This is a genomic window from Fusobacterium sp. SYSU M8D902, assembly GCF_040199715.1.
Classification (GTDB): Bacteria; Fusobacteriota; Fusobacteriia; order Fusobacteriales; family Fusobacteriaceae; genus Fusobacterium_A.
Window position 1 is genome coordinate 1 of record NZ_JBEFNA010000005.1, and the last position, 57,671, is coordinate 57,671.

A 57,671-nucleotide genomic window follows, 5' to 3' on the forward strand; every position below is an offset into this window, starting at 1 on the left:
TTTAGGGTAAATTTACAATGGATTTTTTATTGAAATTTTATGCTGCAACTTCTTGGAATTCTATTATACACCAAACACTTTCATATGTTCTAAGTTTTCCATTAGTATATTCTATAAAAAGCTCTATGTCTTCTTGTGGAATATATAAAATACCCCCTTTTATATTAAACATTCCCTTTATTACTCTTAGTGCTTCTGTTACTGTTTTCGCTCTAAAAAATATCCAGAAGATATTCACTAAATTAATGGTTATAAACCAACCTACTAATTTATTCAATTTTCTTCCACTATTTTTCCATATTCTATGAATCAATATACATATTCCATGTAACATTCCCCAAATTATGAAATTCCAACCTGCTCCATGCCATATACCACTTGCCAAGAATACTATGAATAAATTCCTTAATGTTTTTAATTCTCCTTTTCTATTTCCTCCTAATGGAATATATAGATAGTTTGTCATAAATCTACCTAATGTCATATGCCACTTCTTCCAAAATTCCTGTATATTAGTTGATTTATATGGTGAATTAAAGTTTGCTGGTAACACTATATTAAACATCAAAGCAATCCCTATTGCCATATCACAATATCCACTAAAATCAAAATATAATTGTAATGTATATGATATTGATGTTAACCATGCTTCTATAAAATTTAATTTATCCATTATATCAAATCCTGCATTGGCAAAATTTGCTATTGTATCTGCTATTATTACTTTCTTTGCTAATCCTATAGAAAATACATATAATCCTCTATTCATATTTTCCCAGTTAATTTTTTTATTACTTTCAGCTTCAAATTGAGGTAACATCTCTGTTGGTAATACTATTGGTCCTGCTATTAGCTGTGGAAAAAATGTTACAAATAAACAATAATCTAAAAAATCATAAATTAAATGATATCTTTTATACATATCTACTACAAACGAAAGTTGCTGAAATGTAAAAAATGATATTCCTAATGGTAACATTATATGTAATAAATGAAAGTTGCTCTTAAATACTATGTTAATATTCTCTACAAAAAAATCATAATATTTAAAATACCCTAATATTCCTAAATTAAATACAACTCCAAATATTAATAATATCCTTCTTTGAACTATATCCACTTTATTGTTTGATAATCGTTTTCCTATAAAATAGTTTATTAAAATTGATATAGCTATAAGTATTAAATACATTCTATTAAAATATGAATAAAAATATAGTGAAGCTATTACTAACCAAGCTTTAGCACATTTATTTTTGTTATATCTATTTAATAAAAAGTATATTACCAAAGTAATTGGTAAAAATAAAAATATAAACTCATATGAATTAAATAACATTTTATATAAAATATAAGTTAAAACTTATATTATTTTCCTCCTTTAAAATTAATTATATTTCTATTTCCTATAATATCTTTTTTAAAATATTTCTAAATTCTTTATTCAATAAAAAAACTATAAATATGATAATTCCTGAAATACTAGAAATTTTAATAGCATAAATTATCCACTCTATCCATCCATTTATTTCAAAAATTATAAAAGATTTTATTATTAAATTTAATCCAAATAAAGATAAAATTAATAGGATTAAATAATTTCCATATACTTCAATATAGTCTTTCCAATCTTTATTAAAACATTTTATGAATACTAGTACTGGTCTTGCTATAGAAATTATCAAAATATTTGATATTATAGTTCCTACTATTACTCCATTTAATCCTATATAATAAAGTAAAACTATAGAAAAAACAAAATTTAATATAGCTTCTATTATTGGTAATTGAATGTCATCAAAAAATCCACTTCCATCTTTAAATACATCTGTCACTCCTCTAAAACATTGCACAAACAAATTTATAATAATTAAAATTGTCGTTTGCTTTGGTAATATATATTTATTTCCTATCCAAAGTTTGATAAAATCATCAATTAAAATATATGCACAAAAAGAAAACAGTATACTTATATTTAAAAAAATTATGTTCAAATTTCTCCAACAATTAAATATTTCTTCTTTATTATTTTCAGCTATAAATTTTCCAATTTTAGGTCTTAAAACACTTAAAATTATATTTATTAATGTTATTATCATTTGAACTATCATTTGATAACTTGCATATATTCCTACAACTTCAAGAGAAATAAATTTTGAAATAAGTATTAAGTCAGTATTAAAAACTATCAATCCTGCCAATTTATGCCAAAATAAATTTTTTAAATTTTTTGTTATAGATTTATCAGTTATTTTAGTTTTAAAAATATTAAAATAATACTTTTTATAATGAATTTTATAAAATATAAATTGGATTATATTATCTAAAATTAATAATAAAATAAAAATTAAAAATGACTCAAATTTAATTATAATTATTATTTGTAATATTTGGCAAAATATTCTACTTTCACCTTGTATTAATCTAACAAATTTAAATTTCTGATCTGCAGTAAATAGAACACTATATTTTGCAAAACTATAACTTAAGGCAGTGTTGATAACATATAAACTCCAGTACAAGTAAATATTTACATCTTTTAATTTATCTTTAATAAAAAAAGGAATAATAGGATTTAATAACAAACCTACTATTAAAATAAACAAAGATATTTTTTTATATAAGGAAGCAATAGTATTAATGATTACACTTATTTGATTATAATCTTTTTCTGCAAGTGGTTTATATAAAGCATAAGTAGAAGCAGATGATAAGCCTATTTCGGCTAAATTAAGATAAGCTAATAGCTGTGTAAATAATTTCATTAAACCTAAATTCTGTATTCCTAAATAAAGTGAAAAATATTTATTTACAAGAAATAATGATAAACTTATCCCTACTGTTATTATTAAATTTAATAATATTTCTTTAATAACTTTTATTCTTTTCAATATTCTTCCCCTTCTTTTGTTTATTTTTTATTACTTTATAAATTTTTTTCAATATAATATATATATATCCACATAAATAAGGATTCATAATTAAAAAATAATAAACAAAACATTCTTTTCTAGTATGTAATTTGGGTTTAAACCAATTTTTTTTTTCTTTTATTTCTTTTTCTAGGTATTTTTTTTTATTTTTAATAACATCGAAATTAATCATTGTGAATAAATTTACTATAGAATATATGTATCTAGAACGTCCTTCTGGTAAAAAAAATTTATCATAGATTATTGCTATTTGTCTATTTGCTTCTATACTTGTTAAAATTTTTTTATCAATTTTATGTGATAGTGAATTTTCATGTTGAACATAACCGTATAATTTTTCAGATGTATAAACTATTTTATTTGCTTGAGATAAATATTTACAACAAAATAATAAATCTTCACATATTGATATTCCATTGTCAAATCTTATTTCTTTGTTCATATTTAATAATTCTTTTTTTAATAATTTATTCCATAAAAATCCTTGATATCCATCAATTCTAAGAATATTTTTCATTGCTTCTAATTTATTCATTTTTCCAATTTTTACTCCTAAAATTGGTTGAAAAATATAATTAGATATTTCTATTTCATTTAATATTTCAAAATCACACATAACAATATCAGCATTCTCTCTTTCTGCTAATTCCACTAACCCCTTAGTCATTTGAAATTTTATAATATCATCACTATCAAGAAATTGTATATATTTCCCCTGAGAATATTTAATTCCGTCATTTCTTGCAGCACTAACACCTTCATTTTTTTTATGATAAACTTTGATCCTTGAATCTCTTTTGGCATAATTATCACATATAATACCACTGCTATCTTTAGATCCATCGTTAATTAATATTAATTCAAAATTTTTATAATTTTGAGTTAATATACTATCTAAACAAAATTTTAACCACTTTTCACTATTATAAATTGGTACTATAATAGATACTAATACCTCATTTTGCATATCTTTTTTCCCTCCTTTGTATTAAAGGAAATTTCATTTTTAATTTCTCACTTTTTTTATAATTAATACAACCATATATTATGTAAATAGGAATCCACCCAAAAATATTATACATACTTGAACCAGTTAAACAAGTCACCATATTAAAAGTCATAAAAATAAAAGAATATAATTTTCTTCCAGCTATAGAAATATTTGTGTTAATAATAATTATTAAACCAAATATTGTGGTTTCCAGTAAGAATTGAATTAAATCCATTTCTATTCCATGCCAAGTAATACTATTAGTTGATCCTAATCCGGCTGCTTTATATCCAGTATCTAATACTAAATTTAAAATCGTACTTCGACCTTGAGTAAAATGTTCTGGTATATCATTTACAATTGTAAAAAAGATATCACTATTTTCTGAAAGTAATAAATAAAACCATAAAATAGTAACAGTTATACACATAATTTTTCCAATCAGTATTATCATTTTATTTATTCTTTTATCTATATTTATAAATAAAGGTAATAAAAATAAAATAATGGAAAAAACTATTGCAGGTCTTTTAAATGTCAATAATACAAATATAAAAGATATTATTGAAATTATTTTATTTTTCCTATAATACATGAAAAAAGTACAACAATTTATAGAAGAAGCTGCAAAATAATGTGTTTCAAAAGGAGAAAATGAGTTAAAAAACGAAATACTTTTTATATTACTTATAGAAAGAATATTTACTCCTTTTTCTAAAATCCAACCTAATATTGAAACAAATAATAAATATATCATTAATTTATAAATTTCATCTAAATTAAAAATATTTAATATAACAAAAGAATATAAAATTGTAATCATAAATCGAAATGACAATTCAAATGTATATTTTATATTTCCACCATTAACTAATATTAATAATAGAGAAATTCCTAAAATACCTAAATTTGAAAAAATTATTAATTTTGCTTCTTTTAAATAACACAATCCTTTTTTATTTTTAATACTCATCAATCCAAAAATAGTTCCCACTATCAAAATAATATATTTTAAAATTTTTTGCAATTCCACATTTAAACCATGAGCTACATAGTATCCATCTATAAAAATTTGAAAAAAAAATATTATTACAAAAAAAATAATATTAACTTCTTTATATTTTATTTTCATAATTCTCCTAATTATTTTATTTAATTTTAACTTATAAGATTACGCATTATTTTATTAAATAAAAATCTAATATATAAAAAATATTATTCAATATTTAAATAAATATTTCTTGTATTTTTTCTTTTTTAAAAATAACTTTTAATTACTATTCATATTTTTTAATAAAAAAAATATTTTCTTATTCACTATTTTAAAATCAAATCTTTTTGATTCCAAAAAAGAATTTTTTACTAATATTTTATAATTATTTTTTGAAAAATTTATTGCTGATATTATACTTTCAGTTTCTCCATCTATTTTTAATGAATTTTTTTTAAATTTAACAATCTCTGAAATTCCTCCAACATCTGTTGTTATTATTGGCATACCATAACTCATTGCTTCTAAAATTGTCATTGGTTTCCCTTCTATAATAGAATTCATTATAAGAACATCATTATTCTTCATGTATTCTTTTACTTTCTCAGGAGAAACTGAGCTAAGTAAATTAATATGTCTTTCTGCATCATTTTCTCTAATTAAGTTTTCTAAATACTCTTTCTCTTCTCCATCACCTAATATTGTTAACTCTATTTTGTCTCTTATTGGTAATACCGCTTTTATGATTCCATCTATTCTTTTTACTTTTGAAAATCTTCCAACAAATAGCAACCGCAATGGATCATGGCAAGTATCTCTTATTGGTAATTCTTTTGGAATAACTATTGAATTATCAACTGAAATAACATTTTTATTATATTTTAAATATTTATTTAATGAAACTTTGTCTAACGTAAATATCAAGTCTGACTTTTTTAATAAAATTTCTATAAATTTATTAAAAAATATATTAACTAATTTATTGTTTCTATAAAATCTAAACCCTCTTAACATATTAAAAAAATCTCCATGTGAAAAAACAGCTATTTTTGAAAAAGGATGACATAATTTTATTTGAATAAAAGCTTCAGGTGTATGTAAATAATGAATTATTTTTTCTCCATTAGGAATATATTTTCTGAATTTAAATAATGCTTTTAAATATTCTAATCTCATTGATTTTTTAATATTATTTAAATTAACTTCTCTATATAGTATTGGCAAAAAATCAAACTCTTTTTCTCCAATATTTATTATTTGTATTTTTCCAACCTTACACTCATCTGTTGTTATTCCAACTAAAAGAATTTTTTTACATTCTTCGGGATGCTCTTCTGTAATATAAAGTAAAAAATTTCTTATACTTGTTAATTGACCTCCTATTGGAAAATCTTTAAAATTTGATGTATCATATATTATTAAACTATACATTTTTTAATCCCCTACTATCCTATTTTTTAACAAATAATAAATAAACTTTGTATTTGTAATTACATATCTTTTTAATAGTCTTCTAGGTTCTTGAAGTAATCTATATAACCACTCTAAGCTCATATTTTTCATCCATTGTGGTGCTTCTGGTATAGTTTCAGCAAGAATACTAAAAGCACCACCTACACCCACCATTATCCCATTTATTTTCCCTCTATTTCTATAACAAAATAATTCTTGACGTGGAGCACCTAAAGCTATCCATATAAAATCTGCTTTTGTAGCATTAATTCTATTTGCTAATTCATTTTCTTCTTGTTCATTCATATCTCTAAAAACTGATGGTTCTTTTCCTACGATTTTAATCCAAGGATATTTTTCTTTTATTTTTTTTATCAAAGTATCTAAATTTTCTTGTGTTGACCCATAAAAGAAGTGAGTTATTTCTCTCTCTTTTGATTTTTTAAAAACTTCTCTCATAAAATCAGGTCCAGTTACTCTATCCATTTCTGGATATCTTCTTTTTCCAATTATCGAAAGTGGTTTTCCATCAGGAAGAGATAATAATGATTCAAATTGAACTTTATAATAATCTATATTATCGTGTGCTATAACTGTAGTATGTACATTAGATACACAAATATAATTTCCATGAGATAATTTCCAATTATCAAATAAAAATTCTATACATTTATCCATATTTACAACAGAAATAGGGACTCCTATTATATTCACTCTTTTGGGATAATTTTTAAATAATTTTTGCTTTATCATAAATATCACACAATCTTTCATAATTTTTTTTAATATTTAATTTTTTATCAAAATATAATTTTGCGTTTTCTGAATAATATTTATTATTTTTTACAATTTCATTTAAAGAATTATAAAAAGAATTATAATCATTTATTTTATAGATCAATCCTCCTTTTGATTCTTCAACTATTGTTTTAGGAGTTCCCAATTTAGTGCAAATAACTGGAGTTCCTAATGAAAAACTTTCAGGTATTCCCATTCCAAACGTTTCATACCATTCACTTGTTATTAAAACAGCACTACTTTTTAATATATCTTGAAATATAACTTTTTGTTCTTTAAAACCGTAATAAATAATATTATCATTATCTTTTACTATTCTTTCTATATATTTTTTATAAGTCCCAGTTCCATATATATGTAGTACATAATCTTTTGGTACTTTTTGCCACATTTCTACCAATGATAAAATTCCTTTATTTTTTTCTAATCGACCATAAAATATAAAAACTTTATTTTTCATACACTCTTTTACTGAGATATCAAACTCTTTTACAAAGTTTGGCTTTATAAATATATTCTTTCCAAAAATATTTAAAAAATATTTGAATTTTTGTTTGTTAAATTCAGTTAAAAATATATAATTAATTTTTCTATAAGTTCCTAATAATTTATGGATAGTTAACATTAACACTACTATAAATGTTTGAATTCTTGAGTTTCTATAACATTTATATTTTAATGCAGGTATAAAAGATTTATTTTTTATACACTCTTCACAAATTTTTCCATTTCTATAAAGAATAGCACAAGGACATAAAAATCTAAAATTATGAATAGTTTGCACTACTGGAATTCTCTCATTTATTGCTGCATAATAAACAGAAGGTGAAATTAAAGGAAAAGTATTATGACAGTGAAGAATATCTATCTTATTTTTTTTTATAATTTTTTTTATTTCATAATAAGTTTTAAAAGACCATATTGTAGTAAAAGGAAGTAATAATAATTTTAATTTTGAAGTTCTTAATTCATTGTTATTACGAGTGTATTCAATTACTTCATGTCCATTTTCACGAAGCATTTCTACTTCATTTTTATAAACTGTATGTTCTCCTCCACCAATTTGATAAAAGTTATGAACCATCAATATCTTTTTTTTATTCATAATTATTTCTCCAAACCATCTTATTCACTATTCCCGTATAAGATTGTATTATTTTTACTACTTTAGTTGATACATCCTCTATATAATAAGGCACAGGTATTCCAAAATCACTATTTTCATTCATTGCTACTGCAAGTTCCACTGCTTGTTCCACTTCATTATTTGATATTCCTGCTAATACAAAACATCCTTTATCTAACGCTTCTGGTCTTTCTGTACTTGTTCTTATACAAATAGCAGGAAATGATTTATTTATAGAAGTAAAGAATGATGATTCTTCAGGAAGTGTTCCACTATCTGATATAACTGCAAATGCATTCATCTGTAAATTATTATAATCATGGAAACCTAATGGTTCATGTAATTTTACTCTTTCATCAAGTTTAAACTTTCTTGCTTCTAAAAATTTCTTACTTCTTGGATGGCAAGAATAAAGTATTGGCATATTATATTTTTCTGCTAAATTATTTATTGAAGTAAAAAGAGATATAAAATTAGTTTCTGTATCAATATTTTCTTCTCTATGAGCACTTAATAAAATATATCCTTTTTCATTAAGATTTAATTTATTTAAAATATTAGAATTTTCTATCTCTTTTAAGTTTGCTCTTAATACTTCTGCCATTGGTGAACCTGTTACATAAGTTCTTTCTTTAGCTACTCCAGATGCATTAAGATATCTTCTTGCATGTTCTGAATAACACATATTGACATCTGAAATAATATCTACTATTCTTCTGTTAGTTTCTTCGGGTAAACATTCATCAAAACATCTATTTCCTGCTTCCATATGAAATATTGGAATATGTAATCTTTTAGCTGCTATTGCTGAAAGACATGAGTTTGTATCTCCTAAAATAAGAAGAGCATCTGGTTTTACTTTTACCATTAATTCATAAGATTTCGCTATTATATTTCCAATTGTTTCCCCTAAATCTTTTCCAACAGCATTAAGATAATAATTTGGTTCTCTTAATTTCAAGTTTTCAAAAAATACTTGATTTAAGTTATAATCATAATTTTGTCCTGTATGAACTAATATTTGATCAAAATATTTATCACATTTTTTTATAACTTCTGATAATCTAATTATTTCAGGTCTTGTTCCTACTATTGTCATCAATTTTAATTTATTCATTTTTCTATACCTCTTCAAAATAAGTATCTGGTCTTTCTGGATTAAAACATTCATTACACCACATAACAGTTACTAGATTCTCTATATTACTTGTATTTATGATATTATGAGTATATCCTGGTATCATATCTACAACTGTCATTTCTTTACCACTCACTTTATATTCAATTACTTCATCTGTTCCTATTTTGCGTAATTGAATTATTCCTTCTCCTGCTACAACTAAAAATTTTTCATTTTTAGTATTATGCCAATGTTGCCCCTTTGTTATTCCAGGTTTACTTATATTTACACTTACTTGTCCTCTATCTAAACTTTTTATTATTTCAGTAAAACTTCCTCTATTATCTTCATTCATTTTTAAAGAATAACTAAAATCTTTGGGATTCAAGTATGAAAGATAAGTTGAATAAAGTTTTTTACTAAAACTTCCTTCTAACATATTAGGAATAAATAAAGTTTTTCTACTTTCTTTAAAACTATATAAAAGATCTGCTATTTCACCTAAAGTAATATGATGGATCTCTGGAATATAACAATATCCTTTTTCATCTCTTGTCTCATTTCCATTTACTGCCCTTAGAAGTTCTTCTAATAAATCATCAATATAGACTAAATCAAGTTCTGTATTTCTATCATTTACTTGAATAGGTAAATCATTCGCAATATTATTACAAAAAGTTGCAATTACAGAATTATAGTTAGGTCTGCACCATTTTCCAAAAAGATTCGGAAAACGGTAAATTAAAACTTTTGCACCTGTTTCTTTTGCATAATTTTTAAAAAGTTTTTCTCCTGCAAGTTTACTTCTTCCATACTCACTTCCTTCATATCTTCCCTCAAGTGATGCTTGAATAGATGATGAAAGCATAATAGGACAATTATTTTTATTTTTTTTAAGTAAATTTAAAAGTTTTTCTCCAAAATTAAAATTTCCTTTCATAAATTCAGAGTTATTTTTTGGTCTATTTACTCCTGCAAGATTAAAAATAAAATTAGCTTTTTTACAATATTCTTCTAATTCTACTTCACTATTTTTTATATCATATTCAAGTATTTCTAGATCATTTGGAAGTTTATGAACTTTATCTTTTCCATCTCTGATATTCTTTAAATTTTCAATTAAATTTTTACCTATAAAACCATTAGCTCCTGTCACTAAGATACTATAACTCATACTATTCAAAAATTCCTTTCAAAGCATTTTGAACATAATCTGTTGTTAAAATCTTTTTAACAACTCCAGCTACATCAAGTCTATTTGTATTATGACTTGTGTATGATTCTTCACTTTGAGTTTTAACTTCTCCAGCTATAATAAACTTATCATAATTTAAATTTCTACTGTCTGCAACAACTCTATAATAATTACCCATATCTTCTGCTCTCAATCTTTCTTCACTTGTCATAAGAGTTTCATATAACTTTTCTCCATGACGTGTTCCTATTATACTTGTCCCTGTATCTCCAAAAAGTTTTTGTACCGCTTTAGCAAGATCTTCTATGGTAGATGCATCTGCTTTTTGTATAAATAAATCCCCTGGATTAGCATGTTCAAAAGCAAACTGAACAAGTTCAACAGCTTCATCAAGATTCATTAAAAATCTTGTCATATTAGGATCTGTAATTGTAATTGGCTTTCCAGACTTTATTTGATTTATAAATAATGGAATTACACTTCCTCTTGAACACATAACATTCCCATATCTTGTACAGCAAATTATTGTTTTACTACGCTTTGCTGCAACCCTAGCATTAGCATAAATAACATGTTCCATCATAGCTTTTGATATTCCCATTGCATTAATAGGATATGCCGCTTTATCTGTTGAAAGGCAAACAACTTTTTTTACACCAGCTTCAATAGCAGCCCGAAGGACATTATCTGTACCCTCAATATTAGTTCTAACTGCTTCCATAGGAAAAAATTCACATGATGGAACTTGTTTTAAAGCTGCAGCATGAAATATATAATCTACCCCATCTACTGCTTCCTTAACAGAATTTAGCTCTCTTACATCACCAATATAAAATTGTACTTTATTTGCATATTTTGGATATTTAGATTGAAGTTCGTGCCTCATATCATCTTGTTTTTTTTCATCTCTAGAAAAAATACGAATTTCGTTTATATCTGTTGTTAAAAAATGTTTAAGAACTGTTTTACCAAAAGAACCAGTTCCTCCTGTGATCATTAAAGTTGCTCCAGAAAATGATGACATTAATAATACCTCCAATATTTAAAATTATTTTTTCTCTTAACCTAAAATTCTAATAAGCTCCTCTTTTATAAATAACATCTTTTAAAGTTTTAATTATTATAACTATATCTAACCATAAAGACCAATTTCTATAATAATATTCATCAAGTTTTAACCTTTCCTCAAAATCTGTATTGCTTCTACCATGTGTTTGCCACATTCCTGTTATTCCTGGCTTTGTTTTTATTATTTTTTCATAATATTTTCCCATATCTTTTTTTTCTCTTGGAAGATATGGTCTTGGGCCAACAAATGACATCTCACCTTTAAATACATTTATAAATTGTGGAAATTCATCTAAAGATGTTCTCCGCAAAAACTCTCCTATTTTAGTTATTCTTGGATCATTTTTCAATTTTTTATTTTTTTCATATTCTTTCTTTATTTTTTCATCTTTTTCCATCATTTCTTCTAAAATCCTATCTGCCCCCGTAACCATACTTCTATATTTATAAATCTTTATCTTTTTTTCATTTTGTCCTATTCTTATTTGTGTAAAAAATAATCCCTTTTTTCTCTCTTCTTTATCTGTTTTTATCCAAACTAAAACTGTAAGAGGTATTAATGACATGATTCCTACAAATGAAATAAATATATCTATTAATCTTTTTATGAAATATTTTATTTTAACTAAATTTATTTTAGCTGAAATCAGCATAATTCCATCATAATCTTCTACTTTAGAATTAATAGTATATAATCCATTTAATTCTGGTATAAATTTTATTTTATTTACTTTTCTATCGAGATTATTTATGATTTCAAGCATTTGAATATTATTTATGAAAGGTATTGCAATTATAATTTCATTTATATTTTTTTTATATATAATTTCTTCTATTTGATCATAATCTCCTAAAATTTTTTCTTTCTCAACAATAATTTCTTGATTTATTCCACTAATACTATTTACAGAAATATATCCCAATAAATTATACATAGTAAAATCATTTTCTTTTATAACTTTTGTTAAATTTTTTGCTGTGTCACCTATTCCTATTATCAATAATCTTTTTTCTAGAATTTTTCTATAAATTTTTCTTATAAACTTTATTATAAAAAGATTAAAAAATGTAAAAGTTAAACCTACTATTATATGTACTACTACATATTTTCCTTTCCAAAAAGCTATATCATTTATTAACATTACTAATAAGAATTCTATATGAACTTGTAACTGTTTTCTTAATTCTTCCCAAATTAATATAGTTTTAAAAGAGTACATATTCTTTGTAAAATTAAGAATTAAATATATGAAAAATGTATTATACATTATTCTATCTGGAACATCATAAAATTTATTCACTATAAAATAAAAAATAAATTGGAAAATTATCATTAATATTTTAATACTTTGTCTTTTCAATAAACTCACCCTAAAAACTTTTTTTATTTTTTCTTCATTGATCTAATTTTTTAATTTTAATATTGCTTTATTGACATATTCAGGTAATATAAAACAAAGTATATTAAAATAAAAATGAAAAATATTTCCCTCCATAAAGCCTAAAATTAATAATATTGAAAATATTCTTACTCCTTTATAGTCTTTATTTTTAAATAATGTTATCATTATTAAATAGCTTAATAATAAAAGTAATAATAAACCTATTATTCCATTTTCAAATAGAACTCTTAGATAACTATTATCTAGTGGCCAAGAAGAATACTGTTCTAATATCTGCATATCTCCAAATACAGTAATTTTATATGTTATCAAATACTTATAAAATAAAAATAATCTTCCACTTAACAACCTATTAATAATATTTTCTGTATTTAATATAATAGGTAACACCAAGCTTAATAAAATAATCATAATTCCTTCCATTAAAAATAGCTTTCTTAATTTTTCTATAGTCTTATCCTTAAAAAAAATTAATCCTATAAATAAAATAATTAATATAAAAGTTGTTCTTGAAAATGTAAAGAAAAATATCACTAAACTATTTACTAATATAAAAAATATTATACTATTTTTATATTTTGGATAGTATAAATAATATATTGTAAAAAAAATAGGTAATAAAAACATCATAGCTGTATTAGGATGTGCAAATCCTAAACTATACCTCATTCTACCAATTCTTATAAGTGGATTTTCTACTTCAACTAAATATCCTATCTTATATAAAATTATTGTTAGTACATAAAAAAAAGTATTTATTTGTAAGAAATATCTTATTCTTATTCTCTTATCTATAAAAATAGAAATTCCTAAAATAAAAAAGCTCAAATATAGACTTCTTAAACCGAAAATTAAACCGAAAATTAATATAAAGTATTTTACTAATTCTTTAAAATTAATTTTTATTTTATCTTTTACTGAATTTAAAAATAATACTATTGTTATCATTAAAACTAATGTATTTACTTTTTTTAAATCAACTCCATAAATATTAGATGTATAATTATGAAATATTAATATTAAAATAGTTATAAAATAAAATATATCTTTTTCTTTTAATATATTTTTTATCCTACTTATCATTTTTTATTTTTTATCCCTCCCCTAATTTTTTTTATAATAAAAAATAAATTTAATCTTCTAATTAGGTATATCAAATTTTTATAATATAACGCAATAATCCATTCTTTAAATCTTAAATATTCCATTTTTTTTATTTCATTTAAATAAATATTACTGTATTTTTTATAATTATTATCTGATATTACTTTATTATTTACCATTCTCACAAATAATCCTCTCATAACATGTATAGTTAATAGTTTATAAAATATTTCTAACAATACTTTTTTATTAGGATATTTTTGAGAAAAAGAATTTAAAAATCTAAACATTTCATTAAAGCTTATTATAAGACCACTTTTTTTTTCTAAATCAAATATTGAATTATTTCCATGAATTTGATAATGATAATAATCTTTATTAATATATTTAACTTCAGTGGTGAAGCTTAAACTTTTAAAACAAAAAACTAAGTCCTCACCTTGATGAGTATTAACTGGAAAATAAATATTATTTTTTAAAATTAATTCTTTTTTAAAAATTTTATTACATGGAGAAGCGATTAAAATATCATACAAAAAAAAATCTGAAAATTTTTTTATTCTCTTAGGTGAAACACTGTATTGATTCTTTTCTATTAAATTATGGTATAAGATTCCACACATCATTATATCTAATTTTTCAAGATAAGCTTGATTATATAAGACTTCATACATACTTTTTTCTACATAATCATCACTATCCAAAAAAGCTATATACTCTCCTTTTGCCATTTTTATACCCAAATTTCTAGTATCACTACATCCTGTATTTTTTTTATTTATATATTTAATATTTTTATATTTCTTTGAATACTCTAAACATATTTCATCTGATTTATCCATAGATCCATCATTTAATAAAATAATTTCTACCTCTTTCAAAGATTGATTTAAAACACTATCAAGACATTTTGTTAAAAATTTACTTGTATTATAAACGGGAATTATTATACTTACCTTTATGTTATTCATATCTTTCCTCTAAATATTTTCTTATCCTTACAGAACTCTTTCCATCTCCATATGGATTATTTGATTTTGACATTTGATAATATAAGTTTCCTTCCAAAAGTTTCATATATTTCATAATATTTTTATATTTTGTTCCTATTAGCTTTGCTGTTCCCGCTTTAATTGCTTCTGGTCTTTCTGTAGTATCTCTTAATACTAATGTTGGCTTTCCTAAAGAAGGAGCTTCTTCTTGTATTCCACCAGAATCGGTCATTATATAATAGGCTCCGTCCATTATTGCTATAAATTCTAAATATTGCAATGGTTCAAGTAAAATTTTTTTATCAAAATCATCCAATACTTTATGAATTACTTTTCTTACTAATGGGTTTAAATGCATTGGAAATACTAAATATAAATCTTTATTTTTTTTTAAATAATCTTTTACTGCAGTAAGTGATTCTTCCATTGGTATACCCCAATTTTCTCTTCTATGCATTGTAATAAGGATATATTTTTTATTTGAAACATTGTATTTTTCTCTTATTTTTTGTAAATCAACACTTTTATTTTCTTTTATCCAATATAATGCATCTATCACTGTATTTCCACTCTTTATTATTTTTTCTTCTGAATAATTTTCTTTTAAAAGATTAACCATATTTAATTTAGTAGGTGCGAAATGAATATCTGCAAGATTACTAATTAATTTTCTATTTGCTTCCTCAGGAAAAGGTGAGTATATATTTCCTGTTCTAAGACCAGCTTCTATATGACCTATAGGAATTTGATTATAAAACCCTGCAAGTGCTCCTACAAAAGCTGAAGTAGTATCACCTTGAACTAAAATATAATCAAATTTTTCCTTCTTTATTATTACATCAAGTTTCATTAAGAGTTTCCCAGTTAATTCTGATAATAACTGTCCTTCTTTCATAATCTTTAAATCATAATCTGGTACTATTTCAAATAAATTTAAAACCTGATAAAGCATTTCTTTATGTTGTCCAGTAACAATAACCTTAACATCTATTTTATTATTTTTTAATTCATGATAAACAGGAGCCACCTTAATTGCTTCTGGTCTTGTCCCAAATATTAATCCAACTTTCATTTACACTTTCTCCTAATTAAATATTATTTATAAAGTTTAATAACTCTTTTTCATTGTCTTCCCAATATAATTTTTTATTTCTTTTATATATTTTTATATTTTCTTTTAACATTAAAATTTTACCCGTATCTAAGTCTCTTATCTTAGACTTTATTTCTTCAATATTATATGGATCTACTATTATTCCTATCTTATTTTTTTTGACTAAATCACCTAATAAAGTATTTTTAGAAAAAAAACAAGGTTTTTCAAATAAAACACTTTCATAAAATTTATTAGATATAGCAAACTTGACATTATAGTCTTTATTCGGATATACAGCCCATACAAAATCCGTATTTAAGTATAATTTTTTTATTTCTTTATATTCATACTTACCAATCATATAAATATTCTTCAATTCATTACTCTCAATAAAATTTTGAAACTTATTATTTTCAGCTCCTTTACCAATTAAATATACTTCTATATTTTCTATTTCTTGAATTGCTAACAATAAATTTTTCATTGTCTCAAAATATCTCAACCCACCTATAAAAGATATTCTTAATTTTTCTCTTTTTTCAATCTTATAACTTTTATTATTTACTTCTTTTAATGGTAAATTTTCTAATAATAACTTTGCCCCTTTATATTTATTGTATAAAGGAATAAAAAATCGTGATGCATAAATTATTCCAGATACTTTTTTCAACATCAATTTTTCAACCATTAACAAAATATTTAATACTAAACTATTAGTTGAAGTCGGCAAATCTAAATTCTCGTATATTATTTTACCTTTAAAATTACTTAAAATTGTTAATAATAACATATCCCATTGTGATGAAATTATTATTTCTGGATTATAATTCACTATTACTTTCTTTATATAATTAAAATAATTTCTCATTCCATATAATTTTTTTATTTTATTTCCATAACCTTCATTACTTGAATAGATATAATCATCTTTTTCTTCAAAATTTATATTTTCTCTATTCCATGCACAAACTCTGACTATATGTATTTTTTTTAAAGTATCTACCATTCTTTTATTTCTCGTATTAATTGGATATGTTCCATCTATCAGCAATATTTTTTTCATATTTTCTCCACTATCTTTTTTATATTAATATAAAGTTAAAAAATTTATTTCCAATATTTCATTACTATTTTTTTATTTTTTTTAAGACCATAATATATATAATTCCCTAAATAAAAAAACGTATCTACCATACTCAAATTTATTATTTTTCTAAATATAAAATACATATATAACAAATTTTTTAATTTATTTCTTGAAACAGACCCTTTTCTTATCCTGTATGTAGCTAAAATATCTTGATTCGCATATGCAATATTTTCTTTTAACAACTCTAACCACATAACATAATCTTCGTGCATTTTTAAGTTCTCATTAAATCTTAGTTGCTTAAATTCCTCAGTTTTATACAAAACAGTTAAACAAGACATGTAATTAGTTTTTAAAAGTTCTTTATAATTTACCCTCTTAGGAACTATATATTCCCCTAAAACTTCTGTCAAATCTTCATTTTTCTTTTGATAACTAGCATAAACTACATTACACTTTTTCTCTTTTATTAGTTTCAACTGTCTTTCTAAAAAATTATCTTTCCATAAGTCATCACTATCTATAAAAGTTATGTATTCTCCTGTTGCTATATTTAATCCTTTATTTCTAGTCTTTGCTGCCTTTAAATTTTGTAAATTCTGTATAATTTTTATTCTTGTATCACTTTTAGATAAATTTAAAATTTTTTTATAACTATTATCACTAGAGTTATCATCTATTATAATCCATTCCCATTTTGTATAAGTTTGGTTTTTTATGCTGTTATATGTTTCTAAAATATACTTTTCTGAATTATACATTGGTGTTATTATACTTACTAATTCTTTCTGAATTTTTTTCATTTAGTATTCTATTCCTATCTTTTCTTCTATTTCTTTCTTCTTACTAAGTAAATCTTTATCTTTTATAATATCTTTATCTTCAATTTTTTTTATTATTTTAAAAAAAGTTACAAATATAAGATAAATATCATAAAAAATATTCTTCCTTTCTATATAATAAAGATTTAGTTCTATTTTATAAGGCATTATTTGTTCAATATAAAATTTTTCAGGATCTTTTACCTGATTCATTAAATATTCTTCATTTGAAAAAATTATGCTAGCTGGTGAAGTTATACCACTTCTTACACTAAATATCTTTTTATCTCTTTCTGAATAATAACATAATCTTCTTGGTAATTCTGGTCTTGGACCTATAAAACTCATATCTCCTAATAAAATATTAAATAATTGTGGCAATTCATCTAATTTGGTTTTTCTTATTATTCTTCCTACTGAGGTAATTACATTACTATTTCCTCTTACTTGAATCCCTTTTGCATCTTTATCAAAATCTATTTTCATACTCCTAAATTTATAAATTGTAAATTCTTTCATATCTATAGTAACTCTTCTTTGTTTAAATAATATTGACCCTTTTGATGTTAATTTTATAGCGATTGATATTATCAACATCACTGGAAGAAATAAAATTATTCCAATAAAAGAGACTACTATATCAATGGATCTTTTTAAAAACATACTACCTTCCCTCATTATTTATATTCTATTTCCTTATATGAAGTAATAAATTCTTTCATTACTTTTTTTATTACGCTTACTTTTGGTTTTCTACTTACTATTTCTTTTAATTTATCTAAATAACTAGTAATATCAATATTTTCTTTTTCAATTTTAGTAATAAATATCTTTTTATTTTCTGTTTTTATTGCTGAATTTACATCATAAAGTAATTCTTCATAAAGTTTTTCACCTGGCCTTAACCCTATAATATCTATTCCTACTTTACTTTTTGAAAATCTTATCATATTTTTTGCTAAATCTATTATTTTTACAGGTTCACCCATATCTAAAATAAATATTTCACCACCATTTCCAATAGTTCCAGCTTCTATTACAAGTTGTGCAGCTTCAGAAATAGTCATAAAGTATCTTGTCATTTCTTTATGAGTTACTGTAAGATTCCTTCCTTCTTCGAGAAGAGTTTTAAATATTGGAATAACTGATCCATTACTTCCAAGAACATTTCCAAATCTTACTGCCATAAATTTAGTATTACTACATATATTTTTTTCTTCTATTATAAGCTCACAAGCTCTTTTGGTTGCTCCCATTATATTTGTTGGATTTACAGCTTTATCTGTAGATATCATTACAAATCTATCCACATTATATTTATCTACAATATCTACCAAACCTTTTGTTCCAAATATATTATTTTTTATTGCTTCTTCAGGACTATGTTCCATCAATGGTACATGTTTATGTGCTGCTGCATGAAAAACAATATCTGGTTTATATATTGAAAAAAGATAATCTAATTTTTCTTTATCTCTTATATTACATATTTCACTTATTAAATCTATTCCCTCATAATTTCTCTTAATCTCAAGTTCCAATAAATATAAACTATTCTCATTTATATCAATATTTATTAATTTTTTAGGGTTATACTTTGAAATCTGTCTTGAAATCTCAGAACCTATACTTCCTCCACCACCTGTTATCAAGATAGTTTTTCCTTTAATAAACGAAAATATATTTTCATCATTTACAATAACTTCATCCCTACCTAAAAGATCTTCTATTTTTACATCTCTTATATTATTAATTAATCCTTTATCTGAAAGTCTATCTTCTATAAGAGGAAGTATTTTTATTTCTATGTTGCTTATTTCTTCTAATTCCGTTAATATTAATTTAAGCTTTGAATATTCTAAAGTTGGAATAGCTATTATTAAAACCTCTATTTTTAGTTTTCTTGCATAATATTTTATTACTTCCTTTCCTCCATATACTCTAACTCCATTAATATATAGTTTCTGTTTTTTTATATCATCATCTATAAAGCCCACAATATTATATATAAAATTTTTGCTCATTTTACTTTCTTTAATTAAAGCTACTCCAGCTTCACCTGCCCCATAAACGAATGCTTTTTTCCCTTCTTTTTTACCTTTAAAAAAAGAATTATATTTATATTGTCTCAACATTCTAAAAAACATTCTTATCAATAGCTGTATAGTACTTGAAAAAAATAGTACTAATAATAATATTTGCCTTGAAAATTCTTCTCTCAATAATGAAAAATAAAATATCACTAGTATAAAAGTTATTATATGACTAACAATAAATTTAAAAATATCATTTGTGTCAATATAACTCCAACTTATTTGAAAATTTTTATAAAAAAAAGAAATCATTAAATAAATTAAAATATAATATAAGAAATACTTTACATCCAAAATTGTCAATATAGATATATCTAATTTTAAAAAAATGGCAACTCTTGCAGCTACAATTATTGCTATTGTATCTAAAATCATTTTTCCTATTATCTCTTTTTTGCTATAAAACTCCATTTTTATCTCCTAACCCATTCCTTCAATAAAGTTGTACTTTATATAATCAAGCTTCTTACATTAGTTAACAAATGAAAAGTACTGACACTTCACATCTCTTATACTAAAGATTTTCTAATGTACTCTAGAGTACATTAGCCCAATCTTCTTCTATTTTGATTTTCACTATTTCTAGCTAGGTTCATGTCAAAACCTACTCTTTATATTTCAATTTTCTTTCCAACATGTCTATCAACATAACAGGAGCTCTCTGTCCTATCTCTCCCCCAGTTGTTATCTTTACCATTCTCTCTTTTCCCAAAGAGTAAACTTTATCTTGAATATCCTCTATTCTATCTATCCTAAGCCTATCTCCTAGCTTTAAGATCTCATTACTCAGGCATTCATGTTGGTACTTTCTCACAGCCATCTGCTTCCTATACACTTCCATTAGCTTACTTCTCAATCTCTTATAACGGATACTCCCATTGGAGTACCCCATTCTCTCTCTTTTCTTGAGTTCACCTGTTAACTCTCTTCTTCTTAGCTCCAAAGGATATACCCTATCAGCTAGTTCAACAATCTTTATATCCTCGTTCTCTCTCTTGTAGAACAGATACTGTTTACCTATCCCTATATGAACCTCTCCACTACCTATTCTCTCTCTATACTCTCCAGTTCTCTTATCCACATTTACAGGTGGAACTCCCTTAAAAACTATCTGAGTATAGTATTTTACTCTCTCTCTAACTATCTTTCTAACCAATCTACAATAGGCGATCTCGCTCTTCATAGCTTCCTGCTCATAGTGATTATTCTCATCTACCAAGACCTTTAATCTCAAACCTTTCCAGTCAATATATCCATCAATATATCTAATTCCTGTTCCATTTGATTTTCCCTCTAAGGACTTAAAATCTTCCACCCTCTTAAAATGAATCTTCTCTCCATTTCCATACATCACCTTTTCAAAAGCTCTCCATACCTGTGTTGCTATCTTCTGTGCAGTAAAAGAATCAATATTTTTTTTAAAATACTTCTGCATCTCTTTTACCTCTTTATGAAAAGAATACTCATTAAATCCATTCTCTTTTCTAATGGTCTCCAATCTTTTATATAGATTTTTCTTCTCTTTGCTCCCCTCTGCTTGAGATATCTCCTCTAAAATCTCTCTATAGACCTTAGTTTTTATCATCTCTTTATATCTCTTGTTCATTCTATTCAACAGTGAGTTATATATGTCTCTCCCTATTGAAAATCTTTTCTCCAGTATATCTTTTTGATACTTTTCTACTCTCAAAGGAAATTGAACTATATAGTTAGCCAAAATATTCCTCCTATTCGTTTTTTAAGAAAAATGCGTGTATAGCTGCACTAGTTTCCCTTAAATTCTACAACTTTTAAAATAAAAAGTCAACCTTTATAAAAAATTTTTACAAAATAGCTAAAATTCTAAAAAAATAAACTCAGTTTTTTCTTAAAGCACGTATTTTTACACAAAAAAAATAGCCAAAGAGTAAAATTCTCTTCAGCTATCTTAATAATTAATTATATTCAGTTTTCTATTCTTTATTTTAACTAGCTACTCTTAGCTCTTCATTTAGTTTCTCTATCTCAGTCAAAATGAGCTCAACTCTTCTAGCTCTCTCTAGAGCAAACTTTCTATCTTCACTCTTAGAGAAGTATCTCAAAAACCCTGTACTCACATACTCCATAATCTCTTTTACAGAGGTACACAGTATTATCCCTTTTTTTTGAAAAAGAACTATTCTAATATATCTCATTACCACAGCTTGGATTATCTTCAGATTCATCTCCAATCTAGCTTCTTCCATTATATTTTGAGAGATAGCCAAACTCTTTATCTCTTCAAAATTTTTACCAATTTTTTCCTTTAAATTTTCATATCTGTCTTTCATTTTTACCTCATAATCCTTTATTCATTATCTCATAAATACTTGCCATATCAAGGTTGTTCCTCAAAAGTGTTGCAAGTTTATTATACTCCTTTTCTTTAAATTCAGCAAATGAAAATTTATCCTCTAGAGGTTTTAATCCCTTTCTCTCTCTTACATTATTTAAAAATCTTCTAGTGAACTCCTCATTGTCAAAGATTCCGTGAATATATGTTCCAAATACACTCTCATTAGCTGTAAGGATGAAGTTCTCCTCTTTAACTAGGTTACTATCCTCTCCTACAGTTACTCCTTGATGTATCTCATACCCTCTCACCTTGAGATTTTCACAACCTCTTATGACACTGTTTCCAAGGTCACTCTCCAGTACTCTCTCCACCTGTTGGGTATATTTTACTCTCTCCATAATAGTTTTAATTTTTAAGAAACCAAATCCCTTTACTCTCTCTTGGTCTCCTTCAATATGGTGTGGATCCTCTATCTCCTCTCCTAACATCTGGAATCCACCACAAATTCCTACTACCACTGTTCCTCTATTCTTTAACTCTTTAACTCTTTCAAATATCCCATTCTCTTTTAACTTCTCAATATCAGATATTGTATTTTTACTTCCTGGCAGTATGATTATATCCTCTTCTCCTAGATCTTCCTTATGAAACACATAGTTTAGTGCCACATCAGGATATTGGTTGAGAGCATCAAAATCTGTGTAGTTAGACATCTTATCTGTCCTAATTACACTTATCTTTATCTCTCCCTCTTTTTTAGTATAGTCATTTATCTTCTTAGCAAGTACATCTTCCTCTTCTATATCCAATCTCTCATAGGGGATAACTCCTAAGAATTTAATATCCAAACCTTCACTCTTCAATCTTGCCATAAGCATATCTATTCCAGGCTTTAATAGTTCAGCATCTCCTCTAAACTTATTTATTATCAAGCCCTTTATTCTCTTTCTATCCTTTTCGTCTAATAGAGCTATAGTTCCATAAAGTGAGGCAAATACCCCACCTATCTCTATATTCCCTACCAATATCACCGGAGCATCTACAAGTTCAGCCATACCCATATTCACACAGTCATACTCTCTCAAGTTTATCTCTGCTGGACTTCCTCCCCCTTCCAACACTCCAATATCGAACTCTCTCTCTATCTTCTGATAGTTTCTCAAAGCTACCTCCTTCAAGTAACTACAATTTGAAAAATACTCCTGAGCTGAAGTATTCTTAACAGGTTTACCCTCAATTATTAGCTGTGAATTATTATCAGAATTTGGTTTTAAAAGTATGGGATTCATAAAAGCTCTCGGTATCTCCATTCCAGATTCAGCCTGTACCACCTGAGCTCTGCCCATCTCTAGCCCCTCTATATCTACAAATGAGTTTAAAGCCATATTCTGTGACTTGAAAGGTGAAACCCTATACCCGTCTTGAGCAAAAATCCTACATAACCCAGCTACTATTATACTCTTTCCAACAGATGAACCTGTCCCCTGTACCATTATCTTTCTATGCATACCCCACTCCTTTTAAAATCCTCTAAATACTCTACCTAAATGAACAATCTCCTCTTTTATACTTCTATGCTGTAATTTCTTAATATTTATATCTCCCATTCTAAACATCAGTTGTAACAAAAATCCCATACTCAATGCAGTTATGATAGTTCCTATTCCCAACTTTCCACCTAATAACCAACCCAGTACAAAAGCCATAACCTCTATTCCATTTTTTATAACACTCACAGGTTGATTAAATCTCTTAGTCAAAATCTGCATAAATCCATCTCTTGGTCCACAACCCATACCCTGTATCATATACAGATATGTACCATATGTATAGAAAAATATCCCTACTAATAGCTCTATCACTCTCATATACATATTATCAAATGTTGGTATAAAGTTTAGATATATTATCATATCTATGAATATCCCTATAAATATGAAGTTCAGTACAGTACCTATACCTATTGGCTGTCCTAAAAATATATCCATCAATACTATTATAACCCCTAAAGTTATACTTGCCTGTCCTATTGTAATCCCTGTTACCATAGATACACCTTGATGTAATACATCCCAAGGAGCAAGTCCTAGATTGGACTTCAAAATCACAACACACCCCAACGAACACGATAAAAACCCCAAGAATATCTTTACAAATCTCATTAACTCTTTTTTCAACAAACTCACTTCCTACTTATCTAAATTCCATAGATATCTTACTACAATATATGTTTTTTTTCCAGTATTTATTTGATCGGCACTCTCACTATATATTTTAAGTCTGTAGGATCCTTCTCAAATGCTGGCCCTGATAGTATGTGTACAAATGTATCTCCATCTATCTCATAGCCCTCATCAGCTACCCATTTTACCATCTTCTCCACACCAAATCTTATCTCATCAAACTTACTCTGGCACACTGTAGATGCATATTTTTTCTTAGGATAGTAACATCTATTCCCATACTCCTCATAATCTTTTAGAAGTATGAGTTTATCATAGGCATAGCTCCTATTTACTATCTCCTCCTCCTTTATAGTAAAGGCATACATTCCTACAGGTACTAGATTTTGCTTTGTAGATACCAAAAATCCATCTAGCTCCTTAAATGCTTTGGATATACCCACATAGTCCTTATCCATCACCACTGGAGCATAGATACCTCTTATCTCCTCCTCCTCAATAAAGAATCTATCCATATTGTTTTCTAGAGTTATGAGATATCTCATCTGAGTGGCATTCTCCACAAGCTCCTCTTCCAATTCTTGAAGTCTTACAATCTCCTTTTTCGTCTGCTCCAACATCTTATTCATCAACTCAAGAGTGTGAGAATAGCTCACATTCTCCAGATGACTCTTTATCTTTGCATTACTAAATCCCAATTTTTTTAAGTGAACTATCATCTTAATAATAGGTATTTGAAAAAAGCCATAATATCTATAATTAGTATCCTCATCTTTATAACTTGGTGATATTATCCCTTCACTGTCATAGTATCTCAATGTAGAAATTGGTAAGCTCGTTATCTTAGATACCTCTCCTATTGTTAAATAATCTTTCATCTCTCTTCCTTTCTAATCTTTACCCTTTCAATTAATTCATCTACTAAATAATAAAACACTGGTATTACAATCAAAGTCAACAGTGTAGCTACTGACAATCCAAAAACAACTACAAATGACATCCCTTTATACATCTCCGAACCCTGTCCATTACTAAACATAAGTGGTAACATTCCCAGTACTGTAGTCATAGTGGTCATAAGTATCGGTCTAAGTCTTGTTCTTCCAGCTGTTATTATCGCCTTAACTTTACTATCTCCCTCTTCTCTTCTTATATTTATGAAGTCTATCAAAACAATAGCATTATTTACAACTATACCAGCTAGCATTACAAATCCTATGGAAACCATAGCATCTATATTTAAATTTACCCCATAGAGAGCATAAAAAGCCCCTGTTGTAGATAGTGGAATAGACAGTATTATGATAAAAGGCATTACAAAAGATTCAAACTGCCACACCAGTATAAAATAGATCAAAAATATTGCTATTCCAAAAGTGTATTTTAACTGTTCACTCATCTCAGCCATATCTGCACTCTTTCCACCTTGAGCATAGATCACACTATCAGGCAATCCCATTTTCTCTATCTCCTCTTCTATCTTTTCCTGAGCTGTTTTCAAATCCAAACTTCTATCTAGGTTGGCATATAGTACTATCTTCTTTCTCTTATCCTTTTTCTCCAATTTAGAAGGTCCCTCTTCTATTCTAAAACTTGCTACATCTGAGATCTTTATATTCTTTCCACTTGGTAGAGTCACCCTTGAATCCAAGATATACTCTGTTGACTCCCTATAGTTTTGTGCCAGTTTTAAAGTTACATCAATCTCATCATTATCACTGTTTATAGTGATAGGAACTCCCCCTTGTATCTGTACCTGCAACATTCTAGCTATATCTTTGATATTTACTCCATAATACTCAGCTTTCTCTCTATTAATATAGAATTTACCCTCTGGTTTTCCACCTTCAAAAGATGAACTCACCTCTTTTATTCCCTCAATCCTAGAGACTCTCTCCTTTAGTTCACCTATTATACTCTGCAACTGCATATCACTATCTGAATATAGCTCCAACTCCAAGTCATATATCCCTCTTATTCCGAATCTATAACCTGGTGTTATTGTTATCTCAGCATCTGGAATATCCACATAGACTCTTCTCAATTCACGTATTATCTCCACCATAGATCTATCTCTTGTACCCTTTAGTCCAGCATTGATATTCAATATAGATCTCATTCCATTTCCAGAGACAGTAAAATCCTTTATAAAGTCCAATTGATTTACTCTACTCTCCAATATCCTAGCTATTCTATCTCCCTTATTTATATCTGAACCAGCTGGTAACTTTGCCACTACAGCAAATCTTCCCTCGTCCACTGTAGGAATAAATCTTCCTCCTAACTTACTTGCCACATATAGTGAGCCTACAAAAAGCACAACTATACTAGCTAAAACTGCCCATCTTCTTCTAATGGCAAATTTCAACATAGATACATAATTTCTCTTTACTAATTTAAAAAGTTTACCCTCTGAATTGATATCTCTCTTTCCATTCATTATCTTGCTCGAAATCATAGGAACAAAGGTAAGAGATATTACAAGTGATGCTAATAGAGAGTAGGATATAGCATAACATAGATTATTGAATTGCTCCTTTGCCAAGCCCTCTTGAAATACCAATGGTAAAAATGCTGCCACTGTAGTCAATGTTGATGCCAACACAGGAAGTGCCATCTCTTGAGCCCCATCTCTAGCTGCTGTGATCCTATCTTTTCCCAATTCTGACAGATGTCTATATATATTATCAACCACAACTACTGAGTTGTCAACTAACATTCCTATTCCCAATGATAATCCCATCAAGGACATCAAATTTAAAGTTATCCCTTGAGCATTCAAAAGAAAGAAGGTAAAGATTACTGATATTGGAATAGCTGTAGCTATTATCAATGTAGCTGATACACTCTTTAAAAATATAAACAGTATTATAGAGGCTAGAAAAAGCCCTATCATTCCACTTGTCTGTACATTTTTAATAGAGTTCATTATTGTTATTGAAGAGTCAAATTCATAGCTCATCACTGTATTATTGGGGAATGACTGTTTTAACTCCTCTAGGTATCTCTTCACATTTTTTACTATCTCAACTGAATTTCCCTCATCTGTCTTTGAAACTATTACTAATATATTATCCTTTCCATTCTTTCTATTTACTGAAGTAAGATCTTTAGAGGAGATATCTATATCTGCTATATCCTTTAATTTTAAAAGGTGTCCATTTCTATTGCTCAAGACTATATTTTTTATCTCATCAGCACTATTTATCTCAGCTTCAACCTTGATCAGATACTCCTTCTCTCCCTCTCTCACTATTCCACCTGGAATATTGATAGTAGCACCACTCATCTTGTTGTATACATCTATTATACTCAAATTGTAGTTCTCCAATTTCTCTGGATCTATAACTACTGAAACCTCTTGTTCTCTACCACCATAAGTCTCTACCTCAGCTACACCTTCAATCCTTTCCAATATAGGTTTTAATATATTCTCAATATAGCTTCTCATCTCTATCATATCTCCACCAGCCATTGAGAATGTCAGTGCTGGTGCATCAGAAGATGAACTCTTCCTTATGGTTGGTTCCTTCATCTCCTCTGGAAATCTTCCCCTTATCTGGTTGATCTCATTTTGAATAAGAGTAATTTTTGTCTCTACATCTGTACCATACTTAAATTTCACATATATAAAAGCCATCTCTGCTGTAGACTCTGAACTATACTCCACAACTCCCTCTACATTGGGAAGTATGTTCTCTATCTTCCTCACTATCATCTTATCCATATCAGCTGGAGTTGCCCCTTCCCACCTCACTCTAATCCTTACAGTAGGTCTATTTATATTGGGTAGCATCTCCACTGGCATCTTCTTCAATCCCAAATATCCAAAGAATATCATAGAGATTAAAAACATTATTGTAGTAGCTGGTTTTCTTATTGAAAATTCTGGTATTGATCTCATCTTAGCTCTCCTTCACCCTATCATTATTATTTAATAGGTATTGCCCCTCTACTACGATTCTATCTCCCTCTTGGTACTCTGGGAACTCAATCAATCTCATATCTCCTATTGTTCTTTTAGGAGTCACTCTATAGATAAAGACTCTATCCCCTCTCACAACTGCTATGTATGAGTATAGATCTTTGATCATCAAAGCTTTTGTAGGTACAAAAATCCCCTTTATATCTCCCATTTTTAAACTTATTTTTGCATACATCCCCTTCAAAATTCTTTTATCTAGGTTTTTTATCCCCAATCTTATTGAGTATTTTTTACTATCACTATCTGAATTTAAGTTGAATGTCTCTACAACACCCTCTCTCTTCTCTCCTAGCTCCTCTACGAATACCTCAGCCTTCTCTCCAATCTTGCTATTTCCTATGTCCTTTCCTGTTATAGCTACATCTACTTCCATCTCTGAATTATCTATTACAGTGACAATATTCACTCCAGATTTTAATTTTTCATATTTTTTCACATATAGATCAGTTATCACTCCATCTATTTTTGAAACAACATCTAAGTTATCAAAATCCTCCTTAGCTCTTATGAAGTTTCCCTCTGCTATTTTCATCTCCCCTTGAGCAGTCTCATATCTATTCTTTACATTCAGATAATCATTTTCAGATATAATCTCCTTTTTATATAGCTTTTCATACTTTTCAAATGAGATCTTCTCTGTGGAAAATGTTGATTCAGCCTTTAAAAATCTTCCCTGTGCCTCATAGTAATCAGCTACTACATCTGCATTGTAGAGCTTTACTATCACCTGTCCCTTTCTCACTCTATCTCCATTTTTGAAGTATATCTCCTCTACATCTCCACCAGTAGAAGTTACTATTTTCATCTCCATCTTAGGCTTCAATTCCCCGTTATAACTCTTTATATTATCCAAGACTCTCTCTTTTAACTCCATAGTCTTTACTATCTTTACATTTTCTTTTTTTGAGAAATCACTCTTCATACCTTTACCACCACAACCTAACATTGTAACTGAAAGTAGCAATACAAGTATTTTTTTCATCTAATAAATCTCCTCCTCTAATTTTATTTTATAATCTTAACATAATTTCTCATCATTGTAAATCAAACTTTTTTAAAATCAAAAAAATAGGAGAACTACAGAGTTCTCCTACATAAAATTGATCTTACTATTTTTTATCTTTTTTATTTTTCAATCTTTCTAAAAGTTCGGTATCTATCTCTACACTCTTCTCTTTTAATAGATCTGGTACAGTTCTCTCCAATGGTATTACTCCAATTGCCATCACTATTTCATAAGGAAGAGAGGCTCTAAATGTCTTTAACATCTTCAACATATGTTCAACCTTTTCTCCTGGGAGTGATAGTAAAAATATGCAATCTGTACCTGGCCAAATATGAGTATTCTTATGTTTTATCTTCTCATTCCAAACACTTTCAGCCTTTCTCTGTACTGTATAGAGATGAAAATGTATCTCTTCAAGGAAATCTTCTAACATCACCTTATGTGATTCATTAATGTAAACCATCATCATCTTATAATTTTGGAAATTATTCATATATCTTTCCTCCTCTATTATTCTGCTGATTTTTTCCCTACTTTTTTAATTAGATTTGACATTTTTTCGATAAAATCTTCTACTAATGTAAATAGTATAGGAATGATTACTAGTGTTAATATAGTAGAGAAAGTTAATCCAAACATTACTGTTATAGCCATTCCTCTATATATTTCAGATCCCTCTCCTATTCCCAATGACAATGGTAGCATTCCTAGTACTGTTGTCATAGTTGTCATAAGTATCGGTCTAAGTCTAGTTCTACAAGACTCTACTACTGCCTCTATTCTACCACTACCTCTCTCGATAGTCAATTGAATAAAGTCTATCAATACAATGGCGTTGTTTACAACTATACCTGCTAGTAGTATAAGTCCAACCATTACCATTATATCTATAGGTTGATTAGCTATTAATAATCCTACTATTATTCCTATTAGTGATAGTGGTACTGATCCCAATATGATAAATGGTAATAAGAAGTTTTCAAACTGTGCAGCTAGTAGTGCATAGATTAAGAATATTGAAATTCCTAGAGCCATTCCCAACTGACTTGTTGAATCTTGTAAGTTCTCTGAACTTCCTCCCCATCTATATGATACTGAAGCTGGTGGATTTGATTCATTGAAGGCTTTTATTATCTCACCTTGTAAAGCTCTAATTCCTACACCACCATCATTTGCTGATACTGTTACACTGTATATTCTATCTGTTTTGTTTATCTCAGATGAACCTTCAGCATAGATAACTTTTGAGATATCAGAAACTTTTACAAACTTTCTATCTCCAATTTTGATATTGATATTTTGGATATCGTTAATATCTTTTCTCTTATCTTTTGGAAGTCTTACTAAAACATCTATCTCCTCACTTCCAGTTTTTACTGTTACAGTATCCCCTCTGTTTCCTCCAAGTATAGAGTAACTCATTATCTGTCCAACTGTCACAGGATCTATACCATAACTTCTAATCTTATCTCTATCCAATACTATTCTAGCCTCTACGTTTCCTGGATCTAGAGTTGATTTTACGTCAACTGCTCCTGGATATAGTTTTAATCTCTCTAGAACATTTTTTCCAACCATTTTTATCTCATCTAAGTTTGATCCTACTATATCAAACTCAACATCTCTTGAAGGACTTGACATAGCAAAGTTCTCTGATAAACTGATTCTTGTATCAGGGATCTTATCAGTTGCCTTTCTTATTCTATCCATTATCTCAAATACAGTAACATCTCTACTATCTTTTTTACCTACATCTATGTTAACTGAGATCAAGTCATTTTGAATAACTGTAAAGTAGAACTTTGTCATTGGGTCATTTTTAATTATATCCTCTATCTGTTTAGAGATATATTCTGACTTATCTAGATCAAGTCCCTTACCTAACTCAGCAACTACAGAGTATCTACCTTGGTCTTGTTTAGGCATAAACTCAACTCTTAACATACTTCCACCAACTATAACTGTGAAGAAGAATAGTGCTATAGTTGCACCTAAAGTCTTAAATCTATTTTTCAATGTCCAGTTAATAATTTTCAAATAAGAAGCCTTTACTTTGGCAAATATCTTTCCTTCTGCTGTGATATTTGTCTTAGTTGTTAGGAATCTACTTGCTAGCATTGGTATCAATGTTAACGATACTAATAGTGCAGCTACGTTTGAGAATATTATTGAAAGTGATAGATCTTTAAATATCTCTCTAGCTATTCCTGGTATAAATAGTATAGGTATGAATACGACCATTGTTGTAAGTGCTGAAGCTATAACTGAAAGTGTAACCTCAGTAGCTCCATTTTCAGATGCTTCCATCACTGGTGAGTGAAGCTCTGTCATATGACGATAGATATTATCCACAACAACAACGGAGTTATCTGTTAGCATTCCAACACCTATAGATAATCCCATAAGTGAGATCAAGTTAAGTGATGTATTAGCTAGTGCTAGGAAAGCAAAAGTAAATATTATTGCAACTGGTAGAGCTGCTGAAACTAGGAATGTAGCTCTGACGTTCTTTAAGAATACCAATAGTACTATTGTTGCTAGTACTAGACCTTGAACTGCGTTACTTGAAACACTTGAAATAGATTTCTCTATATCTTCAGAAGTATCTAGTAGTATCTTATACTCTCCACCTGGTGGCATTACAGATTTTAAACTCTCTAGTGCTTTGTATGCTGCTCTATTTAATTCCAATGTACTTCCATCTGCTGATTTTTCCACTGCTACAACTATCGCATCTTTTCCTGATAGGAAACCTTTACTTGAGTCATCCTCAGTAGTCAATACTATATTAGCTACATCTTTTAATTTAAGTGTATTACCATTACTTTGAATGATCATATTCTCATATTCATCAATGTAGTTTAGCTCTCCCATAAATCTAGCTATAATATTTTTATTACCAGTTTTTACTGTACCTAATGGTAAATTTTGGCTAGATAGTGAGATCATTCTGTATAGCTCAACTGGTGATAGGTTGTAAGCTGCTAACTTATCACTATCAAATTGTATCTGTAACTGCTTATCTGAGTTACCGAAAACATTTACCTGTCCTATTCCTGTCAAGCTCTCAAATTTAGGTTTTAAATACTCCTCTACAAATGTACTTAGCTCTGCTCTATTTGGAGCTGAGAACATTGTAACCATAGTCAAGTTACCTGAACCAGCATCTACCTTCTTAACAATTGGTGTATTTGCATCTTGAGGTAGATCATTGGATATTTTTGATAACTCTCTTTGGATCTCTGTAGCCTTATCATTAGCATTTACTCCAAAGTTAAATTTAACTATTACCAATGATTGCTCAAATGATGAAGTTGATTCTATCTTATCTATACCCTCAACATTGGGAAGAATCTCCTCTATTTTTTTTGTAATCTGTGTCTCTACATCTTCAGCTACAGCTCCGTTCCAAGTTGTTCTAACAGTAACAACGGGAATTTCCATATTTGGCAGTAACTCTGATTTCATTGTAAACATTGCCATAAGACCTATAAACATAATGGATATCATCACCATTGTTGTTGCAACTGGTCTACGTATTGACAAACCTGCTAATGTCATCTATTTTCACCTCGTTATTTCTCTATTATTATTTAGCTTCTATATTCTCTTTGACCTTGTCTCCCTCTTCAAGACCAAATACTCCTTTAACAACTATCTTATCTCCCTCTTTTATATCTTTAGATGAGATTTGAGTATATGGTAAGTTAGTTGCTCCTGTTTTTACTTCTACTCTTGTAGCCTTATCATTTTCAATCTTATATACATATGAAACTAAGTTTCTTACGAAAATTGCCTCATCTTCAATTGATAGAGCCTCTGTTTTTCCAGCTGGAACAGTTACATATGAGTACATTCCATCTTTTATACTCTTATCTTTATTATCAATAGCCACTTTAATCATAAACTTCTTAGTGTCATACTCTGCAATTGGGTTTATCTCAACAATTTTTCCTGTTAGAGTCTTGTCAATATCTGGAACCTCAACTTGAACTTCCATTCCAACTTTTATCTCATCTAACCATTCAGCTGGGAATCCTACATATGTTTCCATTTGATTATCATTTATAACTGTGAACACTGTATCTGTTCCAGCTACTTTCTTACCTACTTTAGCAAATAGATTTCCCACTGTTCCATTTATCTCTGCTCTTCTTGATAACTTATCATAATCTGATTTAGCTGACTCATAGTTAGCTTTTGCTGACTCATAAGCTCCCTTAGCATTGATATAGTTATTTTCATAGTTTATATACTCAAGATATGAGATTAACTCTTGATCATATAGTTTTTTAAATTTTTCATAGTTGTTTCTAGCTATCTCCATTGATGATTTGCTAGAAGCATAGTTAGCTTTTGCTGTAAAGTAAGCTGACTCAGTTGCACTGTCAGATAGTACCATTACTAGCTCACCTTTTTTTACTTTATCCCCATTTTTCTTTAATATCTTCTCAACTATTCCACCCTTTTCTGTTTGGTGATCTATCTTCCCTTTTGGTTCAAGAATAGCATCTGTTCTGAATACTTGGTTCATTGTTCTTGTTTTCACTGGTTCAGTTACAACATATTTAGCAGGTTTTTCTATTACTTTTTCCTCTTTTTTCTTTCCACAACCTACTAGCATTAGCATTAATATAAATACTAAATATTTAGCTTTTTTCATTATCTTTTCCTCCTAAATTTATCTATTTTATTAAATCAACATTGATCTATATCTTTCAAATGCATATAGATAATCAATTACTACCTGATTGTATCCAACTTTTGCCTCTCTCAATTGAGTCTCTGAATCCAAAAAGTCAATTGTTGAAATTAATCCAGCAAGATATTTTTCCTTATCCATTCTATAGTTTTCTAAAGCTGCCTCTAAAGCTCTTGATTTAGAATCTCTATTTTTTTCCATTCTTATTAGCTCAAGATAAGCTTCAGTTACATTTACATCTATATTATCTTGTGAAATCTTCTCTTTTAACTCCTCTTGCTCTTGATTAAGCTTTGCCACTCTATAGTTGTCATAGTTTTTTCCAAATTCAAATACATTCCAAGTTACTTGAACTCCACCTCTCCATTCAGCATCATCCATAGTTGTATTATATTTTCTTCTATCTGATTCCACACCATAACTAGCAAATGCACTCACACGTGGTAACATATCAGCTCTAGCTACTTTTTTAGAAGCCTCTGCTACATTTACAAAATTATTAGCTATTAAAGCATTTATACTCTTAGTCTTAGCTTGTTCCATATCACTTTGAAAATCAATATTTCTACTTAGGTACATAGGTACATCAAACTCTACAACTGAAAGTTCCTCTCCCTTTGGTATACCCAATCTCAATTTTAGATTCTCCTTTTGAACAGCTACTCTATTTTGTGCTCCAATTATCTCTGAATCCACTTCTAATAGAGAGTACTCAGTTTTTAATAGATCAGCCTTAGTTATCAATCTTAGATCCAACTGAGCTTTTTGCTTGTTATATGTAGCTTGTAACTCATCTTTTGATGATAATAGAGCCTCTAAATCCTTCTCATTTTTCACTATATCTGAGTATATTCTAATAGTATCAAGTCTCACATCTCTCTTATCTCCTAGATAGTTAAGATCTGCAATTCCCTTATATGCTTTAGCATACTGGATTCCACCTAATATTGCTCCCCCTTGGAATAGTGGTTGAGATATAGTTATTTTTTGTGAATATCCACCTCTAGCATCTACTGTCTCTGGATTTGCTTGAGTTGTCAACCTTCTGCTAGGTCTCTGCTCCTTAGTTATTCTTCTATCATACTCACTTCTTGTATATGATCCTGTGTATACCACACTTGGTAAAGCATTTTTAAAAGCTATACCTACATTTAATTTAGCTGACTCTACACCCTTTTCTGATATCTTCATCTCTTTACTATTATCTAATGCCATCTGAATAGCTTGATCTAGAGTAAGCTCTCTTGCAAAAACTGAACTACTTAACAACAAAAGTAATCCTACAGTTTTCTTCATAAATCTACCTCCTAATATGTTAAAATTTTTAAAATACTCTCTGAGATTATCTCAATATTTTTTTCAAACTCCTTTGAGTTGTATTTATCTTTTATCTCCTCAATATTCTTAATAAAATTTCCATCTCTCTCAGAGATAAAAAGAGTAAATGTTTTGTAGTTAGTTATTATACTGCTAAGCATTTTTGAGTAAAAATCCACTTCTCCATCATCTATCTTGATCTCCTTGGAGTAAGCTTTGATTATACACCTCATTTTACCCACTATCAAGCCCTCTATCTCCTTTAATAGTGCTAAAGTCCTCTCATCTAGCAGAGCAATGTTTCTAAATAGATTGATCATCACCAGATTATCCTTCAAATTCTCATCCTCTAAAATGATCCTATTTCTTACCAATTTCTTCACATTATTTACCAGACTAACCCTTCTATCAATAGCAGTCTCAATCTTTAGCTTATTTATAGTCTCCTCTAATATATGATCTATCACTAGATTTTTACTTTTAAAATATGTATAAAAACTCCCTTTGGAAATTCCAGCACAGTTTGTTATGTCTTCTACTGATGTATTTCTATATCCCTTTTCCAATATCATCTTTTTAGTCGAAGATATTATCAGCTCTTTTTTCCCCACCTCTCTCATCTCCATTTCAATGTCTACAACTAATTTATTATAAACTATAAAGTGACTTGAGAGTCAATAGATTTTATTAAAATTTTATGATAAATTCAACCTCTTTCTTAATTTTATCATAAATAAATGAGTATTTTAAGTTTAAATTTTCCAAAATATTCTTTACAATAGATAATCCTAGCCCTGTTCCTCCATATTTCCTATTTCTTGATTTGTCCATCTTATAAAATAGATCAAATATCTTCTCAATCTCCTCCTGTGAGATCTCCTTAGAAGAGTTCCTAATCACCAGTTTTTCCTCTGTGAGCTCTATCCCTATTCTTCTATTCTCATCAACATAGGTTATAGCATTAGTTAGTAGATTATTTAAAACAATATTAAAAAGTTTTTTGTCAGTTTTCAAAACTCTCTTCCTGTAGCTTTGTGACAACTCTATGTTCTTGCTCTCTATATCCAATTGATATTTTTTTAAACTCTTTCTAATTAAGCTCTCCAACTCCACATCTTCATATATTATATTTAAGTTTTTAAACTCCAATTTCAGATAGTTATTTATATCCTTTACAATCTTGTTTATAGCCATTCCCTCTTCATAAACAATATCATATGTCTTTTTCACATCTTTTTCCTCTATCATTCCATCTTGCAACGCTTCCATATACCCATTTATAATAGCTACTGGTGTTTTTAATTCGTGTCCAATAGTCCTCATAAACATCTTCTCCGTCTCCAACAATCTCTCTTTCTCTAGTAATTCAGATTTTAATTTTTCATTCAAAGAGTTTAACTCCTCAATATTTTCCTTCAATTTCAATGCCATTCTATTTATACTGTTTCCTAGACTTTCCAACTCATTTTTAGATTTAATCTTTACTGTCTCTGTAAAATCAAGATTGGAAATTCTATATGAGACCTTCTCCAATATCTCTATTGGCTTCGATATCCTCCTAGATACTATGTAGGTTATAATTAAAATCATTGGAATTATAAATAGAGTATACCTTTTGTATACTCCTATCATCTTCTTCAATACAACTTTGGACTCTATAACTTCGCCTATCAATACAACAATCTCATTCTCTGAAATTTTTTTCACTAAAAAAAGATGATTCGTCAATGATGATAGTTTTACTAATTTCACTCTGTACTCATTAGGTATCATATTTTTCAAATCAATTTTCAAACTGTTTCTATTTACATATTTAATAAAATTGGTATCCTTATCATCTCTATTTAACTCAATATTTCTCAAATATACCTTTACATTTATATTATTAAGAGTTTTCTCCTCTTTTCTCCCTCTTCTTAACTTATCTAAATCCAATGATTCAGCTATCTCTATCAAATTTTTCTTATCCTGCTCTATTATATACCTATCTGCATAGAGATGATTGAATACATACATCAACATCAATGGAAGATAGGTTATTAAACAAACATAGATAAATATCTTATAAAATACTTTTCTCATATCCCTCCCTTACAGATCCAGTTTATAACCAATCCCTCTCACTGTTTTTATAGCTTTTTTTCCAATCTTTTTTCTTAAATTCTTTATATGTGCATCTATAGTTCTATCATCTCCATAAAAATCATAACCCCACACCTCATTCAGAAGTTTCTCTCTACTCAATGCAATCCTATTATTTTTTATCAAGTACATCAATAGTTCATACTCCTTAGGTGCTAAATCTATCTCTCCAGTCAGATTAGCCACATAGTGTGAACTGTCATTTATTATTAACTCCCCTATCTCTATAGAACTCTCTATCAACATATTGGTTTTCTTTAGTAATGCCTTTATTCTTGCAAGTAAAACTTTATTATTGAATGGTTTTGTAATATAGTCATCTGCCCCTATCTCAAATCCAAAGATCTCATCTTCAATCTCATCTCTTGCAGTGAGCATTATCACTGGTGTTTTAGTATATTTTTTTATCTCTCTCAAAATGCTCCATCCATCTTTTTTAGGTAACATTACATCTAGTAGTATCAAATCAAAGGGTTTTTCATAAAATATCTTCAATCCCTCCTCTCCATCTTCAGCTTCCGTTACCTCATACCCCTCTTTTACAAGATATATTCTCAATATATTTCTTATTTGCTCCTCGTCATCTATTATCAATATTCTGTTCATTTTTCTTTCAACACCTCTTATTTTAGTTTTATAATCTAGTATAAATTAATTTTATGAACAACTTGTGAACAAAATTTGTTTTATTTTTATAACTTTTCACTGCTTATAACTATACAAAAAACAAAGTAACAAAGTTACTCTGCTTTTCTAAATTTTTCTTGTCTATATGAAAATAGACTGTTGAAAAATCAACAGTCTACGTTATATGATATATTCATTAATTAGAAAGTAGTTTTAAATCCTGCCCATACTGTTGGCTGCCATCTCCATGTAGATGCAGATTTATTACTATCTATTGTCCAGTTTCTGTATTCAGCTCCTGCTGCTGCATAAACGCTCATATTATCTGTTACAGCATAGTTCGCTTGAACATATGGTAATGCATATAAACTATATTTATCTTTGTCAGTTCCTAATACTGTATTATTTTTAGGAGTTCCAAATTGTTTCTCTTGTGACCAAGTATATGGATCATATCCACCTTCAAATCCTAAATCTACAGCAAATCCACCATTTTTATATAAGTTTGTTGTATTATAGATATAGAATTCCATATCTAAAGTTAAGTTTTTATCTTTTGCATTCATTCCATCATTGAATAATTGATCTCTTCCATAGAAGTGTTCAGTTGCATATAAATTAAACTCTGTTGAGAAGTTTAAAGGTAGTGTAAAATATGAATATAGGTTTAATCCTAATTTGTTTTCATAGTTTGAACTATTGTTACTTCCCCATGTATAACCATATGTTGGAGCGATTTCAAAATAATCAGTTTTTACAAAATCATTGTTGAACATATAATCTGCAAAGTTAAATCTTGCTTGATACTCTACATTTTGTTTTTTATCAACAGTGTTATTTTTGTATTGAACTCTTGATCTTAAATCAACTTTTGAGTCTCCTAGCTTCCCATGATCATAGAAATATCTAAATCTTGATTCAGTTCCATTATTATTGCTTCCAGCCATCATTGGATGCTCATTTAGAGAGTTATAATCTCTAACTCTGAACTCTAAACTCTGATTTTTTGTCATGTTTATGTTCCCTTTTATTTGCGTTCTTGAGTAATCGTTATTTGGATTCCAAGTGTTAGCTCTATCTTTTCCTTCAGTCTCTCCATAGTATCTATATTGTAGATCTAAAGATCCATTTGGTTTGAATACTTCTGGTTGTTCTTGAACTAAGATAACATCATTTTCTACGATCTCTACTGGTTCCTCTTCTACAACTACTGGAACTGGTATGATCTCTTTAGCTTGAGCTATAGCAACTGTAGCTAAAAATGCTCCTAATAATAGTATTGATTTTTTCATAAAAATACCCCCTAGTATCTATTTATATTAACTGATATACAGTTATTTACTTAGATGATAATCATATATTTATTCGGGAGAATATAGATTATCATCCCAATGAGTGAGATAATTACAAAGATTAGCACTTTTGTTGTCCTTATCACAGTTCAAAGTATATATCAGCAATTTGATACTAGTATGATTGATATTTATTTTTTTTTATTTTTTTTATCTCTTCTATTTCATATTTTCTTCATAGTTAGAAAAAAAAGACCAGCCTCTACTTTACTAGAAACTGATCTTTTTCTCTATTTAACTCTTATAGATCTTTTATGAATTTAGCATCTCCCCAAGTTCCATGATCATAATCTATATTACCATCAGCTGACTCCATAATCAATGTTAGTGTTTTAGCTTTACTAACATCTACCTCAACCTCTTTTGCTCTTGCAGAGCTTTTCATCTCCCCACTATTAAATACTTCTCTTCCATCTAATAATATTCTAAATATTCCTACAGTTCGATATCCTATTACTTCTCTGTCCATTCCTACATATGTCTTGAATGTCTTAAATCCTCTTCCTCTCAAATCAATTACAACTTCTGAATTTGAATTTACAGATATAGCTTTTTTAAAACGAACTTTTTCTCCGCTTTCCAATCTTAGATGTGGAATACTTCCAGATACAGTTATATCTCTTTCCACTTTATACATTCCAGATGTAGCTTTCTTAAATGGTAGATCTGATGCATATACAGTCTTATGAACATCAAATTTTATTCTATACTCTCTACTCAAGATTCTATTTAGCTCTACATCTCTATGAGATACCACTATTTTAGCCTCTCCGTCTAAAGTTTCAGCTTGTTTTATACTTACATAAGCATCTGGATTATCTCCTAGTTCTACTTCAACTACAGGTACATCTCTTTGTGTTCCAACAAGAGAGCTAACTTGATATTCAGATATATTTTTATCAAAGTTAGTCAACTCTTTTCCATCTATCTTTATACCCTTAATCAAATTATTCTCCAAGTTTAACTTACTCAAAGCCATAGGTGAATCTTTTTTATTAATTCCCTTCATTTTGAATGAATATGTGTGAGCTTCCCCAGATTTTATCTGATACTGATCATGTGGTGTAGCTCCCCAGCTATCATCTCCACCTACTCCTTGTTGTTTACCATTTACTCTAAATACTATATTTTCATTTTTTTCTAGATCTACAGGATGTCTCTTTCCAGCTGATAACTCCTCTGGTGTATAGTATAAAGCATTGAATTCTATAGTATTATCCACTCCACTTACAAATAATCCTGTATCCCCATCTATTGTAAGTGTTACCCATCTATTGTCTACTCTATTTCCTGTCTCTGAAGGATTTATATATGGAATAAAGAACTCATCTACATTAGCTGAATAAACTCCAACATCATAACCAGTTTTTCTATCCACATAGTTCTCCTCTGGTCCTCTTCCATACCAAGTTACCTTATCATATTTTTTAGGAAGTTCCATCATCATTCCAAATTCAGGTATCTCTGGTAACTCTTTTGAAGTATATAGAGTATTTGTAACTTTTACCTCTCCATTACCAAAGACTATATATTCTAGATCCAATGTTGAAGGGATAGTTGTTAGTATCTCCAATCTAAAGTTTACTCTGATAGCTTTAGAATCAGCTGATACCACTTTATAATCAACAACCTTAGCCTCTTTACCTGCATATTTCCAAGTAGCTAATCTCTCCTCTGCTCCATTTCCTCTATCATTGTCATTAGGTGCTCTCCAATAGTTAGGTATCAATGGTTTCTTCAATAACTTTTTTCCTGAAAATTCAAAAGAATCTAAGCTTCCTTTATTTTTATTGAAAACAACTTTAAAGTCCTTACCTTTTATCTCTAATCTATCAGATTTTTCCTCATGGTTTAATCTATCCATTCCCTCTAAAGTTAAGACGCTCTTCTCTCCTTCAGTTGGAAGTTTAAACTGCTCCTTAGCCACTATATGACCTTTTTTACCCCAGATAGTATCAGATTTCAATCTAAAAGAGATATTTGCCCAGTACTCCACATCCTTTTTACTGTCTACCTTATCAAATGGTAATTTTATAAACTTACTTTTTCCTGGCTCTAACTCTGTTGTAAAACTTCCACTTTCAATTACCTTATCATCCTCTCTCAATTCCCATACTAGATCGTACTCATTCAAGTTTGTAAACATGAACTTATTTGTGATTGAAAACTCTCCAGATTTTATATCCTTATCAGCAATTTTAATATTCTGATAAACTTTCTTTACTTCTAATAACTCTGGTTGTATAGTTCTATCTGTTGAGATAAGTCCATTAGCACAGAAGTTTTTATCAGTGAACTCTTCATCTCCCCAATCTCCACCATAAGCATAGAACATCTTTCCACTCTTCTCATCTTTAGTCAATAGTCCTTGATCTACCCAGTCCCAAATATATCCACCATGGAATATATCATACTTATCAAATAGATCCCAATAATCTTGTAAATTTCCAATACTATTTCCCATTCCATGAGCATATTCACACTCTATATATGGTACCTTATTTCTTGGATCTGTAGCATAGGCTCTTGCCTCATCTATAGTTCTATACATCCTACTATAGATATCTGTAATACTTCTGTATGGCTCATAATGAGTTAATCTTGTCGGATCCTTCTCTTTTAACCATTTTGCAGCTTTTACAAAGTTTTCTCCACCATCAGACTCATTTCCCAATGACCAAGCAAAGATAGAAACTTCATTTTTAGATCTCTCATACATTCCTGCTTGTCTATCCAATACAGCCTTTGTCCATTCTGGTCTACTCTGTGGTATCTCATCTAATCTACCATGTGTTTCTAAGTTGGCCTCATCTAAAACCAACATACCATACTCATTACATAGATCATACCATCTAGGATCATTTGGATAGTGAGAAGATCTTACAGTGTTTATGTTGTTTTGTTTCATAAGCTCTAAGTCTTTTTTCATTACTTCAGTTGATAGAGTTCTAGCATTAACAGTATCAAATTCATGTCTATTAACTCCTTTAAGAACAAGCTTCTTACCATTCAATAGTATTCTTCCGTCCTTTACCTCTATCTTTCTAAATCCTATCTTGTTACTTATTGTCTCTACTGTATCTCCATCACTATTTTTCAATGCTAAAACCAATGTGTATAGGTTTGGAGATTCTGCAGACCACTTCTTAGGATTTTTTACACTCTTAGAGAAGCTCACTCTCTTATCTTTTAGATCTTTAAGATTTACTTCTAAATTTTCATCAACTAAGACCTCTTTATTCTCATCAAATAGTAGTGCATTTACTACAAATTTATCTCCTATCTCCCCATATTTAGTCAAATCTACATCTATATTTAATAATGAATCCTCATACTCACTATCTAGCTCTGTTACAACAGTATAATCTCTCATATGTACTTTTGGTGTAGAGTATACAAATACATCTCTAAATATACCACTTAATTTTATCATATCTTGTGACTCTAACCAACTTCCATCACTCCATCTATATACCTTTACTGCTATCTCATTCTTTCCAGCTTTTAAATATTGTGTTATATTGAAATCATGTCCTACAAAACTATCTTCACTATATCCTGCATACTGTCCATTTACATATACATAGTAAGCTGACTCTACCCCTTGAAAAGATATAAATACCTCTCTTCCATCCCAATTTTTAGGTAACTCCATATCTCTTTTATAGTAACCAATAGGGTTGTAATCTTTTGGAGTATCTGGATGATTTATAGCTGTCTTTTGATACTCCCAAGGATAAGCTGTATCATTGTATCTTGGCTGATCATATCCATGAAGTTGCCAACTTGAAGGCACTGGTATCTTCTTCCATTTAGAATCATCAAACCCCTCTTTATAAAAATCTTTAATATCCTGATCTGGATGAGAAACTATATTAAATTTCCACTCTCCATTCAAGCTCATAAAATTTTTAGAGTTTTTAAAATCAACATAATTTGGATTCTCCAAAGCTTCTTTTACAGTGTCAAAGCTCATCATTGTACTATGCATTCTCTCTCTTTTATCAGCAAAAGTCTCTGGATTCCCTGTCCAAAATGGATTATCAAGAGATGCTACTGCTGTCTTATTTGTCCTATTTCCAGTAGCATGGTTAGATCCATCTAATTCATTAGCTACCAAAATACAACTCATCAGAAAAAACGGTAATAATTTTGTAATCTTTTTCATACTGTACCCCCCAAAAGTTTTGTTTTATATAGTTTTACTTTTTATTAAAAAACTCTTTATACAATAGATAGTATACTGAAGCTGACCAACTGAAGTTTGAGCAGTGTAACCCCTCTCCTGTTTCTGGATTGTAGTTCTCTCTTATAGCTCCATCTGACATCAAGCCCTCTGAATTTTCAAATAATTTTACAGTTAGCTCTTTAGCCTCTTCTGAATATTCGTAATTATTTAATCCTACTATTCCAAAATATGCTTGATCCAGCCACACTGGCCCTCTCCAGTATTTAGTTGGATTATATTTAGGATTATCTTTTGCAGCTGTAGGGAAAGGTAGATATGTATTCATTACATTTTCATCTAAAACATTTTCTACCACTTTTTTAGCTTTTTCCTTATCTGCTACATTTGCCCATAACGGAATATAACCCTCTGTTCCTTTTCCTCTATTAACTAAAAGTTTTCTCTCTCCCTTTTCATCAAATTGTAAATCATAGTAGTATCCAGTCTGCACATCATACATCTTCTCATTGATATATTCCTTTACATATTCAGCTGATCTCTCAAACTCTTTGCTCTCCTCTTCGTTTCCTAAAATTTTTGCAATATTAGATAAATAAATTTTTTCAGCATATAGGAATGAGTTTAAATCCACTGATTCCTGATTGATAGAGTAACCTAATAATCTATTATCTACATCTCTATTTTCAAAAACTTTTATTCCTATATCATCTTTTCCATAACCTTCAACATCAAATCTCACTGCATTATCCATTCCACTTTCCCAAGCAGCAGCCAAGATTATCTCCTCTGGTGAGTTATTATCTCTGTGTACCATTCCTCCATACTCAGCTATACCATTTTTATCGTGATCTCTATTTGTATACCACCATTTATGATATTTTATTAATTTTGGATACATCTCTTTTAAAAACTCAATATCTCCAGTTGCCTTATAAGTCTCCCAAACTGCCCAAGTAGCAAGAGCTGGTTTAGAGTTTCTTTCATTCCAGTTACCTCCATCTCCACCTCTATCCTTATCTTTATTATAGAACACAGCATCTATTATTGTTCCTTCATCTTGAGGTCTAACTTTGTCATCTTTTTCAATCTGATAATCAAATAATGCTCTTATATTACTCTTTGCTAACTCCCCATCAAAATTTGCTGTAGCTACTGCTTGTTTCCAAGAATCCCATGCCCAAAATCCATTAAACCATTTGTAACTTACAGATGGTGTTATTCCATCATGCTTTATAGCACCTGCTGAACTTCTCCAGTTAGTTGTAAGTGTTTCAATAGATTTTACAGCTATCTTTCCGTATTTATCTCCATACTCTCCTATTGAACTATTTAAATATTTATCCCATCTCTCCTTATTAGCTTGAAAATAACTCTCTGGATTTAAAAGTATCTCAGCTACTATTTTAGCCTCTTTTTTAGCCTCTAAAGAGTTAAATGTAAAACTTTCTACTGAATAATCTACATAATTCTTTCCTTTTAAGATCTCAATATTATCTCTTTTTGATTCATATTGATTTTTAGTGACCTCTGTTTTTACTCCCTCTTGGTGAGTTATCTTAAATTCAGCCTCTTCTCCCATTAGATAATCCCACACCAATCTTTTCTCTTTAAAATCCACCTTTACTCCTTTTTCTGTAGGAATAAGAGTGTTTTCCAATTTTGTTGATCTGTAACTATCCTTTTTCCAAGCTTGAAACTCATTATACATCTTTCCATTCCAAGAAATATCTAAATTCAAATCCTTGTCTGAAGTATTAACAATCTCTGTCTTTATAAGACTACTTCTATTTGTTGCAAAAATAAGTTGAAGTTTAATAGTAAAATCTTCCAATACATATATCTGTTCCAATCTTCCTGGATAATAATTAAATTGTGCCTTGCTTTTTGAAATATCATATTTTTCGTTAGTTAAAGAATTTTTTACGATAAGTTTACTAAAAGAATTAGATAGGTTTGCTGCATACTCTTCAGCAATATAAAAAGGACCTGCAAATCCTCCATATAGATCTGCATTTGTTATTTCTGGTTGATAGTAACCATGCCAAGCTCCCAAATCAATAAAACTATTTATATAGTTTGTTCCCTCTTTATCCGTGGTTTTAATAGGTTTAAAATAAGTATACTCTTTTGGATTTCCATGAATATTCAATATGTTTGAATATTTTTCTTGTGAAATTCCCTCTTTTTTTTCAACCTCTTGAACGTTTGAACAAGCTGAACAAACAGCTATTAAAGAAAATAGTGCCATTAGTTTTTTCATGTAAAATCTCTCCTTTTGTAATATTCGTCACGTTTGTGTTCTGATTTGAGTTTTTATTTTCATTAATTGATCTTATGGCTTAAATATTATCATTTTATTTCACTAAAGTCAATATTACAATTGTTTTTTTATTTTTCTTCATATATTATATATATGTTACAAAAAAATAAAAAGACTTGCAAATGCAAGTCCTTTTATTCTATAAATATCTTGGGGAAAGATTTAGTATACGTTATATTAACATTTTTATTTGACAATTTTGTTACAATTGAAAGTTTTTACTATTTTTTTTATTTTTTCAATATACTTGGAATCTGTCCCACAACAACCACCTATAATGTGAATATAGTTTTTTTTCAATAAATTATATATATAGTTCTCTAAGTTGTTATCAAGTTCTTTTAATATAATATCATTTGGATAGAATATAATTTTTTTAGAAGTTATATCTGAAAGTTTTTCAATAAATTGTGTCATACCTACACAATTAAGTCCATATCCTACTATACTTTCATTATCTATCTCTTTTATTATGTTCTGTATACTCTCTCCACTATAAATTTCACCTTTTTCACTACAAGTAAATGATATTATTATTGGTATATTTAATCTCTTATTTTTAAATAACTCTTCAGATACTTCAAGGGCAAGTTTCAAATTTCTATAATCATATACAGTCTCTATCAATAATAGATCTACCCTCCCATCTATCAATCCACCTATCTGCTCTCTATAACTTTTTCTCAAATCATCTTCCACAGTTGAATTTTGAGTAAGACTCACAACTGTTGGACCGATAGAACCTGCTACTAATACTCTATTCCCATAGTTTTTAGCTACCTCTTTAGCAATCTCTGCCCCCTTTTTACATATTTTATAGATACTATCTTCAAACTCTGTTCCTTTCAGTGAAAATCTATTACAATTGAATGTATTAGTCTCTATAATATCTGCTCCTGCCTCTATATACTCCCTGTGTACATCTTTGACCTCATCTTCAGCTGTTATATTCAAAACCTCAAATGAGGTAGTACTATTAAAAAATTTTTTATCAATATTTTTATTTTTTAAAACTGTTCCCATAGCCCCATCTAATACTAAAACTTTCTCTCCAAACATCTGATACCCCTCTCTTTTTTTGCTGATTTTATCACAAGTAATTTTCTTTGTCAAGTTTTGACAAAAATAGTATAATCTATATTAAAGGAGGAATTTTATGAGTTTAAATAGAAAAGAATTTAATATACTTGATGAACTTTTGAATAGAGAGCTCCCACTTTCATATTTTTCAGAAAAATATAAAGTAAGCGAAAGAAATATTCGTTATAGTATTGATAATCTAAACTTCTATCTCAATAGATTTTCACTGAATAGAATAATTTTAAAAAAAGGAGTTTTAAGTTGGCAGGGTTCTCAAATTACTTTAAACTCTTTTATTGAAAAGATAACAATAGATGAATATATTTTTTCTAAGGAAGAGAGAGAAAACTATATTTTAATAAACTATCTTTTTTCTGAAAATACAAAAATTACTGATATTGAAAAATATCTAAAAGTTAGCCGACCAACTATAAAAAAAGATATCCTCGCCTTAAATCTTGAGTTAAAAAATTTTGAATTAGAGTTCGTTAGAGAAAATAATAGCATCACTATTAAGGGAAAAGAAAAAAAATTAAGACATCTAAAGCTTTTAAAACTATTAGAATACATTGAAATAAAAAATAATAGATTATTTTTTATTCAAAAACTATATATCACTGAAAAAATTGAGAGTTCTATTATTAAAAATTATCTTACAAACTTCAATATTTCTACTCTTTATGACATAATCTTAAAGATAGAAAAAAAGCTCAATGTAAGTTTTGATAATAATTTTAAGGATCTTATGTGTATCTATCTAATTCCTACTCTTGAGAGAATAAGAAAAAATAAGATCATACTAAAAAAAAATAATAGTAAATTTTTAAGAAATCTAAGTGACTACAATTTAATAAAAAATAGTCTATCTGAAATAATTCCTGAAAATTTAGAATTCGAGTTTTTACACCTTACTGAATACTTCATTAGTGGTTACTACTCACATAATTTTTCAGAAAATCTTCTTCTGGTTCAAAATTTTATTGAAGAGTTTTCTAAAAATATATCAGTAAGTTTAAATTTTGATTTTTATAATTCTAATAACTTTAGAGAAGAAATCTTAAAATATCTACTTCCAGCTGTCTACAGAATAAAAAATAACTTTTTCCTTTTAAAAAAAGAAAAAACAAGTAATTTCAATAAAATCATCTATGAAAGAGTTAAAACTGCTGTTTTAAGTTGTAACTCTCTATTAGACGAACCATTTCGAGAAGATGAAATTATATATCTTACTGAAGTATGTGAAAACTATATAGAAAGGGATAGTAATAATAGAATATCTTTAACTAAATTATTAAATTTAATTAGAGAGAATTGTAATGAGCTTAAGGAAGAAAAACTTATTTTGGAGCTTTTAACTATCTACAAAAATAAAATTTATGATGATAGAGAATAGGTTTAAAATTTTTTTCAAAAAATTTTGAAATTTAATTGATATTAACAAACTTCTATCTGAAATATATAATTAATGTATTGATATAACATAGGAGGTTCTGAAATATGAGTAAAAAAATTGGATTTTGGGAATTTTTTCAAGGATTAGGTAAAACATTTATGTTACCAGTATCTTTACTTGCTGCTTGTGGTATTATGTTGGGGATAGGAAGCTCTTTTGCTAGTTCAGTAACTGCTGAAATATTTCCTTTTTTAAAGGTCCCTGTTATAAAATTATTTTTTGAATTTATGTCTACTATTGGAGCTTTTGCTTTTTCAAATTTACCTATAATGTTTGCTATGGCAATTCCTCTTGGTCTTGCTAGACAGGATAAAGGAATAGCTGCCTTTTCTGGATATGTAGGTTTTGTAATGTCTAGTATGACTGCTAACTTCTTCTTGAAGGTTACAGGTACATTAGCTACTCCTGAAAATATGAAAGCTGCTGGACAAGCTATGGTTTTTGGTATTCAAAGTATAGATATAGGAGTATTAGGTGGAGTTATCATAGGTATCATTGTCTATAAGATACATGATAAGTTTTGTGAAATAAAACTTCCAGATGCTTTAGCTTTCTTTGGTGGAGCTAGATTTGTGCCTATTGCTACTGCTGTTATAGTTGGAATAATTGGGCTTGTTATTCCTTTAATTTGGCCATTTTTTAATGGTATCATCATTAAAATTGGAGAATTAATCAGTAAGGCTGGTGTATTTGGTCCATTCTTATTTGGTGCTGGAGAGGGTTTACTTAGACCTTTTGGATTACACCACATTTTAGTTTCTATGATTAGATTTACCTCTGCTGGTGGAGAGGCTATCATCAATGGACAACCTGTATATGGAGCTTTAAATATCTTCTATAAAGAGTTTGCTGAAGGAATATTAGATCCTAATGTAACTAAGTTTCTTTCTCAAGGAAAAATGCCTTCATATATGTTTGGACTACCAGCTGTAGCTCTTGCTATATATCAAACTGCTCTTCCTGAAAATAGAAAGAAAATTAAAGGACTACTTGCTTCTGGATTAGTTGCTTGTGTTATTGGTGGTATAACTGAACCATTAGAGTTTATATTCCTTTTCCTTTCACCAATACTTTATGTTTTCCATTGTATTATGGTAGGACTTGGATTTATGACTATGAGCATTTTAAAAGTTGCTATCGGAAACACCGATGGTAACCTAATAGATTTTATTGTTTTTGGTATATTCCAAGGATTTAGAACAAAATGGTATCTTGTTATTCCAGTGGGAATAATTTGGTTTGCTATTTACTATTTTGTTTTCAAATATGCAATTATCAAATTTAACATAAAAACTCCAGGTAGAGAAGTAATAACTGATGAATCTAATGTTAAATTAGGAGGATTTGACGCTGAAAAACTTTTAGTTGCTCTAGGTGGAAAAAATAATATTGTATCTTTAGATAACTGCATTACTAGACTTAGATTAGTTGTTAACGATACAAATATTATCAATGAAGAAGAGATAAAAGCGACTGGAGCTATTGCTGTTGTCAAATTAGATGCTAATAACTTACAAGTTATCATTGGTCCTCAAGTACACGTTGTTAAAAATAAATTAGATAAACTTATAAAATAGTGGTGATTAATTATGAATTTTAATACTGTCATTGATAGAAAAGGAACCTACTGTACTCAGTGGGATTATATAGAAGACAGATTTGGAAAGGCAGATTTACTACCTTTTACAATTTCTGATATGGATTTTGAATCTCCAATTGAAATAAAAAAAGCACTTATAAATAGGGTTAATCATGGGGTTTTTGGGTATAGCAGATGGAATCATAGTGATTTTAAAAATTCAATTGAATTTTGGTATAATTCAAGATTTAATTTCCAGATAAATACAGATTGGATACTCTATGCTCCTAGTGTGATCTATTCTGTTTCCAAGCTCATTGAGATGAAATCTAAAAAAGGGGAGGGAGTGTTGATTAATACTCCCGCCTATGATGGTTTTTTCAAGGCTATAATTGATAATGAGAGAAAACTTATCTCTTCTCCTCTCATTGAAAAAAATGGTAGATATGAGATAAATTTTGAAGATTTTGAAGAAAAATGTAAAATCTCTAAGATATTTCTATTATGTAGTCCACACAATCCTGTAGGGAAAGTTTGGAGTGAAGAGGAGTTAAAAAAAATTATCTCTATATGTAAAAAATACAATGTTTATATTATCTCTGATGAGATCCATATGGATATAGTTTATAGAGGGGTACATACACCTATTCTTAAAGTAGCAGACAATTACAAAGAGAGTATAGCTATCTGTACAGCGGCCTCTAAAACATTTAATACACCATCTTTAGGTGGTTCATATATGTTAGTTCCAAATTCAAAAGATAGAGATGATTACTTATTCATTTTAAAAAACAGAGAAGCCTTGTCTTCTCCAAATATTTTAGGAGTAATCTCCACAATTACAGCTTATAATCAATGTAGTTACTGGGTTGATGAACTTTTAAAATATACAAAAGATAATATTCTTTTTGTCAAAGAATTTTTAGAAAAAAATATCCCTCAATTAACTTGTGAATTTCCTGATGGATGTTATTTTGCTTGGATTAATTTTTCACAACTAAATATATCTAGTGAAACTTTACAAAAAGCTCTTATCGATATTGGAAAAGTAGCTATTATGCCTGGTAATACATATGGAGAAGAGGGAAAAAATTATTTGAGATTTAATGTAGGATGTCCTAAAGAAAAAGTGGAGCTAGGTCTTCAAAAATTAAAGCTTGCTGTTGATTCTATAAAAAATAATTAAATTTATATATTTTACTCTTTATTTATTCTCTTTTATGGAGTATACTTGTATTAACTTAAAATATTATTATTCAATATCATTGGCAGAGGAGGAGTTAATATGACTAATCAATACAACAAGGCCGGTAAAAAAGAGGGGCTATGGGTTAAAACTTATGACAATGGTGCTATTCAAGAGGAAAAAAACTATGTTGATGGAGTTAGACATGGTGAATACAAATCTTACTATATGAATGGTCAAATTGAAACTAGAAAGTTTTACAAAAATGGTAATATTGACGGAGTTTACGAAACATTTTATAGTGATGGAAAATTAAGTTCTGTCCGTAATCTAGTTGATGGAGAGGCTAAAGGACTTTGTGAGGAGTACTACCCTAATGGGAAATTAAAAAGAAGCTCTTTCTATGAAACTACTTCTACTACAAGTAAAAATATTAAATACTATCCTAATGGACAAATCAAAGTTAGTGTAAACTTAAAAAATGGAGCTATGTTTGGAATATATAAAGAGTATTACTCAAATGGAACTCTTCATCTTGAGTGCCACTACACCGATCATGGAAAACTACATGGTGGTTACAAAGAGTATGATCCTGCAGGAAATTTAGTAAAAGATTGCAACTATATCAATGGTATTGAGCAAATAAAATAGATGTAAAAATGCACCTTATCTTCTTAAAGATCTGGTGCATTTTAATTTTTATCTTAATTTAAATTTATATGACGCTCCTGCTCCTACTGCAGATGATTTTATATCTCCAGCTGTTACTGATAATTTAACATTTAAGTTCAAATCTTGAGTTGGTGAATATGCTGCCCCTACTGCTACTGACTGAGCATTTCCATAATGACCAATTCCAGCTCCTATTGACATTTCTCCTTCTTCTACATGTTGAAAATCAACTGCTGTCATTGCTGCCATTAATGATAATCCTTTATTCATTTTTTTATCTAATTTATCCACCTTTTTCTCTAATCCTGAAATTGTTCCATCATATTGAGTACTTTTTGAAAAATTTTGATTTAAACTATTTATTTTTTCATCTTGAGCTTTATTTTTTACATCTTGTTCAAATTTATTTTGATCTATTTTATTATTTAAAGTCTTATCCATTGTTGCTATATCTTGTTTATTTTGATTTATAGCCATATCTTGTTTACTATTTATTTCTTTATTCCCTTGAACTATTCCATCTATTCTTTTGATTGTTGCAGTTGTCTTATTATCCAACTTATCTATTTGCTCTTGAATAGCTGCATTATTTACTGCATTATTTGTTGCTAAAGCTAGATTACTTGTTACTAATAATGATAAACCTATAATTTTCTTTTTCATTTTATACCTCCAGTTGTTTTTTTTGATTCTATCATATTTTTTTATTAAAATCAATATATTTTGTTTACTTTTTTTATTTAATATCATTTTTTAAAAAATATAATTTTAATAACAATAAAAACATTTATTAACAACTTTAAAAGTTTATCAAAATGAAAATTAATAATAAAAAAGCTGAGTGATTTTTAAAATTTTACTCAGCTTTTTCAGACAGTTAATTCATTCTCATATCTATAATCTATTTTCAATAACTCTAACTACAATTTTTCCCATATTTTTATTCTCTTCCATATAGGTATGGGCTAGTTTTATCTCATCAATGGAGAACACCCTATCTATTATAGGAGTTATAATTTTCTTTTCTATCAATGGAAGTACTTTTTGAGAAAATTCTTGAGATAATAAAGTTTTATACTCAACTGTTCTTGGAGTTAAAAGAGTTCCTGTTATCTGTACTCTCTTCATCAAAAGTTGTAAGATACTCATTTTTTCTACTTCTGTTCCTCCTAAAATCCCAATCAATACCATTCTTCCATCAACTTTTATACTATTCAGATTTTTCTCCCAATAAGATGCCCCTACAAAATCTAAAATTAGATCTACTCCCTTTCCTTGAGTCACATCTAAAACTATCTTATCAAACTCTTTTTCTTTATAGTTTATAGCTACATCAGCACCTAATTTTTTACAAAATTCCAATTTCTCTTCAGACCCTGCAGTTACAATCACTTTAGCTTTTCCTATTTTTTTAGCTAATTGTATAGCTGCTGTTCCTACTCCACTAGCTCCTGCATGGATCAAAACTGTCTCATTCTCTTGCAACCCACCTAACCAGTAAAGTGTTTGATAAGCAGTTAAAAATACCTCTGGAATAGCTGCTCCCTCTTCATATGTAAGTGTCTCAGGTAATTTTATTGCCATCCCCTCTGGAATTGTACAGTATTCAGCATAAGCTCCTGAGTTTACCAATCCCATAACTCTATCACCTAATTTGAAAGAGCTATTTTCATCTGTTTCTACCACTTCTCCAGAAATCTCTACTCCTAAAATAGGATTAACTAATTTACCAGCTTTACCCTCTCTATTGATTATATCCGTTCTATTAACTGCTGTATAGTGAACTTTTATTAATAACTCTCCACTATCTCTTTTGGGAATCTCCATCTCTGTAACTCTTAATTTTTCTACATTTCCATTTTCTTTAACAACAACACACTTCATTTAATTATTTCCTTTATCACATTTTAATATTTATAGAATAAGCTTCCACCTATGAACTCTTTCAAAATTGAATCATCTGGAATTAAATCTATCTTTATATCCACAAAACAATATAAAAATCTCATCAATCTCTTAGCTTCCTCATAATATGGACTACTTGGTTTTATTCTAATCAACTCTCTCAAAGCGTAGTTCTTCAAAACTCCTAACTCATACACAAGATTACTGTTAAATAGAGCATCTGCCTCCTCTTGGAATGGGAAGATATGTCTCTCTTCTCCCCTTCTTACAGAAGCCCACATAGCTAGAGTTCCCTCTCCCTTCTCCTCTCTTGATAAGCTATCTCTTACCAATCTTCTAATTTTTCTAACATCACTTGTTGAGATTCTATTATGCTTATCAATATTAAGTTGTGTTAGACAACTAATATAGATTTTAAACTTGTTCTCTCTTGGAATTACTTGAGTAAGTCTCTCATTTAGACCATGGATTCCCTCTATTACAATTATTCCATTTTCATCTGCAAGTTTCTTTAGATCTCCTACATCTTCACGCTCTCCAGTTATAAAGTTATATCTTGGAATTTCAACTTCTTTTCCATCTATCAAATCCTTCAAATTCTCATTTAATAATTTTATATCTAAAGCGTCCATTGTTTCAAAATCTTTTTGTCCATTCTCATCTAAAGGAACATTAGCTCTACCAATATAGTAATTGTCTAAAGATATCAATGCTGGTTTCATTCCATTCGCCTTTAGGTGTATACAAAGTCTCATACTAAATGTTGTCTTTCCTGATGATGATGGACCAGCAATAGTAACAAGTTTGATCTCCTTATTCTGTGAGATCTGTTCAGCTATCTTAGCTATATCCTTGTGATGTAGAGCTTCATTTACCTGTATTAACTCTCCTATCTCTTTATTTAATACCTTCTCATTCAAACTTCCCAAAGTATCTACACCTAAAATTTGATTCCATTTTCCTGACTCTGAAAATATTTTTGCTAACTTTGGAGTGTCTATTTTTGGTGGAAGTACCAAATCCTCTGTCAATGGATATTTTATTATAAAGCCTTCATTGTATTTTGTAAGTTCAAAAACTCCTATATCACCAGTAAATTTATAGGGTTTTTCATATACATAATCATGATAACCATCAATAGAGTATTCCATTATACTTGTCCAACCACTATTATCCAATAGTTTTCTTACATCTTCTCTCTCTATTGTTTCACTTTTAGCTTTTAACTCCTCATTATTCCCAACCACCAATTCTATTGGATAGTTTTTATCTATAATCTCTTTCATTCTATTGGAAATCTTCTCTATGCCTTCCTCTGTCAATAGGACATTTTCAATCTCACCATAAACTCCATTATTAAGAGAGTTGTCTATGATTACATCTCCATTTGGGTATATGTCCTTTATAGCTTTTAGTAAAATAAGTTTTAGAGTTGTTGAATATTTTTTTGCATTAAATTTTAACATAATCTCACCTCTTTTGTTATTTACTATATTATACCTTTTTTGTTCAAATAATTTAATAACAATTTAGAAAAAAAGTTGTTGCAAACCCCTTTACAACAACTTTTCTCCACTATATTTCAACTTTTAAATTCATATGTCTACCCTAATTAGACTCTATTTTTCAATGAATCCAAGCTCTTCAGCTAGATGACAAGCATAGAAATGTCCCTTTCCAACCTCTCTTAACTTTGGATCCTCTTGTCTACATATATCTTTTGCATAGATACATCTTTTTGCAAATCTACAACCTTTTTCAGGATTTATAGGAGATGTAATCTCACCTTGAAGTTTTATTCTCTCCATTTTTTTCTTAACACTTGGTACTGGTATAGCTGATAAAAGAGCCTTTGTATATGGATGAATTGGATTTTTGAAAAGCATCTTAGATGGTGCTTTTTCAACTAATTGTCCCAAATACATTACAGCTATATCATCAGAGAAGTGTTTTACAACTGACAAGTCATGTGTTATGAACATATATGTAAGTCCAAACTCCTCTTGTAAATCTTTCATCAAGTTTAGTACCTGTGCTTGAATAGATACGTCTAGAGCTGATACTGGCTCGTCACAAACTATAAACTTTGGTTTCAATGCCAACGCTCTTGCTATTCCTATTCTCTGTCTTCTTCCTCCATCCAACTCATGTGGATATGTATTCATAAGTCTTTCACTCAGACCTACTATCTCCATTAACTCTTTTACTCTTTTCTCTAATTCCTCTTTACTTTTACATACTTTATGGATAATTAATGGCTCGGCAATTATCTCACTTACAGTCATTCTTGGGTTAAGAGAAGCAAATGGGTCTTGGAAGATGATCTGCATTTTCTTTCTCATCTCTCTCATCTGATCTTTTGAGTAGTTTCTGATATTTTCTCCCTCAAAAAGTATCTCTCCATCTGTAGCCTCAAGTAACCTTAAGATAACCCTTCCAGTTGTAGATTTTCCACAACCAGACTCTCCTACCACTCCTAAAGTTTTTCCTTCACAAATAGTAAAGTTTATATCATCTACTGCATGTAAAAGTCCTTTTGGAGTATTAAAGTATTTTTTTAAGTTTTTTACTTCTAATAAAACTTTATTATTTTCCATTATTAATTCTCCTCCCCTACTACTTTTACTTTTCCTTCACAAATAAAGCATCTTGCTTTGTGATTATTACCTAAATCAGTAACTCCTGGTTGCTCTTTAGAACAAAGTTCTGTAGCATGAGGACATCTAGGATGGAATTTACATCCTGATGGTAAATTTGTAGGATCTGGCATCAATCCTTGAATTGGTTTTAATCTTGTACACTCTTCATCTAGACTAGGAATTGATCCGAATAATCCATGAGTATATGGATGTTGTGGATTTTCAAAAACATCTATCAAACTTCCTGCTTCTACTATCTCACCAGCATACATTATTGCAACCTTATCACACACTTGTGCAACTACTCCCAAGTCATGTGTTATCAATATCATAGCTGTTTTAAACTTCTCTTTTAATTCATTCATTAAATCTAGAACTTGTGCTTGTATAGTAACGTCTAGTGCTGTTGTTGGCTCATCTGCTATTAAAAGCTTTGGATTACAAGCTAAGGCAATAGCTATTACAACTCTCTGTTTCATTCCACCAGAAAATTGGTGTGGAAAATCATTTGCTCTAGCACCAGGAATTCCAACTAGTTCAAGCATCTCTTTTGCTTTTTCAAAAGATCCCTCTTTCCCTAATTGCTCATGTAGTTCAATAACCTCTGCAATCTGCTCTCCTACTGTCATTACAGGGTTTAATGAAGTCATTGGATCTTGGAATATCATTGAGATCTTATTTCCTCTTATCTTTCTCATCTTCTCTTCTGATAAAGCTAATAGATCCTCTCCCTCAAATGTGATCTTT

45 protein-coding genes (1 of these 45 running past the window's edge) are annotated in these 57,671 nt (G+C 28.7%); 4 read left to right on the forward strand and 41 right to left on the reverse strand.

All coding sequences use genetic code 11. The features are described from left to right. Positions 1-37: 37 nt before the first annotated feature. The 36 genes from ABNK64_RS03635 to ABNK64_RS03810 all read right to left on the reverse strand — a co-directional run bounded on the left by ABNK64_RS03635 (position 38) and on the right by ABNK64_RS03810 (position 47,469). Positions 38-1,291 (reverse strand): MBOAT family O-acyltransferase, encoded by a 1,254-nt coding sequence (locus tag ABNK64_RS03635; protein ID WP_349763498.1) that lies wholly within the window; start codon positions 1,289-1,291, stop codon positions 38-40. 115 nt (positions 1,292-1,406) lie between these two features. Next, entirely contained in the window at positions 1,407-2,891 is a 1,485-nt protein-coding gene (locus tag ABNK64_RS03640) for a lipopolysaccharide biosynthesis protein (RefSeq protein ID WP_349763499.1), read from the reverse strand. Continuing rightward, a complete protein-coding gene (locus ABNK64_RS03645; protein ID WP_349763500.1) occupies positions 2,869-3,900 on the reverse strand; it encodes a glycosyltransferase in 1,032 nt (343 codons plus the stop codon). The genes ABNK64_RS03640 and ABNK64_RS03645 overlap by 23 nt, the downstream gene beginning before the upstream one ends. Then, a complete protein-coding gene (locus tag ABNK64_RS03650) occupies positions 3,890-4,951 on the reverse strand; it encodes a hypothetical protein (protein ID WP_349763501.1) in 1,062 nt (353 codons plus the stop codon). The genes ABNK64_RS03645 and ABNK64_RS03650 overlap by 11 nt, the downstream gene beginning before the upstream one ends. Before the next feature lie 243 nt (positions 4,952-5,194). Beyond that, positions 5,195-6,346: a glycosyltransferase family 4 protein gene (locus ABNK64_RS03655; RefSeq protein ID WP_349763502.1), complete on the reverse strand. Its 1,152-nt coding sequence runs from the start codon at positions 6,344-6,346 to the stop codon at positions 5,195-5,197. 3 nt (positions 6,347-6,349) lie between these two features. Continuing rightward, positions 6,350-7,120 (reverse strand): WecB/TagA/CpsF family glycosyltransferase, encoded by a 771-nt coding sequence (locus ABNK64_RS03660; protein ID WP_349763503.1) that lies wholly within the window; start codon positions 7,118-7,120, stop codon positions 6,350-6,352. Continuing rightward, positions 7,098-8,270 carry a glycosyltransferase family 4 protein gene (locus tag ABNK64_RS03665; RefSeq protein ID WP_349763504.1) on the reverse strand — a complete coding sequence of 391 codons (1,173 nt, stop codon included), beginning with the start codon at positions 8,268-8,270 and terminating at the stop codon, positions 7,098-7,100. Before ABNK64_RS03665 ends, ABNK64_RS03660 begins: the two co-directional genes overlap by 23 nt. After that, positions 8,263-9,408: a non-hydrolyzing UDP-N-acetylglucosamine 2-epimerase gene (gene wecB / locus ABNK64_RS03670; RefSeq protein WP_349763505.1), complete on the reverse strand. Its 1,146-nt coding sequence runs from the start codon at positions 9,406-9,408 to the stop codon at positions 8,263-8,265. Before wecB (ABNK64_RS03670) ends, ABNK64_RS03665 begins: the two co-directional genes overlap by 8 nt. A 4-nt stretch (positions 9,409-9,412) precedes the next feature. Next, positions 9,413-10,585, reverse strand: a complete 1,173-nt coding sequence (locus tag ABNK64_RS03675) for a polysaccharide biosynthesis C-terminal domain-containing protein (protein WP_349763506.1) — start codon at positions 10,583-10,585, stop codon at positions 9,413-9,415. A gap of 1 nt (position 10,586) precedes the next feature. Continuing rightward, positions 10,587-11,630, reverse strand: coding sequence for a polysaccharide biosynthesis protein (locus ABNK64_RS03680; protein ID WP_349763507.1), 1,044 nt, complete (start codon positions 11,628-11,630; stop codon positions 10,587-10,589). A 49-nt stretch (positions 11,631-11,679) separates the two neighbouring features. Then, a complete protein-coding gene (locus ABNK64_RS03685; RefSeq protein WP_349763508.1) occupies positions 11,680-13,035 on the reverse strand; it encodes an exopolysaccharide biosynthesis polyprenyl glycosylphosphotransferase in 1,356 nt (451 codons plus the stop codon). Positions 13,036-13,077: 42 nt separating this feature from the next. Next, positions 13,078-14,160, reverse strand: coding sequence for a hypothetical protein (locus ABNK64_RS03690; RefSeq protein ID WP_349763509.1), 1,083 nt, complete (start codon positions 14,158-14,160; stop codon positions 13,078-13,080). Then, entirely contained in the window at positions 14,157-15,152 is a 996-nt protein-coding gene (locus tag ABNK64_RS03695) for a glycosyltransferase (protein WP_349763510.1), read from the reverse strand. The genes ABNK64_RS03690 and ABNK64_RS03695 overlap by 4 nt, the downstream gene beginning before the upstream one ends. Continuing rightward, positions 15,145-16,245, reverse strand: coding sequence for a non-hydrolyzing UDP-N-acetylglucosamine 2-epimerase (wecB, locus tag ABNK64_RS03700; protein ID WP_349763511.1), 1,101 nt, complete (start codon positions 16,243-16,245; stop codon positions 15,145-15,147). Before wecB (ABNK64_RS03700) ends, ABNK64_RS03695 begins: the two co-directional genes overlap by 8 nt. Before the next feature lie 16 nt (positions 16,246-16,261). Beyond that, positions 16,262-17,332 carry a glycosyltransferase gene (locus ABNK64_RS03705; protein ID WP_349763512.1) on the reverse strand — a complete coding sequence of 357 codons (1,071 nt, stop codon included), beginning with the start codon at positions 17,330-17,332 and terminating at the stop codon, positions 16,262-16,264. Positions 17,333-17,376: 44 nt separating this feature from the next. Then, on the reverse strand, positions 17,377-18,162 hold the full coding sequence (locus ABNK64_RS03710; RefSeq protein WP_349763513.1) for a glycosyltransferase family 2 protein: 786 nt from the start codon (positions 18,160-18,162) through the stop codon (positions 17,377-17,379). Then, positions 18,163-18,843, reverse strand: coding sequence for a sugar transferase (locus tag ABNK64_RS03715; protein WP_349763514.1), 681 nt, complete (start codon positions 18,841-18,843; stop codon positions 18,163-18,165). Between the two features lie 14 nt (positions 18,844-18,857). Then, entirely contained in the window at positions 18,858-20,684 is a 1,827-nt protein-coding gene (locus ABNK64_RS03720) for a polysaccharide biosynthesis protein (RefSeq protein WP_349763515.1), read from the reverse strand. Positions 20,685-20,877: 193 nt separating this feature from the next. Continuing rightward, positions 20,878-21,990, reverse strand: a complete 1,113-nt coding sequence (locus ABNK64_RS03725; protein ID WP_349763516.1) for a transposase — start codon at positions 21,988-21,990, stop codon at positions 20,878-20,880. A 247-nt stretch (positions 21,991-22,237) separates the two neighbouring features. Next, positions 22,238-22,582, reverse strand: coding sequence for a hypothetical protein (locus ABNK64_RS03730; RefSeq protein WP_291255434.1), 345 nt, complete (start codon positions 22,580-22,582; stop codon positions 22,238-22,240). Between the two features lie 7 nt (positions 22,583-22,589). Continuing rightward, positions 22,590-24,095, reverse strand: a complete 1,506-nt coding sequence (locus tag ABNK64_RS03735) for a cobyric acid synthase (protein WP_349763517.1) — start codon at positions 24,093-24,095, stop codon at positions 22,590-22,592. Between the two features lie 12 nt (positions 24,096-24,107). Then, positions 24,108-24,773 (reverse strand): YczE/YyaS/YitT family protein, encoded by a 666-nt coding sequence (locus tag ABNK64_RS03740; protein ID WP_349763518.1) that lies wholly within the window; start codon positions 24,771-24,773, stop codon positions 24,108-24,110. Positions 24,774-24,832: 59 nt separating this feature from the next. After that, a complete protein-coding gene (locus ABNK64_RS03745; RefSeq protein WP_349763519.1) occupies positions 24,833-25,648 on the reverse strand; it encodes a MerR family transcriptional regulator in 816 nt (271 codons plus the stop codon). Beyond that, positions 25,645-28,674 carry an efflux RND transporter permease subunit gene (locus ABNK64_RS03750; RefSeq protein WP_349763520.1) on the reverse strand — a complete coding sequence of 1,010 codons (3,030 nt, stop codon included), beginning with the start codon at positions 28,672-28,674 and terminating at the stop codon, positions 25,645-25,647. Before ABNK64_RS03750 ends, ABNK64_RS03745 begins: the two co-directional genes overlap by 4 nt. A gap of 1 nt (position 28,675) precedes the next feature. Further along, a complete protein-coding gene (locus ABNK64_RS03755) occupies positions 28,676-29,737 on the reverse strand; it encodes an efflux RND transporter periplasmic adaptor subunit (protein WP_349763521.1) in 1,062 nt (353 codons plus the stop codon). A 127-nt stretch (positions 29,738-29,864) separates the two neighbouring features. After that, positions 29,865-30,254: a PG0541 family transporter-associated protein gene (locus tag ABNK64_RS03760; protein WP_291255440.1), complete on the reverse strand. Its 390-nt coding sequence runs from the start codon at positions 30,252-30,254 to the stop codon at positions 29,865-29,867. Positions 30,255-30,271: 17 nt separating this feature from the next. Next, positions 30,272-33,322, reverse strand: coding sequence for an efflux RND transporter permease subunit (locus ABNK64_RS03765; RefSeq protein ID WP_349763522.1), 3,051 nt, complete (start codon positions 33,320-33,322; stop codon positions 30,272-30,274). Positions 33,323-33,350: 28 nt separating this feature from the next. Further along, entirely contained in the window at positions 33,351-34,424 is a 1,074-nt protein-coding gene (locus ABNK64_RS03770; RefSeq protein ID WP_349763523.1) for an efflux RND transporter periplasmic adaptor subunit, read from the reverse strand. Positions 34,425-34,454: 30 nt separating this feature from the next. Then, a complete protein-coding gene (locus tag ABNK64_RS03775) occupies positions 34,455-35,759 on the reverse strand; it encodes a TolC family protein (RefSeq protein WP_291255443.1) in 1,305 nt (434 codons plus the stop codon). Positions 35,760-35,770: 11 nt separating this feature from the next. Next, complete coding sequence (locus ABNK64_RS03780) at positions 35,771-36,391, reverse strand: TetR/AcrR family transcriptional regulator (RefSeq protein ID WP_349763524.1); 621 nt, start codon at positions 36,389-36,391, stop codon at positions 35,771-35,773. 76 nt (positions 36,392-36,467) lie between these two features. Continuing rightward, complete coding sequence (locus ABNK64_RS03785) at positions 36,468-37,862, reverse strand: sensor histidine kinase (RefSeq protein WP_349763525.1); 1,395 nt, start codon at positions 37,860-37,862, stop codon at positions 36,468-36,470. Positions 37,863-37,871: 9 nt separating this feature from the next. Beyond that, positions 37,872-38,528 carry a response regulator transcription factor gene (locus tag ABNK64_RS03790; RefSeq protein WP_349763526.1) on the reverse strand — a complete coding sequence of 219 codons (657 nt, stop codon included), beginning with the start codon at positions 38,526-38,528 and terminating at the stop codon, positions 37,872-37,874. Positions 38,529-38,749: 221 nt separating this feature from the next. After that, the gene (gene fomA / locus ABNK64_RS03795; protein WP_291255447.1) at positions 38,750-39,841 is read right to left on the reverse strand and encodes a major outer membrane protein FomA; all 1,092 of its coding nucleotides are present in this window, start codon (positions 39,839-39,841) and stop codon (positions 38,750-38,752) included. A gap of 301 nt (positions 39,842-40,142) precedes the next feature. Then, positions 40,143-44,069 carry a beta-galactosidase, LacZ type gene (gene lacZ / locus ABNK64_RS03800; protein WP_349763527.1) on the reverse strand — a complete coding sequence of 1,309 codons (3,927 nt, stop codon included), beginning with the start codon at positions 44,067-44,069 and terminating at the stop codon, positions 40,143-40,145. A gap of 34 nt (positions 44,070-44,103) precedes the next feature. Beyond that, a complete protein-coding gene (locus tag ABNK64_RS03805) occupies positions 44,104-46,350 on the reverse strand; it encodes an MGH1-like glycoside hydrolase domain-containing protein (RefSeq protein ID WP_349763528.1) in 2,247 nt (748 codons plus the stop codon). 246 nt (positions 46,351-46,596) lie between these two features. Further along, complete coding sequence (locus ABNK64_RS03810) at positions 46,597-47,469, reverse strand: homocysteine S-methyltransferase family protein (protein ID WP_349763529.1); 873 nt, start codon at positions 47,467-47,469, stop codon at positions 46,597-46,599. 97 nt (positions 47,470-47,566) lie between these two features. On the opposite strand from ABNK64_RS03810, the gene ABNK64_RS03815 reads away from it, so the two are divergent. The 4 genes from ABNK64_RS03815 (at position 47,567) to ABNK64_RS03830 (ending at position 52,359) form a co-directional block, all read left to right on the forward strand. Continuing rightward, positions 47,567-48,883, forward strand: coding sequence for a helix-turn-helix domain-containing protein (locus ABNK64_RS03815; protein ID WP_349763530.1), 1,317 nt, complete (start codon positions 47,567-47,569; stop codon positions 48,881-48,883). A gap of 104 nt (positions 48,884-48,987) precedes the next feature. Continuing rightward, on the forward strand, positions 48,988-50,520 hold the full coding sequence (malX, locus tag ABNK64_RS03820; protein WP_349763531.1) for a maltose/glucose-specific PTS transporter subunit IIBC: 1,533 nt from the start codon (positions 48,988-48,990) through the stop codon (positions 50,518-50,520). Between the two features lie 12 nt (positions 50,521-50,532). Next, on the forward strand, positions 50,533-51,708 hold the full coding sequence (locus tag ABNK64_RS03825) for a MalY/PatB family protein (RefSeq protein ID WP_349763532.1): 1,176 nt from the start codon (positions 50,533-50,535) through the stop codon (positions 51,706-51,708). Between the two features lie 99 nt (positions 51,709-51,807). Then, complete coding sequence (locus ABNK64_RS03830; protein ID WP_349763533.1) at positions 51,808-52,359, forward strand: toxin-antitoxin system YwqK family antitoxin; 552 nt, start codon at positions 51,808-51,810, stop codon at positions 52,357-52,359. A 48-nt stretch (positions 52,360-52,407) separates the two neighbouring features. Here ABNK64_RS03830 and ABNK64_RS03835 read toward each other — a convergent pair whose 3' ends face one another. The 5 genes from ABNK64_RS03835 to ABNK64_RS03855 all read right to left on the reverse strand — a co-directional run. After that, positions 52,408-53,043 carry a YadA C-terminal domain-containing protein gene (locus ABNK64_RS03835; RefSeq protein WP_349763534.1) on the reverse strand — a complete coding sequence of 212 codons (636 nt, stop codon included), beginning with the start codon at positions 53,041-53,043 and terminating at the stop codon, positions 52,408-52,410. A 231-nt stretch (positions 53,044-53,274) separates the two neighbouring features. Next, positions 53,275-54,264 (reverse strand): NAD(P)H-quinone oxidoreductase, encoded by a 990-nt coding sequence (locus tag ABNK64_RS03840; RefSeq protein ID WP_349763535.1) that lies wholly within the window; start codon positions 54,262-54,264, stop codon positions 53,275-53,277. A gap of 23 nt (positions 54,265-54,287) precedes the next feature. Beyond that, on the reverse strand, positions 54,288-55,751 hold the full coding sequence (locus ABNK64_RS03845; RefSeq protein WP_349763536.1) for a uridine kinase family protein: 1,464 nt from the start codon (positions 55,749-55,751) through the stop codon (positions 54,288-54,290). Positions 55,752-55,904: 153 nt separating this feature from the next. Continuing rightward, positions 55,905-56,882, reverse strand: a complete 978-nt coding sequence (locus ABNK64_RS03850; RefSeq protein WP_349763537.1) for an ABC transporter ATP-binding protein — start codon at positions 56,880-56,882, stop codon at positions 55,905-55,907. A 2-nt stretch (positions 56,883-56,884) separates the two neighbouring features. After that, positions 56,885-57,671 carry the 3' portion of an ABC transporter ATP-binding protein gene (locus ABNK64_RS03855; RefSeq protein WP_349763538.1) on the reverse strand. It continues 203 nt past the right edge of the window, so only the last 787 of its 990 coding nucleotides appear in the window; its start codon lies beyond the right edge, outside the window; the stop codon is at positions 56,885-56,887.

What these genes read in the sequence shown, in the direction of transcription:
- ABNK64_RS03645 (WP_349763500.1), bottom strand. Translation starts at nt 3,900, where the DNA reads ATGCAAAATGAGGTATTAGTATCTATTATAGTACCAATTTATAATAGT.
- ABNK64_RS03655 (WP_349763502.1), bottom strand. Translation starts at nt 6,346, where the DNA reads ATGTATAGTTTAATAATATATGATACATCAAATTTTAAAGATTTTCCA.
- ABNK64_RS03660 (WP_349763503.1), bottom strand. Translation starts at nt 7,120, where the DNA reads ATGATAAAGCAAAAATTATTTAAAAATTATCCCAAAAGAGTGAATATA.
- ABNK64_RS03665 (WP_349763504.1), bottom strand. Translation starts at nt 8,270, where the DNA reads ATGAATAAAAAAAAGATATTGATGGTTCATAACTTTTATCAAATTGGT.
- wecB (WP_349763505.1), bottom strand. Translation starts at nt 9,408, where the DNA reads ATGAATAAATTAAAATTGATGACAATAGTAGGAACAAGACCTGAAATA.
- ABNK64_RS03675 (WP_349763506.1), bottom strand. Translation starts at nt 10,585, where the DNA reads ATGAGTTATAGTATCTTAGTGACAGGAGCTAATGGTTTTATAGGTAAA.
- ABNK64_RS03680 (WP_349763507.1), bottom strand. Translation starts at nt 11,630, where the DNA reads ATGTCATCATTTTCTGGAGCAACTTTAATGATCACAGGAGGAACTGGT.
- ABNK64_RS03690 (WP_349763509.1), bottom strand. Translation starts at nt 14,160, where the DNA reads ATGATAAGTAGGATAAAAAATATATTAAAAGAAAAAGATATATTTTAT.
- ABNK64_RS03695 (WP_349763510.1), bottom strand. Translation starts at nt 15,152, where the DNA reads ATGAATAACATAAAGGTAAGTATAATAATTCCCGTTTATAATACAAGT.
- wecB (WP_349763511.1), bottom strand. Translation starts at nt 16,245, where the DNA reads ATGAAAGTTGGATTAATATTTGGGACAAGACCAGAAGCAATTAAGGTG.
- ABNK64_RS03705 (WP_349763512.1), bottom strand. Translation starts at nt 17,332, where the DNA reads ATGAAAAAAATATTGCTGATAGATGGAACATATCCAATTAATACGAGA.
- ABNK64_RS03710 (WP_349763513.1), bottom strand. Translation starts at nt 18,162, where the DNA reads ATGAAAAAAATTCAGAAAGAATTAGTAAGTATAATAACACCAATGTAT.
- ABNK64_RS03715 (WP_349763514.1), bottom strand. Translation starts at nt 18,843, where the DNA reads ATGTTTTTAAAAAGATCCATTGATATAGTAGTCTCTTTTATTGGAATA.
- ABNK64_RS03720 (WP_349763515.1), bottom strand. Translation starts at nt 20,684, where the DNA reads ATGGAGTTTTATAGCAAAAAAGAGATAATAGGAAAAATGATTTTAGAT.
- ABNK64_RS03730 (WP_291255434.1), bottom strand. Translation starts at nt 22,582, where the DNA reads ATGAAAGACAGATATGAAAATTTAAAGGAAAAAATTGGTAAAAATTTT.
- ABNK64_RS03735 (WP_349763517.1), bottom strand. Translation starts at nt 24,095, where the DNA reads ATGCATAGAAAGATAATGGTACAGGGGACAGGTTCATCTGTTGGAAAG.
- ABNK64_RS03745 (WP_349763519.1), bottom strand. Translation starts at nt 25,648, where the DNA reads ATGAAAGATTATTTAACAATAGGAGAGGTATCTAAGATAACGAGCTTA.
- ABNK64_RS03750 (WP_349763520.1), bottom strand. Translation starts at nt 28,674, where the DNA reads ATGAGATCAATACCAGAATTTTCAATAAGAAAACCAGCTACTACAATA.
- ABNK64_RS03755 (WP_349763521.1), bottom strand. Translation starts at nt 29,737, where the DNA reads ATGAAAAAAATACTTGTATTGCTACTTTCAGTTACAATGTTAGGTTGT.
- ABNK64_RS03760 (WP_291255440.1), bottom strand. Translation starts at nt 30,254, where the DNA reads ATGAATAATTTCCAAAATTATAAGATGATGATGGTTTACATTAATGAA.
- ABNK64_RS03765 (WP_349763522.1), bottom strand. Translation starts at nt 33,322, where the DNA reads ATGACATTAGCAGGTTTGTCAATACGTAGACCAGTTGCAACAACAATG.
- ABNK64_RS03770 (WP_349763523.1), bottom strand. Translation starts at nt 34,424, where the DNA reads ATGAAAAAAGCTAAATATTTAGTATTTATATTAATGCTAATGCTAGTA.
- ABNK64_RS03775 (WP_291255443.1), bottom strand. Translation starts at nt 35,759, where the DNA reads ATGAAGAAAACTGTAGGATTACTTTTGTTGTTAAGTAGTTCAGTTTTT.
- ABNK64_RS03785 (WP_349763525.1), bottom strand. Translation starts at nt 37,862, where the DNA reads ATGAGAAAAGTATTTTATAAGATATTTATCTATGTTTGTTTAATAACC.
- ABNK64_RS03790 (WP_349763526.1), bottom strand. Translation starts at nt 38,528, where the DNA reads ATGAACAGAATATTGATAATAGATGACGAGGAGCAAATAAGAAATATA.
- fomA (WP_291255447.1), bottom strand. Translation starts at nt 39,841, where the DNA reads ATGAAAAAATCAATACTATTATTAGGAGCATTTTTAGCTACAGTTGCT.
- lacZ (WP_349763527.1), bottom strand. Translation starts at nt 44,069, where the DNA reads ATGAAAAAGATTACAAAATTATTACCGTTTTTTCTGATGAGTTGTATT.
- ABNK64_RS03805 (WP_349763528.1), bottom strand. Translation starts at nt 46,350, where the DNA reads ATGAAAAAACTAATGGCACTATTTTCTTTAATAGCTGTTTGTTCAGCT.
- ABNK64_RS03810 (WP_349763529.1), bottom strand. Translation starts at nt 47,469, where the DNA reads ATGTTTGGAGAGAAAGTTTTAGTATTAGATGGGGCTATGGGAACAGTT.
- ABNK64_RS03815 (WP_349763530.1), top strand. Translation starts at nt 47,567, where the DNA reads ATGAGTTTAAATAGAAAAGAATTTAATATACTTGATGAACTTTTGAAT.
- malX (WP_349763531.1), top strand. Translation starts at nt 48,988, where the DNA reads ATGAGTAAAAAAATTGGATTTTGGGAATTTTTTCAAGGATTAGGTAAA.
- ABNK64_RS03825 (WP_349763532.1), top strand. Translation starts at nt 50,533, where the DNA reads ATGAATTTTAATACTGTCATTGATAGAAAAGGAACCTACTGTACTCAG.
- ABNK64_RS03830 (WP_349763533.1), top strand. Translation starts at nt 51,808, where the DNA reads ATGACTAATCAATACAACAAGGCCGGTAAAAAAGAGGGGCTATGGGTT.
- ABNK64_RS03835 (WP_349763534.1), bottom strand. Translation starts at nt 53,043, where the DNA reads ATGAAAAAGAAAATTATAGGTTTATCATTATTAGTAACAAGTAATCTA.
- ABNK64_RS03840 (WP_349763535.1), bottom strand. Translation starts at nt 54,264, where the DNA reads ATGAAGTGTGTTGTTGTTAAAGAAAATGGAAATGTAGAAAAATTAAGA.
- ABNK64_RS03845 (WP_349763536.1), bottom strand. Translation starts at nt 55,751, where the DNA reads ATGTTAAAATTTAATGCAAAAAAATATTCAACAACTCTAAAACTTATT.
- ABNK64_RS03850 (WP_349763537.1), bottom strand. Translation starts at nt 56,882, where the DNA reads ATGGAAAATAATAAAGTTTTATTAGAAGTAAAAAACTTAAAAAAATAC.